The 55,499-nt window shown below is 39.6% G+C and carries 65 protein-coding genes, 1 pseudogene and 2 riboswitches (2 of these 68 running past the window's edge); of the genes and pseudogenes, 25 read left to right on the forward strand and 41 right to left on the reverse strand.

The window, feature by feature from the left end:
* The 3 genes from LJC66_RS19295 to LJC66_RS19305 all read right to left on the reverse strand — a co-directional run.
* Positions 1 to 635 carry the 5' portion of an ABC transporter permease gene (locus tag LJC66_RS19295; RefSeq protein ID WP_230933343.1) on the reverse strand. The gene continues 433 nt to the left of window position 1, outside the view, so only the first 635 of its 1,068 coding nucleotides appear in the window; it begins with the start codon at positions 633 to 635; the stop codon falls past the left edge of the window.
* On the reverse strand, positions 610 to 2,142 hold the full coding sequence (locus LJC66_RS19300; protein WP_230933344.1) for an ABC transporter ATP-binding protein: 1,533 nt from the start codon (positions 2,140 to 2,142) through the stop codon (positions 610 to 612). The genes LJC66_RS19295 and LJC66_RS19300 overlap by 26 nt, the downstream gene beginning before the upstream one ends.
* 82 nt (positions 2,143 to 2,224) lie before the next feature.
* Positions 2,225 to 3,235: a BMP family lipoprotein gene (locus LJC66_RS19305; protein ID WP_230933345.1), complete on the reverse strand. Its 1,011-nt coding sequence runs from the start codon at positions 3,233 to 3,235 to the stop codon at positions 2,225 to 2,227.
* A 75-nt stretch (positions 3,236 to 3,310) separates the two neighbouring features.
* Positions 3,311 to 3,417: riboswitch (SAM riboswitch) on the reverse strand.
* A 328-nt stretch (positions 3,418 to 3,745) separates the two neighbouring features.
* Between LJC66_RS19305 and LJC66_RS19310 the strand changes: the two genes are divergently transcribed.
* The gene (locus LJC66_RS19310) at positions 3,746 to 3,904 is read left to right on the forward strand and encodes a hypothetical protein (RefSeq protein ID WP_230933346.1); all 159 of its coding nucleotides are present in this window, start codon (positions 3,746 to 3,748) and stop codon (positions 3,902 to 3,904) included.
* An 89-nt stretch (positions 3,905 to 3,993) separates the two neighbouring features.
* Here the strand turns inward: LJC66_RS19310 and LJC66_RS19315 are convergent, their stop codons facing one another.
* Entirely contained in the window at positions 3,994 to 4,362 is a 369-nt protein-coding gene (locus LJC66_RS19315) for a hypothetical protein (RefSeq protein ID WP_230933347.1), read from the reverse strand.
* Between the two features lie 13 nt (positions 4,363 to 4,375).
* The gene (locus tag LJC66_RS19320; RefSeq protein WP_230933348.1) at positions 4,376 to 5,986 is read right to left on the reverse strand and encodes a putative polysaccharide biosynthesis protein; all 1,611 of its coding nucleotides are present in this window, start codon (positions 5,984 to 5,986) and stop codon (positions 4,376 to 4,378) included.
* Between the two features lie 332 nt (positions 5,987 to 6,318).
* On the opposite strand from LJC66_RS19320, the gene LJC66_RS19325 reads away from it, so the two are divergent.
* The gene (locus tag LJC66_RS19325; RefSeq protein ID WP_230933349.1) at positions 6,319 to 6,903 is read left to right on the forward strand and encodes a YjgB family protein; all 585 of its coding nucleotides are present in this window, start codon (positions 6,319 to 6,321) and stop codon (positions 6,901 to 6,903) included.
* A 27-nt stretch (positions 6,904 to 6,930) separates the two neighbouring features.
* On the opposite strand, the gene LJC66_RS19330 is transcribed toward LJC66_RS19325, so the two are convergent.
* From LJC66_RS19330 to LJC66_RS19340, 3 genes are all read right to left on the reverse strand, one after another.
* Positions 6,931 to 7,773, reverse strand: coding sequence for a GNAT family N-acetyltransferase (locus LJC66_RS19330; RefSeq protein ID WP_230933350.1), 843 nt, complete (start codon positions 7,771 to 7,773; stop codon positions 6,931 to 6,933).
* The gene (locus LJC66_RS19335) at positions 7,770 to 8,438 is read right to left on the reverse strand and encodes a cyclase family protein (protein WP_230933351.1); all 669 of its coding nucleotides are present in this window, start codon (positions 8,436 to 8,438) and stop codon (positions 7,770 to 7,772) included. Before LJC66_RS19335 ends, LJC66_RS19330 begins: the two co-directional genes overlap by 4 nt.
* A gap of 93 nt (positions 8,439 to 8,531) precedes the next feature.
* The gene (locus LJC66_RS19340) at positions 8,532 to 9,659 is read right to left on the reverse strand and encodes a 2-methylaconitate cis-trans isomerase PrpF family protein (RefSeq protein WP_230933732.1); all 1,128 of its coding nucleotides are present in this window, start codon (positions 9,657 to 9,659) and stop codon (positions 8,532 to 8,534) included.
* 184 nt (positions 9,660 to 9,843) lie between these two features.
* On the opposite strand from LJC66_RS19340, the gene LJC66_RS19345 reads away from it, so the two are divergent.
* From LJC66_RS19345 to LJC66_RS19355, 3 genes are all read left to right on the forward strand, one after another.
* Entirely contained in the window at positions 9,844 to 10,704 is an 861-nt protein-coding gene (locus LJC66_RS19345) for a LysR family transcriptional regulator (RefSeq protein WP_230933352.1), read from the forward strand.
* A gap of 296 nt (positions 10,705 to 11,000) precedes the next feature.
* Positions 11,001 to 12,317 carry a CitMHS family transporter gene (locus LJC66_RS19350; RefSeq protein ID WP_230933353.1) on the forward strand — a complete coding sequence of 439 codons (1,317 nt, stop codon included), beginning with the start codon at positions 11,001 to 11,003 and terminating at the stop codon, positions 12,315 to 12,317.
* Positions 12,318 to 12,384: 67 nt separating this feature from the next.
* The gene (locus LJC66_RS19355) at positions 12,385 to 12,546 is read left to right on the forward strand and encodes a hypothetical protein (RefSeq protein ID WP_230933354.1); all 162 of its coding nucleotides are present in this window, start codon (positions 12,385 to 12,387) and stop codon (positions 12,544 to 12,546) included.
* Positions 12,547 to 12,651: 105 nt separating this feature from the next.
* Here the strand turns inward: LJC66_RS19355 and LJC66_RS19360 are convergent, their stop codons facing one another.
* Positions 12,652 to 13,335, reverse strand: a complete 684-nt coding sequence (locus LJC66_RS19360; RefSeq protein ID WP_230933355.1) for a hypothetical protein — start codon at positions 13,333 to 13,335, stop codon at positions 12,652 to 12,654.
* A gap of 152 nt (positions 13,336 to 13,487) precedes the next feature.
* Between LJC66_RS19360 and LJC66_RS19365 the strand changes: the two genes are divergently transcribed.
* Positions 13,488 to 13,730: a hypothetical protein gene (locus LJC66_RS19365; protein WP_230933356.1), complete on the forward strand. Its 243-nt coding sequence runs from the start codon at positions 13,488 to 13,490 to the stop codon at positions 13,728 to 13,730.
* Between the two features lie 83 nt (positions 13,731 to 13,813).
* On the opposite strand, the gene LJC66_RS27850 is transcribed toward LJC66_RS19365, so the two are convergent.
* The 4 genes from LJC66_RS27850 to LJC66_RS19380 all read right to left on the reverse strand — a co-directional run bounded on the left by LJC66_RS27850 (position 13,814) and on the right by LJC66_RS19380 (position 16,155).
* Positions 13,814 to 13,948 carry a hypothetical protein gene (locus tag LJC66_RS27850; protein ID WP_269067672.1) on the reverse strand — a complete coding sequence of 45 codons (135 nt, stop codon included), beginning with the start codon at positions 13,946 to 13,948 and terminating at the stop codon, positions 13,814 to 13,816.
* A 140-nt stretch (positions 13,949 to 14,088) separates the two neighbouring features.
* Positions 14,089 to 14,733, reverse strand: a complete 645-nt coding sequence (locus LJC66_RS19370) for a Bax inhibitor-1/YccA family protein (protein ID WP_028409806.1) — start codon at positions 14,731 to 14,733, stop codon at positions 14,089 to 14,091.
* 145 nt (positions 14,734 to 14,878) lie between these two features.
* Positions 14,879 to 15,460 carry an ATP-dependent Clp endopeptidase proteolytic subunit ClpP gene (gene clpP / locus LJC66_RS19375; RefSeq protein WP_230933357.1) on the reverse strand — a complete coding sequence of 194 codons (582 nt, stop codon included), beginning with the start codon at positions 15,458 to 15,460 and terminating at the stop codon, positions 14,879 to 14,881.
* Positions 15,461 to 15,489: 29 nt separating this feature from the next.
* Positions 15,490 to 16,155 (reverse strand): sigma-70 family RNA polymerase sigma factor, encoded by a 666-nt coding sequence (locus LJC66_RS19380; protein WP_230933358.1) that lies wholly within the window; start codon positions 16,153 to 16,155, stop codon positions 15,490 to 15,492.
* A 152-nt stretch (positions 16,156 to 16,307) separates the two neighbouring features.
* Here LJC66_RS19380 and LJC66_RS19385 point away from each other — a divergent pair, with 152 nt between their 5' ends.
* Positions 16,308 to 16,847: a DUF2199 domain-containing protein gene (locus LJC66_RS19385; protein ID WP_195696186.1), complete on the forward strand. Its 540-nt coding sequence runs from the start codon at positions 16,308 to 16,310 to the stop codon at positions 16,845 to 16,847.
* 39 nt (positions 16,848 to 16,886) lie between these two features.
* Here LJC66_RS19385 and LJC66_RS19390 read toward each other — a convergent pair whose 3' ends face one another.
* The 3 genes from LJC66_RS19390 to LJC66_RS19400 all read right to left on the reverse strand — a co-directional run bounded on the left by LJC66_RS19390 (position 16,887) and on the right by LJC66_RS19400 (position 19,937).
* Complete coding sequence (locus tag LJC66_RS19390; protein WP_230933359.1) at positions 16,887 to 18,137, reverse strand: C40 family peptidase; 1,251 nt, start codon at positions 18,135 to 18,137, stop codon at positions 16,887 to 16,889.
* A gap of 179 nt (positions 18,138 to 18,316) precedes the next feature.
* Positions 18,317 to 19,516: an MFS transporter gene (locus tag LJC66_RS19395; protein ID WP_230933360.1), complete on the reverse strand. Its 1,200-nt coding sequence runs from the start codon at positions 19,514 to 19,516 to the stop codon at positions 18,317 to 18,319.
* A complete protein-coding gene (locus LJC66_RS19400; RefSeq protein ID WP_013058498.1) occupies positions 19,485 to 19,937 on the reverse strand; it encodes a MarR family winged helix-turn-helix transcriptional regulator in 453 nt (150 codons plus the stop codon). The genes LJC66_RS19395 and LJC66_RS19400 overlap by 32 nt, the downstream gene beginning before the upstream one ends.
* A 253-nt stretch (positions 19,938 to 20,190) precedes the next feature.
* On the opposite strand from LJC66_RS19400, the gene LJC66_RS19405 reads away from it, so the two are divergent.
* Entirely contained in the window at positions 20,191 to 20,619 is a 429-nt protein-coding gene (locus LJC66_RS19405) for a hypothetical protein (protein WP_025750030.1), read from the forward strand.
* A gap of 21 nt (positions 20,620 to 20,640) precedes the next feature.
* On the opposite strand, the gene sigH is transcribed toward LJC66_RS19405, so the two are convergent.
* The 3 genes from sigH to LJC66_RS19420 form a co-directional block, all read right to left on the reverse strand.
* Positions 20,641 to 21,291 (reverse strand): RNA polymerase sporulation sigma factor SigH, encoded by a 651-nt coding sequence (gene sigH / locus LJC66_RS19410; protein WP_013058500.1) that lies wholly within the window; start codon positions 21,289 to 21,291, stop codon positions 20,641 to 20,643.
* 384 nt (positions 21,292 to 21,675) lie between these two features.
* The gene (locus LJC66_RS19415) at positions 21,676 to 21,831 is read right to left on the reverse strand and encodes a DUF3934 family protein (protein ID WP_162837669.1); all 156 of its coding nucleotides are present in this window, start codon (positions 21,829 to 21,831) and stop codon (positions 21,676 to 21,678) included.
* A 77-nt stretch (positions 21,832 to 21,908) separates the two neighbouring features.
* Entirely contained in the window at positions 21,909 to 22,109 is a 201-nt protein-coding gene (locus LJC66_RS19420; RefSeq protein ID WP_013058502.1) for a cold-shock protein, read from the reverse strand.
* Between the two features lie 483 nt (positions 22,110 to 22,592).
* Between LJC66_RS19420 and LJC66_RS19425 the strand changes: the two genes are divergently transcribed.
* Positions 22,593 to 23,267, forward strand: coding sequence for a hypothetical protein (locus LJC66_RS19425; RefSeq protein ID WP_230933361.1), 675 nt, complete (start codon positions 22,593 to 22,595; stop codon positions 23,265 to 23,267).
* A 40-nt stretch (positions 23,268 to 23,307) separates the two neighbouring features.
* On the opposite strand, the gene LJC66_RS19430 is transcribed toward LJC66_RS19425, so the two are convergent.
* From LJC66_RS19430 to LJC66_RS19440, 3 genes are all read right to left on the reverse strand, one after another.
* Positions 23,308 to 23,421, reverse strand: coding sequence for a YjcZ family sporulation protein (locus LJC66_RS19430; RefSeq protein ID WP_075419294.1), 114 nt, complete (start codon positions 23,419 to 23,421; stop codon positions 23,308 to 23,310).
* A 371-nt stretch (positions 23,422 to 23,792) separates the two neighbouring features.
* Positions 23,793 to 25,181, reverse strand: coding sequence for an amino acid permease (locus LJC66_RS19435; RefSeq protein WP_195696182.1), 1,389 nt, complete (start codon positions 25,179 to 25,181; stop codon positions 23,793 to 23,795).
* A gap of 40 nt (positions 25,182 to 25,221) precedes the next feature.
* The gene (locus LJC66_RS19440) at positions 25,222 to 26,616 is read right to left on the reverse strand and encodes an amino acid permease (RefSeq protein WP_230933362.1); all 1,395 of its coding nucleotides are present in this window, start codon (positions 26,614 to 26,616) and stop codon (positions 25,222 to 25,224) included.
* A gap of 530 nt (positions 26,617 to 27,146) precedes the next feature.
* Here LJC66_RS19440 and pruA point away from each other — a divergent pair.
* The 3 genes from pruA (at position 27,147) to LJC66_RS19455 (ending at position 30,679) form a co-directional block, all read left to right on the forward strand.
* Positions 27,147 to 28,715, forward strand: a complete 1,569-nt coding sequence (pruA, locus tag LJC66_RS19445; RefSeq protein WP_230933363.1) for an L-glutamate gamma-semialdehyde dehydrogenase — start codon at positions 27,147 to 27,149, stop codon at positions 28,713 to 28,715.
* Between the two features lie 72 nt (positions 28,716 to 28,787).
* Positions 28,788 to 29,702 carry a proline dehydrogenase family protein gene (locus tag LJC66_RS19450; protein ID WP_025750035.1) on the forward strand — a complete coding sequence of 305 codons (915 nt, stop codon included), beginning with the start codon at positions 28,788 to 28,790 and terminating at the stop codon, positions 29,700 to 29,702.
* A 173-nt stretch (positions 29,703 to 29,875) separates the two neighbouring features.
* Positions 29,876 to 30,679 (forward strand): YwqG family protein, encoded by an 804-nt coding sequence (locus LJC66_RS19455; protein ID WP_230933364.1) that lies wholly within the window; start codon positions 29,876 to 29,878, stop codon positions 30,677 to 30,679.
* Between the two features lie 62 nt (positions 30,680 to 30,741).
* On the opposite strand, the gene LJC66_RS19460 is transcribed toward LJC66_RS19455, so the two are convergent.
* Positions 30,742 to 31,269: a YcxB family protein gene (locus tag LJC66_RS19460; protein WP_230933365.1), complete on the reverse strand. Its 528-nt coding sequence runs from the start codon at positions 31,267 to 31,269 to the stop codon at positions 30,742 to 30,744.
* A 172-nt stretch (positions 31,270 to 31,441) separates the two neighbouring features.
* Between LJC66_RS19460 and LJC66_RS19465 the strand changes: the two genes are divergently transcribed.
* The gene (locus LJC66_RS19465) at positions 31,442 to 31,828 is read left to right on the forward strand and encodes a VOC family protein (protein WP_195696179.1); all 387 of its coding nucleotides are present in this window, start codon (positions 31,442 to 31,444) and stop codon (positions 31,826 to 31,828) included.
* 26 nt (positions 31,829 to 31,854) lie between these two features.
* On the opposite strand, the gene LJC66_RS19470 is transcribed toward LJC66_RS19465, so the two are convergent.
* Positions 31,855 to 32,007, reverse strand: coding sequence for a hypothetical protein (locus tag LJC66_RS19470; protein WP_013058513.1), 153 nt, complete (start codon positions 32,005 to 32,007; stop codon positions 31,855 to 31,857).
* A 190-nt stretch (positions 32,008 to 32,197) separates the two neighbouring features.
* Between LJC66_RS19470 and spoIIP the strand changes: the two genes are divergently transcribed.
* Entirely contained in the window at positions 32,198 to 33,382 is a 1,185-nt protein-coding gene (gene spoIIP, locus LJC66_RS19475; protein ID WP_230933366.1) for a stage II sporulation protein P, read from the forward strand.
* Between the two features lie 24 nt (positions 33,383 to 33,406).
* Here the strand turns inward: spoIIP and LJC66_RS19480 are convergent, their stop codons facing one another.
* From LJC66_RS19480 to pgaC, 5 genes are all read right to left on the reverse strand, one after another.
* On the reverse strand, positions 33,407 to 33,556 hold the full coding sequence (locus LJC66_RS19480; protein ID WP_230933367.1) for a hypothetical protein: 150 nt from the start codon (positions 33,554 to 33,556) through the stop codon (positions 33,407 to 33,409).
* A gap of 83 nt (positions 33,557 to 33,639) precedes the next feature.
* Positions 33,640 to 35,355 (reverse strand): putative bifunctional diguanylate cyclase/phosphodiesterase, encoded by a 1,716-nt coding sequence (locus LJC66_RS19485; RefSeq protein WP_230933368.1) that lies wholly within the window; start codon positions 35,353 to 35,355, stop codon positions 33,640 to 33,642.
* Positions 35,356 to 35,735: 380 nt separating this feature from the next.
* Positions 35,736 to 36,602: an intercellular adhesin biosynthesis polysaccharide N-deacetylase gene (gene icaB, locus LJC66_RS19490; RefSeq protein WP_230933369.1), complete on the reverse strand. Its 867-nt coding sequence runs from the start codon at positions 36,600 to 36,602 to the stop codon at positions 35,736 to 35,738.
* Positions 36,599 to 37,060: a poly-beta-1,6-N-acetyl-D-glucosamine biosynthesis protein PgaD gene (gene pgaD / locus LJC66_RS19495; RefSeq protein WP_098526172.1), complete on the reverse strand. Its 462-nt coding sequence runs from the start codon at positions 37,058 to 37,060 to the stop codon at positions 36,599 to 36,601. Before pgaD ends, icaB begins: the two co-directional genes overlap by 4 nt.
* Complete coding sequence (pgaC, locus tag LJC66_RS19500) at positions 37,018 to 38,274, reverse strand: poly-beta-1,6-N-acetyl-D-glucosamine synthase (protein ID WP_098249058.1); 1,257 nt, start codon at positions 38,272 to 38,274, stop codon at positions 37,018 to 37,020. The genes pgaD and pgaC overlap by 43 nt, the downstream gene beginning before the upstream one ends.
* Positions 38,275 to 38,555: 281 nt before the next feature.
* On the opposite strand from pgaC, the gene LJC66_RS19505 reads away from it, so the two are divergent.
* The 4 genes from LJC66_RS19505 to LJC66_RS19520 all read left to right on the forward strand — a co-directional run bounded on the left by LJC66_RS19505 (position 38,556) and on the right by LJC66_RS19520 (position 40,791).
* Positions 38,556 to 39,074, forward strand: a complete 519-nt coding sequence (locus LJC66_RS19505; RefSeq protein ID WP_043978529.1) for a ferritin — start codon at positions 38,556 to 38,558, stop codon at positions 39,072 to 39,074.
* A 22-nt stretch (positions 39,075 to 39,096) separates the two neighbouring features.
* Positions 39,097 to 39,297: a hypothetical protein gene (locus tag LJC66_RS19510; protein ID WP_142328714.1), complete on the forward strand. Its 201-nt coding sequence runs from the start codon at positions 39,097 to 39,099 to the stop codon at positions 39,295 to 39,297.
* Positions 39,298 to 39,441: 144 nt separating this feature from the next.
* The gene (locus LJC66_RS19515) at positions 39,442 to 39,597 is read left to right on the forward strand and encodes a hypothetical protein (protein WP_014458731.1); all 156 of its coding nucleotides are present in this window, start codon (positions 39,442 to 39,444) and stop codon (positions 39,595 to 39,597) included.
* A gap of 468 nt (positions 39,598 to 40,065) precedes the next feature.
* Positions 40,066 to 40,791, forward strand: coding sequence for a transition state regulator Abh (locus LJC66_RS19520; RefSeq protein WP_230933370.1), 726 nt, complete (start codon positions 40,066 to 40,068; stop codon positions 40,789 to 40,791).
* A 100-nt stretch (positions 40,792 to 40,891) separates the two neighbouring features.
* Here LJC66_RS19520 and LJC66_RS19525 read toward each other — a convergent pair whose 3' ends face one another.
* Positions 40,892 to 42,241 (reverse strand): TcaA NTF2-like domain-containing protein, encoded by a 1,350-nt coding sequence (locus LJC66_RS19525; protein WP_195696171.1) that lies wholly within the window; start codon positions 42,239 to 42,241, stop codon positions 40,892 to 40,894.
* A 156-nt stretch (positions 42,242 to 42,397) separates the two neighbouring features.
* On the opposite strand from LJC66_RS19525, the gene LJC66_RS19530 reads away from it, so the two are divergent.
* Positions 42,398 to 43,132 (forward strand): class I SAM-dependent DNA methyltransferase, encoded by a 735-nt coding sequence (locus LJC66_RS19530; RefSeq protein WP_230933371.1) that lies wholly within the window; start codon positions 42,398 to 42,400, stop codon positions 43,130 to 43,132.
* Between the two features lie 166 nt (positions 43,133 to 43,298).
* Here LJC66_RS19530 and LJC66_RS19535 read toward each other — a convergent pair whose 3' ends face one another.
* The gene (locus LJC66_RS19535; protein ID WP_230933733.1) at positions 43,299 to 44,849 is read right to left on the reverse strand and encodes an ABC transporter substrate-binding protein; all 1,551 of its coding nucleotides are present in this window, start codon (positions 44,847 to 44,849) and stop codon (positions 43,299 to 43,301) included.
* A gap of 206 nt (positions 44,850 to 45,055) precedes the next feature.
* Between LJC66_RS19535 and LJC66_RS19540 the strand changes: the two genes are divergently transcribed.
* On the forward strand, positions 45,056 to 46,552 hold the full coding sequence (locus LJC66_RS19540; RefSeq protein WP_230933372.1) for a gluzincin family metallopeptidase: 1,497 nt from the start codon (positions 45,056 to 45,058) through the stop codon (positions 46,550 to 46,552).
* Positions 46,553 to 46,625: 73 nt separating this feature from the next.
* Here LJC66_RS19540 and LJC66_RS19545 read toward each other — a convergent pair whose 3' ends face one another.
* Positions 46,626 to 47,504, reverse strand: a complete 879-nt coding sequence (locus tag LJC66_RS19545) for a 5'-methylthioadenosine/S-adenosylhomocysteine nucleosidase (protein ID WP_195696168.1) — start codon at positions 47,502 to 47,504, stop codon at positions 46,626 to 46,628.
* 155 nt (positions 47,505 to 47,659) lie between these two features.
* Positions 47,660 to 47,763, reverse strand: a riboswitch (purine riboswitch).
* Between the two features lie 196 nt (positions 47,764 to 47,959).
* Complete coding sequence (locus LJC66_RS19550) at positions 47,960 to 48,970, reverse strand: aldo/keto reductase (protein WP_195696167.1); 1,011 nt, start codon at positions 48,968 to 48,970, stop codon at positions 47,960 to 47,962.
* A 299-nt stretch (positions 48,971 to 49,269) separates the two neighbouring features.
* On the opposite strand from LJC66_RS19550, the gene LJC66_RS19555 reads away from it, so the two are divergent.
* Together LJC66_RS19555 and LJC66_RS19560 are read left to right on the forward strand one after the other, a co-directional pair.
* Positions 49,270 to 49,524 carry a hypothetical protein gene (locus LJC66_RS19555; RefSeq protein WP_230933373.1) on the forward strand — a complete coding sequence of 85 codons (255 nt, stop codon included), beginning with the start codon at positions 49,270 to 49,272 and terminating at the stop codon, positions 49,522 to 49,524.
* A gap of 124 nt (positions 49,525 to 49,648) precedes the next feature.
* The gene (locus LJC66_RS19560; protein ID WP_230933374.1) at positions 49,649 to 50,290 is read left to right on the forward strand and encodes a pyridoxamine 5'-phosphate oxidase family protein; all 642 of its coding nucleotides are present in this window, start codon (positions 49,649 to 49,651) and stop codon (positions 50,288 to 50,290) included.
* An 11-nt stretch (positions 50,291 to 50,301) separates the two neighbouring features.
* Here the strand turns inward: LJC66_RS19560 and LJC66_RS19565 are convergent, their stop codons facing one another.
* The 4 genes from LJC66_RS19565 to LJC66_RS19580 all read right to left on the reverse strand — a co-directional run bounded on the left by LJC66_RS19565 (position 50,302) and on the right by LJC66_RS19580 (position 52,042).
* On the reverse strand, positions 50,302 to 50,469 hold the full coding sequence (locus LJC66_RS19565) for a hypothetical protein (RefSeq protein WP_195696165.1): 168 nt from the start codon (positions 50,467 to 50,469) through the stop codon (positions 50,302 to 50,304).
* Complete coding sequence (locus LJC66_RS19570; RefSeq protein WP_230933375.1) at positions 50,453 to 50,935, reverse strand: DinB family protein; 483 nt, start codon at positions 50,933 to 50,935, stop codon at positions 50,453 to 50,455. Before LJC66_RS19570 ends, LJC66_RS19565 begins: the two co-directional genes overlap by 17 nt.
* A gap of 2 nt (positions 50,936 to 50,937) precedes the next feature.
* Positions 50,938 to 51,456, reverse strand: a complete 519-nt coding sequence (locus tag LJC66_RS19575) for a GNAT family N-acetyltransferase (protein WP_195696163.1) — start codon at positions 51,454 to 51,456, stop codon at positions 50,938 to 50,940.
* A 64-nt stretch (positions 51,457 to 51,520) separates the two neighbouring features.
* Complete coding sequence (locus tag LJC66_RS19580) at positions 51,521 to 52,042, reverse strand: hypothetical protein (protein ID WP_230933376.1); 522 nt, start codon at positions 52,040 to 52,042, stop codon at positions 51,521 to 51,523.
* A gap of 223 nt (positions 52,043 to 52,265) precedes the next feature.
* Between LJC66_RS19580 and LJC66_RS19585 the strand changes: the two genes are divergently transcribed.
* Positions 52,266 to 52,460, forward strand: coding sequence for a hypothetical protein (locus tag LJC66_RS19585; protein WP_230933377.1), 195 nt, complete (start codon positions 52,266 to 52,268; stop codon positions 52,458 to 52,460).
* 18 nt (positions 52,461 to 52,478) lie between these two features.
* Here LJC66_RS19585 and LJC66_RS19590 read toward each other — a convergent pair whose 3' ends face one another.
* Positions 52,479 to 52,619: a hypothetical protein gene (locus tag LJC66_RS19590; protein WP_230933378.1), complete on the reverse strand. Its 141-nt coding sequence runs from the start codon at positions 52,617 to 52,619 to the stop codon at positions 52,479 to 52,481.
* A gap of 80 nt (positions 52,620 to 52,699) precedes the next feature.
* Positions 52,700 to 52,870: a hypothetical protein gene (locus LJC66_RS19595; RefSeq protein WP_195696161.1), complete on the reverse strand. Its 171-nt coding sequence runs from the start codon at positions 52,868 to 52,870 to the stop codon at positions 52,700 to 52,702.
* A 185-nt stretch (positions 52,871 to 53,055) separates the two neighbouring features.
* Between LJC66_RS19595 and LJC66_RS19600 the strand changes: the two genes are divergently transcribed.
* Positions 53,056 to 53,442, forward strand: coding sequence for a MerR family transcriptional regulator (locus tag LJC66_RS19600; protein ID WP_013084526.1), 387 nt, complete (start codon positions 53,056 to 53,058; stop codon positions 53,440 to 53,442).
* A gap of 36 nt (positions 53,443 to 53,478) precedes the next feature.
* Here the strand turns inward: LJC66_RS19600 and LJC66_RS19605 are convergent.
* Together LJC66_RS19605 and LJC66_RS19610 are read right to left on the reverse strand one after the other, a co-directional pair.
* Positions 53,479 to 54,441, reverse strand: a pseudogene (locus tag LJC66_RS19605) (aldo/keto reductase).
* Positions 54,442 to 54,672: 231 nt separating this feature from the next.
* Positions 54,673 to 55,353 carry a CPBP family intramembrane glutamic endopeptidase gene (locus LJC66_RS19610; protein WP_230933379.1) on the reverse strand — a complete coding sequence of 227 codons (681 nt, stop codon included), beginning with the start codon at positions 55,351 to 55,353 and terminating at the stop codon, positions 54,673 to 54,675.
* A gap of 83 nt (positions 55,354 to 55,436) precedes the next feature.
* Between LJC66_RS19610 and LJC66_RS19615 the strand changes: the two genes are divergently transcribed.
* Positions 55,437 to 55,499, forward strand: partial view of a MerR family transcriptional regulator gene (locus LJC66_RS19615; protein WP_230933380.1) — the start only. 681 nt of this gene lie beyond the right edge of the window; the window shows 63 of its 744 coding nt (coding positions 1-63); the start codon lies at positions 55,437 to 55,439; its stop codon lies off the right edge, out of view.

A 55,499-nucleotide genomic window follows, 5' to 3' on the forward strand; every position in this document is an offset into this window, starting at 1 on the left:
TAGCGAAGCACCGTCCATAGCAGCAGCGCACCCACTAGAGCAATGATAAATCCGATATGAAGAGGCATTCCTTGAAACACTTTTCCAAGCCATGCTGATTGCTCAATCATAGGCGTCTGAGCGAGGGCAGCTGAGCCTGTTTTATCTTGAAAAGGGTGACCTGCTAAATAACTTGCAAATAAAACAGCGATATAATTTAATAAAAGCGTCGAAATGACCAGCTGAATTTTAAACGCAGCTTCCATCCATCCTGCTAAAACGGAAAGCAAACCTCCTGCCACAACAGCAGCGGCAATCGCTGCTATCAGCTTGACTATTCCTGGAGCCGGCAGGTAATAAGCAATAATCGCTGCGCTGATAGCTCCAACAACCATCTGCCCTTCTCCGCCTAAATTAAACACACCTGCTCTAAAAGCAAATCCGACACCTAACGCAATTAAAAGAATAGGCGTAGTGCGAGCCAGCGTAGTGGTGAAGAAATAAAAATTACCAAACGCTCCATTCCAGAGCTCTGTATATGTTTGGAAAACCGAACCACCTGTTAAGAAGATAATAATGCCTCCTATCGCTAAGCCAAAAATGACCGCAATAATCGGTTGGATTAATGATTTAAGAAGTTTCTGCAACTGTATCACCTTCTACCGTTCCTCCTGCCATTAATATGCTTAGTTTCTCTTCCGTTGCTTCTTCTCTTGTAAGCTCTCCGACAATGCTGCCTTCGTACATCACTAAAATTCGATCTGATAGTGAGATAATCTCCGACAGCTCAGACGATACAAGTAAAATAGCAGAGCCATTATTCCGTTTTTGAATCAAGGCATCATGAATACGTTCCATTGCCCCAATATCCACTCCTCGCGTTGGTTCGGCAGCAAGTAGAAAAGAGGTGTTTTGGCCAAGCTCTCTTGCAACAATTAATTTTTGCAGATTTCCCCCTGACAGTTCTCCAGCTTTTTGCTTAGATGAAGTGGCTTTAATCGAAAATTCGTTTATCCATTCATTCACACTGGAATTGAACGCTTTTCTTTTTAACCAGCCCATTTTTGAAAATGAAGGTTTGTACTGATAGCCCATCAGCGCATTTTCTTCAATCGTATCGTCTTTAGAGGCTCCCCACATATAGCGATCTTCTGGAATATGAGCAATTCCTGCCTCTCTTCTTTCACGCACAGATCGCCCTGTAAGATCTTCATCTCCAAGCTTGATACTTCCGGTGTTTGTTTCTACTAATCCAGCAATTGCTTGAAGCAGCTCTGACTGCCCATTTCCTGAAACCCCTGCAATACCGACAATTTCGCCTGCAGAAACGTGAAGAGACACATTTTGCAATACGTTTTTTTGTCCTTTTCCTTTTAGAAAGAGATTTTGTACGTTTAAATGAGAGGTTCCTTTTGATGGCATCCTTGCAGGACGCTCTTTTAATTCTCGCCCTACCATCAGCCTGGCTAGGTAGTGAGCATTGGTATCTTCTTTACTTGTGACGCCCGCTACTTTACCATTTCGGAGAACCGTAATGCGGTCCGCTACTTCCATCACTTCTTGCAGCTTATGTGTGATAATAATGATACTTTTACCTTGAGAAGCTAAAAAACGGATTGTTTTTAATAGTTCCTTCACTTCATGAGGAGTAAGAACGGCGGTAGGCTCGTCTAAAATAATAATTTCTGCTCCTTGATACAGCACTTTTAAAATTTCAATCTTTTGCTGTTCCCCAATTGAGCAATGCTTTACTTTTTTATGAACATCCACTGAAATTTGATAAGTTTGGGTTAATTGCTGTACATCTGCTTTCGCCTGCTTTCTGTTGAAAAAGAGACCTTTCTTTGGCTCATGCCCCAAGACAATATTTTCAGCCACTGAAAAATGAGGAAAAACCATAAAATGCTGATGCACCATGCCTATTCCGTTTTTAATCGCATCCGCAGGAGATGAAAACGAAACAGATTTCCCGTGCAGCTGAACACTTCCTGAACTCGGCTTTTCCATTCCGTAAAGCATCCTCATCAACGTTGTTTTACCAGCACCGTTTTCTCCGACCAGCGCGTGAACCTCCCCTTTTTTCAGCGTAAGAGACACGTTATCGTTTGCTAAAAATGAACCGTATTTCTTCGTCAAATTCGTTAACTGCAACAGCTCACTCATTCTATTCATTGCTCCTTTCCGCTTTAGGATTTTTTCAAAAATAAGAAAGAGAAGCCAGCCTTACTCGACTTCTCTTTTCAACTCACTTTGCTAACGGATCTTTTACCACGGTTTTTCCATCAATAATTGAATCTTTAATTTCTTTTAATTGATCAATTACATCTTGCCCTACAAAGTCATTAAGAGGCGTCTTGCTGTCTTGAGTCACATACGTTAACCCAACACCTTTTTCTTTCAAGCCGTATGTCACTACGCCTGATTTAAATTTTTTATTTGCCAATGCTTCTACCGTTTCATAAGCAGCCGCATCAGAACCTTTCAACTGCGATAAAACGATATGCTCAGGATCTACTTCCGTACGGTCAATATCTTGGCCAGCCGTATAAAAACCCTTTTCTTTTGCTGCTTCAAATACACCCAAGTCGCCTACCGCTGAAGCTCCGGCGATAAAGTCAGCTCCTTTTGAAGCCTGTAAAATAGCAAGTTCTTTTGCTTTAGCTGGATCAGAGAAGCTTCCAACATAGTTTACTAGAAACTCTGCTTTTGGATTTGTTGATTGTAATCCTTCTTTAAAACTTACCGTCCATTTTTTTAATAATGGAATATCATCAGCTGCAACCATTCCTACTTTATTCGTTTTTGTAACTAATCCTGCCGCTGCTCCTAATAAATATGAAGCTTCTTGTTCACGGAATACAACGCTTCTTACATTTGGTAAATCGACCACTGTATCAATAATCGCAAATTGACGCTGCGGGTTTTCTTGAGCTACTTTTTTCAATGCATCTTCGGATTCAAAAGAAGACGTAATAATCAAATCATAATTTTCTGCTACGGCAGCACGCAAGTTACTTTCAATGGCTGCTTGGTCCGTAGATTCAATTGTCTTTACATCAATGTTGTACTTCTTCCCAGCGCGTTTTGCTCCATCATCCATTTGTTGAAAAAACGGGTTAACTCCAATCTTTTCAGGTAAAACAAGAGCAATTCGCTTCTTTCCTTTCTCTTCACTTCCACTGCTTTTTGTGCTTTTGGACTGACAGCCAGTTACGAGTAGTACAAGCGCAACTGCTAAAATAAGAAATCTCTTCATTTAACTTACTCCCCCTATAATATAAAAAAAGCTCTTCCTTTATATAAAGGAAGAGCTCGTTAACCAAACGTCTCTTCCTCATCTTCAAGAACATACTGTTCTTAAGGATTTGGCACCATTCTGTCATAGACAGCGGTTGCCGGGTTTCACAGGGCCAGTCCCTCCACCTCTCTTGATAAGGAAAACAATAGCTATTTGTTTTATGTAATATAGTCAATATTAATAGTTTTTTAACAATTGTCAATATTATTTTTCTTTTTCACACAAAAAAACTTTAAAAACAGATAGGATTATACGGTTTTAGTCCACTAAAATACAGATCAATCTTCTAAATTAATCATCGTATGCTTTCTAGCAAAGCGCTTACGGTAAGTCAGCTAGTCTTCTAGAAGGGTCATGTGTAGCAGAGCACTTTTATTACATCTCTTTTGTTAATCCACTATCGATTGAAATCACTTTACCAAGAATGTTAGACTTTTCCTGAGTGATGTTTTTTAAGAGGTGTTAACGTTGAAATTGATGAAAGAATTATCTCTAGTAGCTATTGGACTCATTATCGCTTTGGCGGTTTCAAAAATCTTTTTTGATACCCCGACCAATATTGGAATTGTAGTTATTTTTATTACTAGTATGGTCGTAACAGGTATAGCAAGAGCGAAACTAAGATAAGATAACCTAACTAAAAAACACCCCTTTTATTCGCAAGGTGGTGTTTTCTTTTAATGATTTTAGTATGTAGTAATTCTAAGTGAAGGCTTTTACCCTTCTCCATCAATCATCGTATACTTCTTGGCAAAGCGCTTGTAGTAAATTTGCTCATCCTCTTGTCCATCGTTAAAAACAAGTCGGTTATAATCAATATCTTTTTCTTTTAACACATAGCCTTTTTCATTCATCATATGAATATATTCATCTAAATGTCCTTTTTTCACCATATAGTGAAGAGCATCATCTGAATCCGTAGTCTCTGCTACATCTTGACTTCCCACTTCTAATTTGAATACGGCTTTTGCCGTTTGAATGGGACGGTAGTCTCCAAACATCTTTTCCCAGTTTAGTAGCACCAGCGCGCCGAAGATTATGATACCTCCTCCAGCGGCTACGGTTAGTAAGAATCGTTTTGACACTTTTTTCTCTCCCTTACATTCTTTTTCTTCTATTTAATACAACAGATTGCCCTAAACTTGTTTTGACGCCAAGTCCTAGATATACGGCAGCACCTAAAGCAATTGAAATACAAGATGTGCTAATTGCAAGTGAAGATGCAGACAGCTTATTTTCTAAAAAATAGTGAGAAGTATAATTGCCGATAATCACAGCGGCTGACATCACACTTACTAATAAAACAGGTATAAACGCAGCTTGTCCCAGTGATTGAACTCGGTAAGAAATAGATTTTTCAATTAAATAAAAGTTATATATAACCGATACACCATACCCTCCGTAAGTCGCGACAACCGGCCCAATTTCTTTTAAGCTTGAAACCAACAGTACGTTTAATACTATCTTCACAACAATTCCTAAGCCCAAGCCTAAAATTAGCTTCTTTTGTTGATTAATTCCTTGGAGAATTGCGGCTGTTACTGTAAAAAGGGCAAATAAAATGGCAGCAGGCGCGTACCATTGTAAAACAACTCCACCGATTTCAGGACTGCTTTTTGCTCCAAAAATCATCATATATACCGGCTTTCCTAATAAACAAAGCCCCATAGCAGCAGGAAGAGTAAAAAATAACAGCAGCTGCAGCGTTTTTGTAATCTTTCCTTTCACTTCCCGTAAATTTCCTTGCACAAAAGAAGATGTAATGCCCGGAATTAGCGACATGCTGAAGGCAGTCGCTAACGATACCGGCACCATCACCAAAATTTGCGCTAATCCAATGACGGAGTTAATCGTTTCAGCCTTAGCTTGTCCATATCCTATTGATTGAAAAAGCATGTTAATCGTAAACGTATCAATATTTTGATAGATAGGAATAGCTAAACCAACTAATACAAACGGAACAGCGTACGTTACAAGTTCTTTGAACATTGAAGAGAACGGAACGGATTTATTATTCTTTCCGCTGTTCACTTCTTTCATCATCAACCGCTTGCGCTTCAAATAAACCGCTCCAAGAATCCCAATTCCCCCTACGCCTCCAATAAACGCTCCAAACGTACCGATTCCAACAGCTTTTGTCATTGTGCTATGAAAAAGGTGAATAACAGCGTATGCTCCTACTAAAATGAACAACACTCGCACTATTTGTTCAATAATTGTACTTAGCGCGGACGGTCCCATAGACTGGTTACCTTGAAAGTAGCCTCGTAATAGACTCATAGGCGGGATAATAATTAAAGCAAAGCTTACCATTCGGATGACGTACACTACGTCTTTTTGACTATTTCCTGAGGAATCTTTTCCGTTAATAACTAGTTCAGCGAGCCACGGTGCCATCGTATAGAGGACTAAGAAACCTATTATGCCCGTTATCGTCATTAATAGAAGTCCTGCTTTTAACAGATCTTGTCCCGCACGGTAGTTTCCAAGACCGTTATATTTCGATACATACTTCGAAACAGCAAGCGGAAGACCCATTGTCGACAAGCTTAACATCAATGTATATGGACCATATGCATACTTATAAAGTGCATAACCTGACGTTCCCACTAAGGCTGTGAAAGGAATAATATAAATAAATCCTAAAATCTTTGTTAACAAAGAAGACGCTGTTAATAAAAGCGTACCTCTCATCAAATTTTTTTCCATACATCAAAACTCCAGAAATAAATATTATATTTTTAACAAATACTTGATTTATTGTATCATACTTACAATTATTATCTAGTTTTTTATAAAGCATTAGAACCCTCTCTATATTATGGTTTTTTACCTAATAAAGGAATATAAACCACTCTTTTCACCTATGATAAATGAATCGTTTTTTGCTTTTTACTTTGCCTGACGTTTACATTCTAAAAGACGTGTTACATTATATATATCAGTTACCAACTAAACTAAGACTCCTTGACTATTCTGGCCTACCTGCTCTTTTAGGTAGACTGAGGTTGCTAACTCGTTATATATAGGAGGAAAAAATCATGAAAATGAAACAACGACTATCAAAAGCAGCGGCGGCTGCAACGATTACAGGAATTGCTGCGTTTGGATTTGCTCCTGTCGCTCAGCTTGATACATCAGCACACGCAGCTACATCTCAAGAAACAAGCAGTCAAAGTCAAACAGCTGTAAAAAATATTAATGAAATTTACAACGCCGCAGTAAAAGGTGAAGTGCCACGCTTAACGGCAGACTTCAAAATTGGCAAAACACTGCGTCAAGACGTTCGCGATCAGTTCGGTCCGCCTCCTGAAGGCTCATCAAACAACTTTGACTACTATCATGCGGAAATGGGTCACCCTGGATACGCATTTGGCTATGATCAAAATAACGTCATTAACGAAATCCGCTATTTTGGTACGAATGTAGAGCGTCAAACAAATCTAGGATCCATCACGCAAGCTAACTTAAAGAAAGAATTAGGTCAGCCGAACTTTACAGGCAAAGTAAAAGGTGATGGTACGACTCAAACGAAGTACACCTATCACGCCGGCGCCTATGATCTTGAATTCATTTTTGATGATAGCAAAACGTTAAATCACGTTAATTTAGTTAAAAAACCTTAAGTAATAGAAAAAGTAGCAGGCTGTCTGCTACTTTTTTTCATGAAATAAAACTAATGCGGAATCGGCTACGTGTTCATAGCCAATTTCCATGTAAATCTTGTTAGACGTAGGATTTGTCATATCTGTGTATAGACTTGTTGTTTGAAACCCTTCGTCTAGCATCAGCTGAGAAAGCGTAGATACACAGCTTGAGGCATAGCCTTTTTTACGTTCTTTTTGAGGCGTGTATACAAAGTTAATCGTAATGTTATGGGCCGTTGGACGCGTAGCATTGGCAATCGACACATACTTGCCGTTCACTTCCCATAGGAATAATCTTCCTGCTTTAATAAAAGCTTCTCCTGTTTTGGCAGCTTGTTCTTTTGATACAGGCTCTCCAATGACGCCCATAAACTCCCCAATCCATTCTGTCACAAGCGGAAGATGCTCCAACCTTGCTTTTACCAGCACTCCTTCAGCATCCGCTGCTTTTTTTACTTTGTCTAACCGATAAATGCGCTGATCCATTTTCAAAGAAGCTTCTTGATTTTTTAAATCTGCTAGCTTTTGAGAAAGATATAAAACCGTTTGTTTCTCTCCAACTAAGCCCGGTATGTCGATTTCTCGTAGCAGCTCTGCCGCTTCGCTTAGTTCACCCTCCGTTAGCTTCTGTATGTGGGACAGGATGATTTGCTTAGGATGGGTTTGCAGCAACACAAGCGCAGCACGGCTATCTTTTAAAATAACACCCATAAAATTTGGTTTGCTGTTTTCCTGCAAGCTGTGTAAAATGCCGAGCGCTAAGTTATGAAGAACTTCATTCTTTGATAAAAGCGGTTCTACATTGTTTTTAAACTCCTGCACTTCTCTATATCTATGTAACTGGATCATTTTCTCTCTACCTCCGCAAATGCTCTTACTGGAAACGTTCCAACTCCTTTTATTTTAGGAGGCACGGCGTAAAATAAAAAGGACTCCGCCGTTAGTTGATCTAAGTGACATAAGTGTTCAGCAATTACAATGTCCGCTCCTAACAGCAGCGTATGAGCTGGTCTTGCTTTTCCTTTTGTATCGTCAATATTCATCGAATCAATTCCGACAAGAGCGGGCTGTTGAGACACTAAATAAGCTGCCGCGCTTTCTGTTAAGTATGGATGGTTTTCTAAATACTCGTCTGTATCCCAGTAACGATCCCATCCCGTATGAATTAATACCGCTTTGCCTTTTACGTCTACATGTTGAAAATGAGATTCATCAATGGCTTTTAAAGTTGGGTCAACTGAAACGACTATTCCTTCTAGCCCGGCTGTTTTATCAATAGCCGTTTGAGCTAAATCCGCTCCGTCTTTGTATCTGTGAAACGGCACGTCAATATACGTACCGGTATTCGTGACCATTTCAATTTTACCGATTTGAAATTCAGTCCCTGGTTCATAAAGCTTTCTAGACTCTTCTCGACTTAAATAGTCGCAAATAATCGGTGCCGGCAAGCCTTTATGTGTGATAACTCCGTCTTCAATGATGTGGCTTAGATCAATATACGTTCTTTTTTTCATACCTTCACCCACTTTTTCAATATTAAGTAAAAATATTCTAACATAAAAAAGCTCTTCCTAGTTTCCTAGAAAGAGCTTTTTTAGAGAACGTTACTAACTTGATAAACATACATCGTACGTATGCTTTGTATAAACAAATCCTTCAAAAATAAGACGGGCTGTACGCACTACTTTAATTCCGTTAACCTGTCCATCTTTTAGATCCACACTGGTTTCCATAATTCCCATTGGATGAGCAAGTCGAACGGTATCGTCTTTTAATTGAACCATTTCTGACGGAAGCGTTCCTTTTGTATAGATAGCCGCCGTGGTACAAATTGCTCCTGTAATGGCAAGCGTTTGATGCGGTTTTTGCATCGACATCATCCGGATTAATACGTCCATTTGAGAAGCCGCTTTGTCTCTGCCAGTCCCGTCGCGATGGTTCATAGGAGGCGCAATAATCGTCATTTTTGGAACCGCTGGTGATAGTTTTGTTGCTTTGTCTTGAGGTGCGAGCCCCGCTTTTTCCGCTGCAATGGAGCGAATTTCTTCAAACAGCTTCAGCTGTTTGTCCGTGTATTCATGCGGAAGTTCTGTTCCTTTTAGGCCAATATCCGCTGCTTTAACAAATACAAGCGGATTTCCTACATCAACAATGGATGCTTTTACTGTTCCGATGGATGTTTGCAGAAAATCAATCGCGTTCCCGGTCGGAAGCAGTTTTCCAGTAACGGCTCCTTCTCCGTTTTCAAACGAAAGATAAATGGGTGAACCCGTACCTGGCACTCCAGGAATCATACACGATCCTTCTGTTTTCACTTTTCCGTTTTCTACTTCTACTTCCGCTACGATTACTTTTTTCGTATTCGTATTATAAATCCGCACTTTAGTCACCGGTTCCACAGCTTGTACAAGTCCTTGTTCAATGGCATAAGGCCCCACCGCTGAAGAGATATTACCGCAGTTCCCTTTAAAATCAACGAGAGATTCGCTGATGCTAACCTGCGCAAACGTGTAATCTACGTCAGCTTTCTCTAAATCTGATTTTTTTATAATCGCAATTTTACTCGTCAGCGAATTGGCTCCGCCTAACCCGTCAATTTGACGTTGGTCCGGACTTCCCATTATATCTAGCAAAAACGGTTCCCAATCCGATTTGTTCACAGGCATTTCTTCATGATTGATAAAGACCCCTTTACTCGTTCCACCTCTCATAACCGTTACAGGAATACGCGTCATCTTAATCACCTTTCTCCCCTACTAACAAACGCCGAGGCGTTCATCAAACCATTTTATTTTTTTACTATTTAGAACCGGTTCATTTGCCATTTATCGTATAATAGAGGTGGTCATAAGTAAAATACATAAAATTTATTGTCTTTTTAAAAAAATTTTTATAATCTAACTACAAGGGGGAATTGGGATGGATCAAAAAGATTGGATATTAATTAAAACGCTTCATGAAGAAAAGAACATTACGCGAACGGCTGAAAGGCTCTACGTATCGCAGCCTTCTTTAAGCTACCGCCTTAAAAATCTTGAAGAAGAATTTGGCGTGACGCTTTTCTTCAAAACGAAAAAAGGAATTGAGTTTACATCTGAAGGTGAGCATCTTGTTCGCTATGCGGAAAATATGTGGAAGCAGCTGCAGGAAACAAAAGACAGCATGCGTAATATGAGCGAAACCGTCACGGGAACACTTCGCTTAGGGGTATCAAGTAACTTTGCACAGCATAAGCTTCCTAAAATTTTAAAGCAGTTCTCTCTTCACTACCCAAATGTACAGTTCAGCGTCAATACGGGCTGGAGTACGCAAGTTATGAATCTATTAGACTCTTCGCGTGTGCACGTTGGTATTTTACGAGGCAATTACCCGTGGAACGGAGAAAAATCACTGCTGACGAAAGAGCGGCTTTGCTTAATTTCGAAAAAAGAAATTGCGATTGACGACTTGCCGACCCTGCCTTATATTAACTATAAAACTGATACGTCATTAAAAGATCTCATTCAAGACTGGTGGCATGACAAGTTTTCAGAGCCTCCGTTTGTGGCAATGGAAGTTGACCGGCAAGAAACGGCCAAAGAAATGGTCAAAAATGATTTAGGCTTTGCGATTTTACCTGAAATTTGCCTTCACTCCAGCGACAACTTATATACATATGGACTTTCGTACCGAGATGAATCACCTTTGCTTCGAAACACGTGGCTCATGTATGATCCTTCTTACTTGAACCTATCGGTCGTGAAAGCATTTATTGACTTTTTAAAGCTAAGTGAAAAATAAAGCAAAAGCTAAAAAGTTTGCGTCCTGGGAGAATCTCTCTTTTGGATCAAGCTTTTTTCTAGACTACCATTATAAAATTTTTTTATGAACTTTCTAAAAAAACCTATATTTCCTTTATTTTTTAAAATGTACTAACATGAAAACAAGAAACATCAGCGGGAGTAAAGAGCGGCTTTAAAAATTCTTAATAATCAAACTACGACTCATACATGGGGATGAGAGATGTTAGTCACGTTTTTTTACTCTAAAAGAAAACGCTTTCAGAGAAAAGAGGGAAAATAAAGGAGGTTGTTTGAATGATAGCACTACTAGGTTTTACAATGATTATTGTCTTTACGTATCTCATTATGTCAAAAAGGATGTCTCCTATCGTAGCTTTAATGGTGATTCCACTTCTTTTTGCCGTGATTGGAGGATTTGGCAAAGGCGTCGGAGACATGATGCTAGAAGGGCTAAAACAAGTAGCTCCGTCAGCTGCGATGCTGCTGTTCGCCATCTTATACTTCGGGGTTATGATTGATGCTGGCTTGTTTGATCCATTAATTAAACAGCTGTTAAAAATCGTAAAAGGCGATCCGCTCAAAATCGTCATCGGAACCGCTCTTCTATCGCTTTTAGTTGCACTAGACGGAGACGGCACAACTACTTATATGATTACGGTTTCTGCTCTTCTTCCACTTTATAAACGCCTGAATATGAGCCCGTTAGTGTTAACGACGGTTGCGATGCTTTCTCTTAGTATTATGAGCAGCATGACGCCTTGGGGAGGCCCGGCTACTCGTGCGATTGTTGCCCTTCACCTTGATGCATCAGAGTTCTTTATTCCACTTCTTCCAACGTTAATTGGCGGAGCTTTGTGGGTGATTTTTACAGGCTATATTCTTGGAAAAAAAGAGCGCAGACGACTTGGTGCTATTGACATTGAGCAGTTTGAATTAAAAAGCTCGCTTGCTTTTGCTGAAGACGCGTCCTTAACTTCTCAAGAAGATATTACACAGCCTAAAAAGATCTGGATTAACTTAGCTTTAACCATTGCACTCATGGTCGTGTTAGTTTCTGGCATTTGGTCTGTTTCTGTTTTATTTATGATTGGTTTTGCGCTTGCTCTTATGATTAACTATCCAAAACTTGAGGATCAAAAAGAACGTTTAATGGCTCATGCAGGCAACGCGTTAACTGTTGCAGCCCTTGTTTTTGCAGCCGGTATTTTTACAGGAATACTATCCGGTACTAAAATGGTTGACGAAATGGCAAGCCTGTTAATTCATTTAGTTCCTGATTCACTCGGTTCGTTTTTACCGACAATCGTTGCTTTAACAAGCATGCCGTTTACGTTTGTGATGAGTAACGACGCTTATTACTTCGGTGTTTTACCAATATTCGCTGAAACAGCTGCTTCTTACGGAATTGATCCGATGGAAATTGCGCGAGCTTCAGTACTCGGACAACCTGTTCATCTGTTAAGTCCACTCGTTGCGTCTACTTTCTTACTTGTAGGTATGGTAGGTGTTGATCTTGGTGAACATCAGCGCTTTGCATTTAAATGGGCCATTTTAACGTCTCTTGTTCTGATTGCCCTTGCTATTGTCACAGGCGCACTTACGCTATTTTAATAGGAATAAAAGCCGTTATGGCTTTTTATTAATAAATTGATAAATGATAGGTGGAGGTACTTCTAAAATGTATGTAATTACGTGTTATGTAGGAAAAGGTGAAATGAGAATGTACGAGTTTGATAGCAAAGAAGAAGCCCTTTCTCAGCTCAAAAACCTGAAAGGCTACAGTATTCTTTCAGAAGTTGTTTACTTTAATGATTCATCGGTTATTCCGGTAGCTATTTAATTATGCACCACTCAACCCTATAGGTACAAACTTGATAAGCTTCCTTTCGCTCAAAAGGAAGCTTCTTTTTTATGTTCTTCTGAGACTTCGGTCCCTTTTCTCTCCTCAACGTTTTGTTACGTCTGGTTCATTTTGTTTTCTTGCTTCAATCATATCAATAATTTGATTTGTATGTGGAGTTAGCACTGAGCATTTTTGATAGAAGGCTCCGTCTATAACAAGCAGCTCTTCATCCATCCCGCAAAACTTGCAGTGCAGCTCTTGTGGTCCTGCGTAAGAGGTGTGATAAACACTATCGTTAAAGATGGTGTAAAAAGTGTCTCTTTGCTGGGTATCGTAAAAGCTATATTGCTGGTTAGCGTCATCACGGTAGTTAACTCCATAGTTCCGGTCGAATTCTTCTTGAGTAAATCTATCCTGTAAAAGTTCATTTTGTACTAGTTCTCTTAAACAGCACTCTATTTCTTCATAGTTAAATGAACAATTGTGTGCGTAAACATTTAGTTCTTCAATGCTGTTCTCTTTTACCATCACTTCACTGCCGCAAATCTTACAGGGGCGTTTGGGACTCTGCTGATCAAAGTAAGAGAGCGTTTGTACCTTTTCCACTGCTATTTCATCGTTCGTCTTTTTGAATTCGATTTTTACATTTTCCGTTTGACTGACGCTTTCGTTATACAACAGCACTTCGTATTCATCTATATTCTTTCCATTTTCTTTTCGACTCAAATGCTCCATTACTTCATACGAAGAAATAGTAAAAAACTCTTTAAAATTCACCACTAACATGCATCCTTCCAAAAAAATTTACGTTCGCTATGTACCTGCTCTATACTACCATTTTTTCAAAGGCTCGCACCACTAAACGAACTTGTTTTAGATTCGCATATCCTTTTCTTATCTGGCATACATAACACTAACCCTTTCATAAGGAGGATTTCATGAATACGTATATAATCATCAGCATTGGCGTCGTTGCCAGCGCATGTTTATTTCGGAAATATCGAAAGCAAGTCGTTGAAATATATACAATCAGTGAATTTATTCACGCTAAAAACGGCGCGGTCGCTACAAGTTCCACGTGGCTTGAAAAGTTTTTTAAAGAACCTTACGCTACCGGACCAAACTATGAAAAAACAGAGGATGACGTTAGCGAGGATGAAGATAGGGACGGCGGAGAATAACTAAAACAAAAAAGAGATTGTGATATAACTACATCAATCCCATCTAAAGATCAACAGGTTGGATACATGAGCTGTACTGCTTATTACACCGCTGCTGATTTCCGTGCAAGGCTTCGCTTTCCGCGGGCGGCCGGTAAGCCTCCTCGCCGCTTCCGCTCCTGCGGGGTCTCACCTGTTCCGCTTTCCCCGCAGGAGTCTCCGCCTTCACCTCCAATCAACAGCTAGAAGCAGCTAAATAGATGAAATCTACGCTCATCCTACCAATAAAAAAATCCGAACGGTGAAGATTCTCCATCAAGAATCTTCACCGTTCGGATCTTCCTTCAGCTAAAACACTTTTGTCTCAGCCTCTTTCTTATTAATCATCGCTGCCTAAAATACCAAAAAAGCGAAGCAAGTTAATGAATAGATTAATAAAGTCTAAATAAAGAGATAGTGCCAGCAGTGGAACAAGCTCTTCTGTGATTTCACCGTGCTTCATTTTATTAAAATCATACAGCACATAAAGTGAGAAAACGATGGTACCAATCACTGAAAATGCCATGAGTCCAGGCGTTGTTAAGGGACTAAACAGCGAGAAAATGCTGATACACACTAGTGCTAACAGCGCTACTAATAAAAAGCTGCCTAAAAACCCTAAATCTTTTTTTGTTTTTGCCCCAATTACACCCATCACCGTAAAAATAACGAACGTGCTTCCAAAGGCATAAAGAACAACTTGCGCCCCCGCTACTGATGCATAATAGCTGACAATCGGAAACAGCGTGATGCCTGATATAAATGAAAAAGCATATGTAAAGCCATATCCTACGCTTTTTTTCTTTCGTAACATAAATGCGGCAACCAGCATCACAAGTTCAGCAATCGCTAACGGAAGGAAATAAGCCGGAGGCACATATTGACCTACATATAAGCCAACTGTTGAAATAAATAACGAAAAAATAAATGTTACTAATACTTTTTGAAACAGAGACCGCTGCTCTACTCCAATCACTTCTTGCATGTGTAAAACCTTCTTTCTAAAATCTGTTATATTTTATATAATACCTACCTTTTAAAGAAAAATAAAGATAATACTAAGGTCTTTTTTCTTATTTTTATAGACAAGAAAGCATAGACGCTGCCGTCTATGCTTTCTTGTCACCTCTTTATTTCGCCAACAGAATACCGTCAATAATGCCGTATGCCTTTGCTTCTTCAGCACTCATAAAATAATCTCGTTCCGTATCGTTTGCCACTTTTTCAACCGGCTGTCCCGTTCGTGTTGATATGATTTCATTAATATGCTGCTTCAGCTTTAAAATTCGGCGGGCGCTAATTTCAATTTCAGTCGCCTGCCCTCTAGCCCCTCCTAGCGGCTGATGAATCATAACTTCACTGTTCGGAAGTGCATAGCGCTTTCCTTTTGCTCCTGCTAGGAGAAGCAGTGCGCCAAAAGAAGCGGCCATGCCCGTGCAAATTGTTTGAACGTCCGGCTCGATATACTGCATCGTATCATAAATCGCAAACCCTGCTGAAGTGGAACCTCCGGGACTGTTAATATAAAGTGATATATCTTTTTTAGGATCATCTGCGGCGAGAAATAAGAGCTGCGCGACCACGCTGTTGGCAATATGATCATTGATTTCATCACCAATTAAAATAATTCGGTCTTTTAAAAGCCTCGAATAAATATCATACGAACGTTCACCGCGGTTGCTTTGTTCAATTACATATGGAATCGTGCTCATATATATCCTCCTTATCACACGTAATATGGCTATGCAGCCATGCAGAGAGTGCACGTCGGAGTATACGTTGGTTTTTGAATGACGCTTTTTAAGGAAGGCAAAGCCCCAATCAAAAGTGCTGGATCCTGCGCTTCTAACGTTTTATAAAACAGTTCTGACAGCTCATTACGCTCTTTTTCATCCCAAAAAGAATCTGTAGAAAACGGCTCACCGCTTTTTTCTAACCGCTGCTTAGCACGATGTAAATTGCTTTTCACCGCTGTTTCTGACGTTTGTAAAATCAACGCTATTTCTTTTAGCTGATAGCGAAAGCCTTCTTTTAAGAAAAAGATAACCGCTTGCTTCGGCGTAAACTGACTAAGGAGCAGCTCGACCGAGTGTCCCTTACTATCAAATGCCTGCTTGTCGGCCTGCTGCTCCAAACCTTCTTCTTCGGCTATTACTTCACGCTTTCGTTTTCTCAGCAGATCAATCCAGTGGTGATACGCAATTTTATTTAACAGCGCCGAAGATAGCTTGTGCTCTTCACCTTTATATCGCTGAGCTTTTAAAAACGTTTCTTGGGCAATATCGTCTCCGTCCCACGCATTTTGCGTTAAAAAACGGCAGTACTGCTGCAATTTTGGGTAATGCTCGTTCCAGCATTTATCGTCAAAGCTTTCTGTTTGTGTTTCAATTTTTTTTGAATGTGACATGATTTTCACTCCTTTTACACTCTCTATTTATTAAACGATTAAAGGAAGTTCAAAAGATACGGGGAATCAAACTTTTTTACACATTATACGCTTAAGCAGCCATTTTTTTGTATTATAATGAAGATACTTTTATCTGAGGAGTCTAAAATAATATGCGAAGAAGACGATTATATGGCAAGAAGAAAACGAACAAACTTCACTATAAAGACTTAACCTGTGAACACCCTCAGCCCGCTTTGCCTATGAGCTATACAAGTGAAGCTCCTTTTTACTATTATGACGCGTCAGACGATGAAAAACAAAACAACTTTGAACTATATTCAGAGGTTTGTATCATGAATCAAGAACATTTTTTCGTAAGAGGCTGTGTTGAAATTCCTGTTTTTAATGAAGAAGAATTTTTCACTTGGAACATATGGGTTTCTTTAAGCGAAGACAATTTTCATCGAATGATCGATTTATGGGAAAGTGACAAAAGAGAAAATGAACCGCCTTATTTCGGCTGGTTTTCAGTTTCAATTCCAGGCTATCCCGAAACGTTAAATTTGAAAACAAATGTGCATACAAGACCTGTTGGAATAAGACCGCTCATCGAGTTAGAGCCAACCGATCACCCTTTAGCCGTCGAGCAGCGGGAAGGGATAACGTTAGAGCGAGTCAAAGACATACAAAAACAATTGACTACCTATTAAAAAACCAAGACAGCCCCAGACTGTCTTGGTTTTTTACCTTTATGGCATGCGCTTTGCTCCGTAGTATTTAGGCGCCCAGTAGCTGTCTACTTTATAGTTTGTAATTTTCACGCCCTGGGATGTAGATACGTGAACGACGTAATCATTTCCAATGTAGATAGATGGAATAAGTGAACTTCCTTCAAAAAAGACGAGATCTCCCGGCTTCAAGTCAGATTGTGAAATGGTTTCTCCTGCTTCCCACTGCTGACTCGCATAGCGCGGAATGTCTTTTCCAGCTGCTTCTTTATAAATGTATTGAACAAAACCAGCCGTATCAAAGCCTGTAGAAGGGCTTGTCCCACCTTGTGCGTAAGGTACTTCTCCTACATATTTAAGAGATTCCGTCACAAATGGATTGTCTTTTGACAGCGATAAGTCATCGTAGCGCCTTGCTCCTGCGTACTTAGACGTCCAGTAGCTGCTTGTCAGGTAATCAACTGTCACATTTTCGCTGCGCTTGGCATGAACAAACTGATTGCCGCCTGCGTAGATGCCAACGTGTGAAATCCCTTCACGATACGTGTCTTTAAAAAAGATAACGTCTCCTGGCTTTAAATCTGCGCGAGCAACTTCTTCTCCAACTTGCCACTGCTGATCGGTTGATCTCGGAAGGTACACGTCCGATGCGTGTTGAAATACATACGCAACAAATGCGGAACAGTCAAAGCCGTCCGTTGGCGACTCGCCTCCGAATACATATGGTGTACCGAGATGTTTTAATGCTTCTGCAATGACTTCATTATCTTTTGCAATTTCCGGTGCGCCTGTAATGCGCTTTGCTTTGGCGAAATGTGATGACCAATACGCGCTGCTTGAAATGTTTTTCACCACGACTTTTCCGTCTGAAGAAGATGCATAAATCATCTCATCGTCTCCGATATAAATAGCGGCTACGTTCACTTCACCGTTTTCATCGGTGTCAAAAAACAATACATCGCCTGCCTGCAGCTCGTTTTTATCGACGTCTGTTCCAAGCTCTGACTGTTCTTTCACGGAACGAGGAAGCGTTGTATCCAGCGCTTGCTTAAACACATATTGAACGAAGCCAGAGCTGTCAAACCCATCGCTTAGCGTCTCTCCTCCAGACGTATAATCCGCTCCTTCATACGTTTTTGCTTTGTCAGCAATCACGTTTTCATCTGTGGCAGCCTGTACTTGCACAGCTTTTTCTGCAGAAAAAGCGCCGTCATAAAAAGTGGCAAGACTAAGTCCTAACGCTGTGACCATAAGGGGTTTCATTACTTTCATGTTTGTTCTCCTTTGTTTTTTATTTCATCCAAGAAGTTTTATATGTAAATGGTTCCTCTGTTAAAGTATGGTGCAGATGGATAGGAATTGGCTAGTACCTTTTGACTTAAATATGCTTCCCTTCCAAAGTCCTGTAAAAAATCCAGAAAAAAACTCGGCGCGTATTACGCCGAGCTTTTTTATTTCATGCCCACCTGGATATTTGCCGCTTTTTGTTTTTGACGTAAATTTGCAATCCACTTGTAGTAAAGTGTAATCAAAAGAACAAAAATACCAAGCGCAAAGTACAGTTTTGAATACCCTAAAGCACCTGCTGCAATTCCTAATACAAATGAACCAACCGCAATACCGCTATCATAAAACGTAAAGAACGTGGCAGTTGCGTATGCGCTTCGGTGAGCAGGGGCCGCTTGGATCGCAAGCGTTTGGAAGCTAGGAAGCAGCGTTCCGTAGCCTAGTCCTACTAATGCACCTGAAAACAGCAGCATCCAAGAAGAATGTGTAAGGCTTAAGCTAAATAGACCAATCCCAAAAACAATACATGATGGAATAATCACAATGTTTGGGCCAGATTTATCAAATAATCTTCCTGTAAACGGTCGTGAAATCAGCATCGCAGCTGCGAACACGACAAAGAAAAAGCTTGCTGTTTTAATCAATCCAAGCGACTGTGCGTACACAGAAATAAAAGAAATAATACTTGCATACGAAAAAGAAACAAGAATACCTACAGATGAAATCGGCATGGATTTTTTTTCAAACAAATCGCTCAGTGAAAAAGATTTCTTTACTGACGGAGCAGCGTTTTCTGGAAGATTTTTAACAAGCATTCCGCACAGCCAGCCAACGAGCATAATCACGCCAAATACAAGGAAAATAATGTTGTATGCGATGTATTGATGAAGCGTTAGTGCTAAAAACGGCCCTGCAACAACGGCTAAGTTCATTGACATTCCGAAGTAGCCAAGCCCTTCTCCTCGTCGTTTAGCGGGAACTAAATCCGCTGCAATCGCTCCGGTGACGGTTGTTGCTAAGCTGAATGAAATTCCTTGAAAGAAGCGCAGTAATAAAAGCACGTTAAAATGGTGGATGAACATATATAAGAAGGAAGAAAGCGCAAAAATGAGGGTACTAAATACAAGCGTTTTTTTCTTTCCAATGTTTTCAATGACTTTCCCTGAAAACGGTCTAACAATAATCGCAGATAATAAAAAGATGGTAACAACAAGCCCTGCCTGCGTACTCGTGCCGTCTAAGGCGTCTAATACATAAATCGGCAGCAGCGTTAGCAATGCATAAAACACAACAAAAATAAAAAAGTTAGTAATCGCAATGCTGATAAAACTTTTAGTCCAGATTGGCTCCTGCTGGTTCGTCATTCATTTCACCCTTTTCTGTAGATTTACAAATTTTCTTTAATAACGAAATAAGCTGATCTTGTTCGCTGTCGGATAAAGCAATCAGCAAATTTTCTTCTAAACGTTCAATTTCTTGCTGAATTTCCGGAAGCTTTTTCTTCGCTTGAGGAGATAAATAAACGATGCGCTCTCGCTTATCACTGCCTGCTTTTCTAACGATCCATCCGCTTTTTTCAAGCCTTGTTAACGTGCGGGTAACCGTTGGCGCTTCGACATTTAAATACTGCCAAATCTCCGTTTGCGTCATCGAGCCGAATCGCTTTAAACAAAATAAAATTGAGTACTGTGAGCTGTATAGCCCGTACGCTTTTAACACTTCATTTACTTCTTTAATAGACAATCTCGACTTTTGATGAAGCTCATGAAAAACCAAGTTATTCACTTTTTCCACCTCACCTTTTCATTTTATTTACCTAGGTAACTAATTGTTCTTTTATTAGTATATGTGCTGCTACTTGATGTGTAAAGGCGGCGAAAAAGGGCTAAAATCAGCTGTTTTCTCTCTTTTTCTACTAATGATTTACGCTTTCACTTCTGTTTTCTTATTCTTTCGTATCACGAAATTTTTTGTATATATTTACATGCACCTGCAAACTCTGTTAGAGAAGACGAAACACTATGCGGGAGGCTGGTATATGTTTTCACTGCGCGGCGATGCTCATAAAGTCTACCTTAAACTGAAAAAAGCAGCTCATCAAAACCAAAACGCAGAAGAAATTGATGAATTAGCGGAAATGGAAGAAATCCGGCAGCTTTACCTTACGCTCGAAAGCGCTACTTTGCGAAAAGTGTATTACCGAATGACTAAAGAAAAAAACGGCTCCGGCGTCATTCCCATCCTTGTTTCTGCTTTGCCTTGGCTCTTTTTTTTATTTTCGCAGCGACTGCAGCAATTTTTATTTAAAGACGGCAGCTGGCTTTGGATTATTTTTGTGGTGCTGTATGTTTTTATTCTCATTCCAAGCGTGTTTCTTCATTTTCGTGAACAATCGTGGGCTTCTGTTCATATTGAAATTATTCAAGACATTTTAAAAGACCGTGAAAAAGAGCCGAAACCCCTTTGAGGTCCGGCTCTTTTTTACCTATTATGAAATAGCTTGTCTGCTTTCTACGTCTCGACCTAACTTTCTTTTGATACGCTGCAGCGCGTTGTCAATTGACTTGACGTGCGTATTTAATTCTTTCGAAATTTCAGCGTATGAATGGCCGTCCATATACAGCGTCAATGCTTTTCTTTCCAATTCACTAAGTGTTTCCGCAATTTTTAACTCGCGGTCTTCCACTTTTTCTTGATGAATCAGCACCGCTTCCGGATTAGCAATTTGATCGCCAGGAATCATATCCATCAGCGTATAGTTTGATTCTTCATCATACAGAGGCTTGTCCAATGAAATGTACGAATTTAAAGGACCGTGCTTTTGACGAGTAGCCGTTTTAATCGCCGTAATGATTTGTCTTGTGATACATAACTCCGCAAACCCCTTAAAAGATGTTAGCTTGTCTTCGTTAAAGTCGCGAATTGCTTTGTACAGTCCAATCATTCCTTCTTGGACGATATCTTCTTTTTCAGCACCAATCAAAAAGTATTTTCTTGCTTTACCCCTCACAAGATTTTGATACTTGTTGATTAAATACTCCAATGATTTTTCATCTCCGCTGTGAACCATTTCAACCAAAACATGATCTTCTAACATAGCATAATTTTGAACTTTTTCAATTACGATGCCTACGCTCACTCATATCCCCCCGTTACACTTAGTTGAGTTTTGATGTGTTCTAAACTGATGCATGATCTACTTGTTACGACGCTACTGCAATACGGTCCAGAAACGTAAAAAGCGTACAGGTAAACTGTCGCTTTCCTCTCTCACTTTATGCTCCCCTGCATCTTTCTATAATCTATTATAAAGAAGTATAACCGATAAAAATCAAAAAGGTTGTCGAAATATGAAAGTGTTTGCAAAAAAAATCAATTTTTATAGAAAATTCACACAAATCACTTTATTATTTCATATAGTGACAGCAATCTGTCAAAAAAGCAATAAAAAAATAATTCCATATGAAATAAACTTACTCAAGCAGAGTAAGTCGAAGTTGCAGATGATACTGCGCATATAGGATTAGTTGCCTTCCGGCTTATCAGCATTTTTTGTTCCCTTGCTTTTATAAGGCTTTGCATTTTTCTTCTTTTTTGCACTCGCCTGCCAGCGGTTCCACCCTTTTTTGCCGGTGCCTCGCCCCGTGCCGCCTTTACCTTTTGCTTTACTCATACGTATTCCTCCGTTACCTGCGTGTTTGTTACAATAAAAAAAGACCCCGTCCAAAGTCGGAGTCTTTTTTGGATTGCATAAAATTATGCTTTTACAACGTTAGCAGCTTGTGCACCGCGTTGACCTTGCTCGATGTCGAAAGTCACTTTTTGACCTTCGTCTAAAGATTTGAATCCGTCGCCTTGAATTGCGCTGAAATGTACGAATACATCTTCTCCGCCTTCAATTTCGATGAAACCGAAACCTTTTTCTGCATTAAACCATTTTACTGTACCTTCAGTCATACTATTTCCTCCAGTGGTGGAATTACTCCACGCATATATTACTACCCTTGCTCAATCGTACTATTTCCAGATAAAAATTTCTATTGAAGAATATTTCTCTTCTTTCAATTTCATACCGAACAAAAATAATTAACCTTAGTGTAACATATCAATTTAGAAATAGCAAGTTTCTGTTCTAAGACAGGCTTCAACCTATTATGTACCTGCTAAAAGCCTACGGGGCAGCTTTGAGGCTACCCACATTTCTGGATTGTGATGCGGCATCATAAGGTTTTTTCATTCAGCAATATGCATCATCTCCACAAAAATAAATATCTCACATCCTGCTTTCTAAGAACTATGCCACTTATAAATGGACATGCACATTTTTTATCAATTTATTTTCTACTCTCTTTCCACCCACGCAATAAAATAACCATTAATTACAAAATAAGATAATAATAGTATATAATGATACGTGATTTATAGCTAAGGAGGAACCACATGATTCGTGAACGATCACTTTTAATAAAAGGACTCACCTTTTTACTAGCCGTTTTTATTTTAAACATCCCTTTTCCTAACTCAACGCCGCTCAGTCATTCTGTCTTTTCTTTTTTAGGTCTTCCCCTCTATGGAAATGAAGAAACAATGACGGGAATTCAATATGCCAGCAATGCGTGGGGAATTATACTTTTACTTGGTCTTTTTGCCCTTTACAAAAGTTTAAATCGGCATCGTTTAAAACTAACGATGTTTGCTGCGTTTATTGTCATATCGGGTCCTGGTCATATGGTTGAAGCGATGCAAAAGACCGTATTACCAGGTATGTATGCCGTTTCTTACGATGCGGAAAACAGCATTTGTACATTTGAGAGAAATAAAAAAGAAACCGTATTAACGGGCACCTGTGACCTTTCATTTGAAAATCACAGCTCAAAACCCGTTACGTTTGAAGTAGCAATGGATGAACGCTCCTATTTTAAAGAAGATACCCCTTTTTTAGTGATGATGAATAAGCCTAAGCTTCATACTGTTACGTTGGAACCAAAAACGTATCAAACTGTTGAAATCACTTCATCTGTCAAAGCAGCAGGATTTCCTTCTAAAATCTTTATGAGTGAAGTAAACGGTTTTCACGTCAACATTTATCAAAACGGGAAAAAGCGTTATTTATAAGCATAGAAAAAGCCCTTATAGGGCTTTTGAAATGAGTGGATTACCAGCCAAAGCCTCCGCCGTAGCAGCTGCAGCCGATGATCACTAATAAAATAAACAATACAACTAATAAAGCAAAACCAGATCCATGACCATATCCAGGGTTTCCAGACATACGAACACTTCCTTTTCTTTAATTACTCTTTCCTCAAGAAAAACGCCGCTTGCATTTCACTTGAGTTGGATTATCTTATGCCTAAACGCGCCCTTTTGACTCTGGTTTTTTCTTTTTTCTTTTTCCTTCTTGCCATGCACCTCATTAATAAAAGAAGAAAACAGCCTAAGAAAAGCGCTAACTTCGCTTCTTCTCCTCTGTCCAAAAGAGATTAAGGCATAACGAAATCAATTCAATCTAAAGACGAACAAATGAGATACATAAGCTGAAACTTACGTTCACCATACCAATAAAAAAATCCGAACGAGTTACATTCATCGTTCGGATCTTTCTTAAACTAAAATGCTTTTCAGCCTCTCTTACAAAATCATTTATTTCACTAGCTTACGTCTTTCAGAAGACCGTACTTCCGTACGCTTACCGATACCTAGTACATAGTAGCTCAGCACAACAACAGCTAAAAAGATAATGCCGACAATCAGCGATATGCGCGTTTCATCATTAAACCACATGCCTACAAGCACCATCAATAAAAACGCGATGGTTACGTAGTTCGTCACAGGAGCAAAAGGCATTTTAAATGGATGTTGGTCCATCGCCGCTCCTTTTGCTTTTCGAAAACGAATTTGACTGATAAGAATCACAAACCACGGAATCATACCTGGAAGCACGCTAGCACTGTACACGTACACAAAAACGTTTGGCGGTGCAATATAATTTAAGACAACGCCCGCAGCTAAGCCAATCATCACCGCAACGGTACTATAAATAGGCACGCCGTTTCGAGAAACCTTTGTAAAAAAAGCCGGAGCCTGACCGTTTACACCTAGCGTGTAAAGCATACGTCCCGCACTGAAAATTCCGCTGTTGCACCCAGACATGGCCGCTGTGATGACAACAAAGTTAATAATGCCCGCCGCTGCTGTAATTCCTACTTTAGCAAACGTAGAAACAAACGGACTGCCGAGTGAATCCAGCTCGTTCCACGGATACACCGTTACAATCACAAAGATGGCGCCGATATAAAAAATTAAAATACGCCAAATTAAGCTTTGAATTGCACTTGTTAACGTTTTTTTAGGATCTTTTGCTTCTCCTGCTGTAATTCCAATAAGCTCTACTCCTTGATAGGCAGCAATAACAAGCGACAAGGCAAAGAAAAAGCCGGACCATCCGCCTGTAAAGAAACCGCCGTTTGCCCACAAATTCGACAGGCCAAGCGCTTCGCCGCCGTTTCCAAGACCAAAGAAAATAAGGCCAAGACCAGCGATAATCATGAGAACAATTGTAACAATTTTAATCATTGCAAACCAAAATTCAAACTCTCCAAACGATTTCACCGAAATTAAATTGGCCCCACCGAGGATGACCATGGCGACAATTCCCGGAACCCACGCCGGTAAATGTGGGAACCAGTACTGCATGTAAGCTCCGACTGCAATAATCTCTGCCATGCCCACAATCACCCATTGAAACCAGTTGCTCCAAGCCGTGATATAACCCGCTAACGGATGAATATATTTATGACCAAATGTCGCAAACGAACCCGTACTTGGCTCTAAATAAAGCATCTCACCCATTGCGCGCATAATAAAGAAAATAAAAACACCGCAAATAGCATACGCAAGCAGGACGGATGGCCCCGTCCATTTAATAGTGCTTGCTGAACCCATGAATAACCCTACCCCAATCGTTCCTCCAAGAGCAATCATTTGGATATGACGAGATTCAAGCCCTCTTTTTAACTCTTTGTTTGCCAATTTACTTCCCCCTAGCCCCTCGTGATGATTTTCTCTTCTATTAAGAAATTCTTTTATTCCCCTGTCCTGATAGGGAACTATCATCTTTTTTCTTTTTCATAAAGAAGTATGAACATACCACAAATACAGCAATCAGCAGCGTGAGATAAAACTGAGTGCGAAGTGAATCAATAAATGCCATCGCAATAAAGATACTTGTGATTGCCGCAATCGTTCCATACGTTAAATAAGGAAACAGCCACATTCTGATTTTTAATGCTTCCGGCTTTTCTTTTTCGTATTTCTTTCTCATGCGAAGCTGTGAAAAAGCAATAACAAGGTACACAAGAAGCGCTACGCCTCCCGATGCGTTTACTAAAAATAAAAAGATTTTATCAGGTGAAAGATAGTTAAAACCAACGCTGATGTAAGAAATCACGGTACATCCTACAATAGCATTAAACGGAATGCCTTTTTTATTCACTTTCAAAAACATGCGCGGCGCGTCTCCTTTTTGCGCCATTGAGTACAGCATACGAGAACTCGTGTATAGACCTGAATTTAAGCAAGACAAAACAGCAGTCAGTACGATAAAGTTCATAATTTGAGCCGCTGCCGGAACGTTTACCAGCTCTAATATCGAAACAAACGGACTTTTCATCAAGCTTGAAGAATCCCACGGAAGGATCGTTACTAAGATTAAAATGGACCCAAGATAAAAAATTAAAATACGATAAATAACGGTATTTGTTGCGATAGTGATCGCTCGCTCAGGCTGAGCCGATTCTCCAGCCGCCGTTGCGACAATTTCTGTTCCCATAAAAGAAAACATCACAATCGCCACTCCTAAAAAGACCGAGCTGATTCCATTTGGAAGAAATCCGCCTCTATGAAGAAGGTTCGATGCTCCCGGAGACTCTACTCCCGGTATTAAACCGAGGATGATCGCTCCTCCTAAAAGTAAAAACAGCACTAAACTAACTACTTTAATAAGTGAAAACCAGTATTCAAATTCACCAAATGATTTAACAGAGTATAAGTTCGTTAACGTTAATAAAAACGTCAGGATGAGACTCACGCCCCAAGACGGTAAAGACGGAAACCAATATTGAATAATCGTTGAACCTGCAATCGCTTCAACAGCAATAACAATTACCCAGAAAAACCAGTACAGCCAGCCGATTGTGAAGCCAGCCCACGGTCCAAGCGCTTCTCTGGCATATGTGGCAAACGAGCCGCTTGAAGGATTAGCCGTAGACATTTCCCCCAGCATTCGCATAACTAAAATCACCAGCAAACCGGCAAACGCGTACGAAAAAATGGAACCAGGACCCGCTGCGTTAATGAGTGATCCGCTTCCAATGAACAAACCGGCACCAATGATTCCTCCTAAAGAAATCATGGTTATGTGTCGAATTTTTAATTCTTTTTTTAACTCAGGCGGTTGATGACTCATGTTAAAATCCTCCTCATAAAAACCGTCATTTAAAGAATTACACGTTCTTCGCATCGCGCGTTAAATATGTAAGCCCTTACAATACTATGGACAACTAACTGCAGTTTCACTACCCTCCTTCTATCTGTACATTCAAATGAAGCCTTCACTTAACGCAAAAGATCGCTTCATTCAACAAAATTACTTTTCGAATTATATGATAATTTATTTTGAACAACTTTGTCTATTGTTTTTTTGAAAGGAAGATCATTTTCATTTACTAACGATAAACTCTTTCTTTTATCGTAATTCTTTAGTTCAAAACATCTTTACTTATGCTTACCTCTGTCCTTTATTGTGCTTTTTGTTCAAAATCACTATAAAAACCATAGATTCATTGTCACTTTAAACAAAAGTGTTTATTTTTAAAAATTTTTGAACATTTTTGTTAAAAAACTATGTACAAAACGAGAATAAGGTGATTATAATACAGGTATAGGGTGTTGGAATATTAATTATGTTGTAAATTTTCTAAAAAAGGGGTAATGAAAATGAACACAATGAATATTAACGAAATCAAACAATACAAACACGAGCCTTTCACGGATTTTACGATTGCAGAAAACAAAGATGCGTTTGAATCAGCACTAGAACTTGTACAATCAGAGCTTGGAAAGGACTATCCTCTTGTAATTGGCGGAGAGTTAATTACAACAGAAGATCAAATTCAGTCGATTAACCCCGCTAATAAAGCAGAAGTTATTGGCCGCGTGTCAAAAGCAGATCAAGACTTGGCTGAAAAAGCTATGCAAGCTGCACTTTCTACCTTTAATACGTGGAAAAAAGAAGCGCCTGAAGCAAGAGCAGATATTCTTTTCCGCGCAGCGGACATCATTCGCCGCCGCAAACATGAATTTTCAGCTTACCTTGTAAAAGAAGCAGGAAAGCCGTGGAATGAAGCAGATGCTGATACAGCAGAAGCAATTGACTTCCTTGAATACTACGCTCGCCAAATGGTGCAGCTAAAAGACGGTGCGCCTGTTGAGAGCCGCGACGGTGAAGAAAATAAATTTAACTACATTCCGCTTGGTGTCGGCGTTATTATTTCACCGTTTAACTTCCCGTTAGCGATCATGGCTGGAACAGCAGCAGCAGCAATCGTAGCAGGAAATACGGTTCTATTAAAACCGGCTAATAACACACCTGTTATCGCAGCAAAATTTGTGGAAGTAATGAAAGAAGCTGGCCTTCCAGACGGCGTACTGAACTACGTGCCGGGAAGCGGGAGCGAAATTGGCGACTATTTAGTAGATCACCCAAAAACACGCTTCGTTTCATTTACAGGTTCGCGTGAAGTAGGCTGCCGCATCTATGAACGCGCAGCAAAAGTACAGCCTGGTCAAATTTGGCTAAAACGCGTTATTGCTGAAATGGGCGGGAAAGACACGGTCGTTGTAGATAAAGATGCTGATTTAGATTTAGCTGCTTCTTCTATTGTGTATTCAGCATTTGGCTTCTCTGGACAAAAGTGTTCAGCAGGCTCTCGTGCAGTTGTTCACCAAGACGTATACGATATCGTTCTTGAAAAAGCAGTTGCGCTGACAAAAACATTAACAATGGGCAGCCCTGAAGATGTGAACACGTATATGGGACCTGTTATTGACCAGGCTTCTTTCAACAAAATTACAAAGTACATTGAAATCGGTAAAGAAGAAGGCCGTTTAATGACGGGCGGAGAAGCAGATGATTCAAAAGGCTACTTCATTCAGCCTACGATCATTGCAGATGTAGATGAAAAAGCACGTTTAATGCAAGAAGAAATCTTCGGCCCAGTCGTAGCATTCTGCAAAGCGCGCGACTTCGATCATATGATGGAAATTGCTAATAATACAGACTACGGCTTAACAGGTGCCCTTCTTTCGAATACGCCTGAGCACATCGAGCGTGCAAAAGAAGAGTTCCACGTCGGAAACCTTTACTTCAACCGCGGTTGTACAGGTGCCATCGTTGGGTACCAGCCGTTTGGCGGATTTAATATGTCAGGAACAGATTCAAAAGCTGGCGGTCCTGATTACTTGATTCTGCACCTGCAAGCAAAAACAACAAGCACAACGCTTTAATACTCAGTAGAGCAGCCCTAGGCTGCTCTATCTTAAAACAACAAGGGATTTTTTCTATAGGGGGAGATATTTATGTTGGCAGAGGTATCTAAAAATGTGTTTCTTCACGCTTCCCAAAATAAAGCGCTAAACAAAGCGGCGAAAAAATGGGGTCTTCGCTTTGGTGCAGCTCAAGTGGTAGCTGGCGACACGATTGAACATGCGATCAAAAAAGTACGGGAACTGAATGAAAAAGGACTCGTTTGTACGCTTGATCATTTAGGGGAATTTGTTTCAAGCAGAGAAGAAGCTATCGAAGCGACTCAATATAATGTCAGAACGCTAGAAGCTATGGGGCAAGCCGGTGTAACGTGCAACTTATCTGTCAAAATGACGCAGCTTGGTTTGGATATTGACCGCAGTTTTTGCGTTGAGAACATGCGCCGCATTCTTGAAACGGCGAAAAAATACGATAACTTCGTCCGAATCGACATGGAAGACTACGCTCACTGTCAAATGACGCTAGATATTTTACGAGAGCTTCGCGAGACGTTTGATAATGTTGGAACGGTTATTCAAGCTTACCTCTTCCGCGCTGAACAAGACGTAAAAGAGCTAAAAGGCATTCCTCTTCGATTGGTAAAAGGCGCATATCAAGAATCACCAACCGTGGCGTTTCAAGATAAAGCCCAAATTGACGAGAACTATATGCGAATTATCGAAGAGCATCTGCTTAGCGGAACATACACGGCTATCGCATCTCACGACCACAATATTATTGCAAAAGTAAAAGAGTTCGCTCACAAAAACAACATCCCGCGCACGCAGTTTGAATTTCAAATGCTGTACGGATTCCGAACAGATATGCAGCTTAGCCTTGCAAAAGAAGGCTATACAATGCGCGTATACGTGCCGTTTGGCAACGACTGGTTTGGCTACTTTATGCGCCGCTTAGCGGAAAGACCGCAAAACGTCGCATTTGCTTTAAAAGGTTTCTTTTCTAAATAAGCATTCATTTAGTAAGTTCCATAATGAAAACGCTATCATTTCTTTGTGCCCTTTGTAGATGCTTCTGCAAAGGGCTTTTTTTATACGATTTCTCTTCCTTTTCAGTATGTATTAAGGTAAAATAAAAATACGAACGAACGTTCTTTTAATTCCAAACAAAAAGGAGAGTACATATGAATCCTCTATCAAAATTAGCACTGCCTACTAAGCTAGAACCTTACCGAAAAGAAATCGAAAAAACATGTAAGCCTTACATCCACATCAATACGGTCAGAAACAGTCCAAAATTATACGAAAGCAAGTTTGGCGGCAACCCTTACCTTCCTCTAGAAGCAAATCATCCTCTTGATTCTCAAGGTAAGCCGATGCTCCTGATGGCACAAATCAATTTTTCTGAAGTACCTTCCTATGAAAATATGCCCATTCAAGGCATGCTTCAATTTTTCATTTGTGGAGCTGATAACGAAAGCACGGGCGATATGTACGGTCTTAATTTTGACCACCCTACGGCTCAAAAAGACTTTCGCGTCGTTTTTTATGAAGACATAACAACCGACGAAAACAAGTTAACAACCGATTTTACGTATCTAGAGGACGTTGACCGAGATATGTTCCCTATTCCTCAAGAAGTAGGTTTACAGTTTGAATTAAGAATCGAACCCGTTTCCCCTACTGACTATCGATATAATGATATAGAATCAGGTTTATTTGACGATGAAGAAACGGAAGAAATCTACTGGGATGAGCTTACGGGTGAGTATCATAAAATGGGCGGATACGCATTTTTCACTCAAAGCGATCCTCGAGACTACGATGAAGCGCTGCGAGCATACAACATTCTGCTTCTTCAATTCGCTATGGACGACGAAGCGGATATTATGTTTGGTGATGCGGGAGTAGCCAATTTCTTTATTAAAGAAAAAGACCTTCGCAACCGTAACTTTAGAGATGTTTTGTACAACTGGGACTGCTGTTAAAAAAACGCCCTCTTAGAAAAGTATCTAGGAGGGCGTTTTTTCACATTATTATTATTTACTACTCAGCCTGTTTTTTCGTCTCTTGCAGCATTCAGCGTTTCTTTAAACTGCTGTAGCGCTTTTACATCTGCAAATGTGTTTATAGGAATAACATATCCGCTCATTGCGCTAACAAGAATAAAGATATGTTCATCGGTTTCTCTAATTTGAGTGATGCTTGACCAAGGAGTCTTCACTTCTCCTTTTGAGCTTTTCTCTACCAAGCCATCTTCCGTAACCATTATAGTATGCTCACCCGTCAGACTGCTGTTATCTCCTTCATTTATTACCTTTACAATGTTCTTTTTAATACTTCCGTAAAAATATTTCGGATAAAATAAAAACCACAGCACCGCAAGCAGTGCAAACGCTGCGAACATGCCGAGTAAAAATTCTCCTTCAACCCACGAAACAAGCAAAGGAATAAGAAGAAAAATAAGCGACATCCATCGCTGAACTCTCAGCACTTTTTGTACTCTTTCCGAATGTTGAGCGTGATGCATGTTAAAAGCTACGTAATCCTCTTTTGTTAACGTATAATGATATTCCATATTAATCTCCAATTCTCCTAAATAACAACAAAATAAAATATACCTCATTTGGTGTTATATGTATATAAAATAATAAGTTTTTCTTATGAAAAGCATCATCTTTTTGTCATTTATTTACACGTACACATCACGTAAACTTAACTAGTACTCTACTATTTAAGGAGGACTGTTTATGACTTTTACACTGACGCATATTGATCATATTCAGCTAGCTGCACCCCCAAATTCAGAAAGCGAAGCACGACACTTTTTCGGAACCGTTCTTGGCTTAACAGAAGTCGAAAAGCCGGAAAGTCTAAAAAAGCGCGGCGGCGTGTGGTTTGAATTTGGTTCTTATCAACTGCATATTGGTGTGGAACCTGCCTTTTCACCCGCAAAAAAAGCGCATCCAGGCTTTCACGTCAAAAATCTCCCTGCGTTCAAAGATCATCTGACTAGCTTCGGTATTTCTTTTATAGAAGACCAAAACATTCCCGGTGTCGAAAGAATTTACGTGGCTGATCCTTTTGGCAACCGAATGGAGTTCTTAGAGAAAGTGAATCTCCCTTTTTCTAACTGAATGTTCGACAAAACAAGAGCTCTTATTTAAGAGCTCTTGTTTTCTTTTGGTCCTTCTTTTTGCTTTTCTTTCCACAGCATGTATAGCAACACCCCCAGCACACAAAATGCCACGCCAAACATTGTTAAAGGAAATAAAAATGTATTAATAAAATGATGATAAACCCATGAGTCGTTCATCTAACCAGCTCCAATACGCACCGTTTTTTTTACAGTATGCCCTAATATAAGCTTTTTTATGTTGTGTTAAATATCATGGTTTCTATCATATTTCTATTTTTTTTTAATAGAGTAAATAGTAGATACATAACATTCTCCTCTTAGAGTTCTCATCACTGATTTCAAAATTTTATTAGAGGAGGCTTACTCTATGAAAAACAAGTTCACTGAAAAGCCTAAAAAGCTTTTTTGGATTCTTTCTTATAAATCATTAATTATCGCTATACTATTTGTTCTCTTAACATCTGCCGCTATTTTTACCGTCACGTATTCAACTTTTCAGCATACGCTGCGCTCGAACGTTGTCTATCAAGCACTATCAAATTATAAAGCCCAAAGCTTGTTCTACTTCATGCATACGGAAAACCATCATTTCTCTCATGCCTTTGAAGAAGATTTCTCTCCGCCTCCTCTCTCTTCTGTCGCTCTGCAGCTGGCGACGAACATTCGCGTGGCAGATACAAGAAGTCTATTTGGATCAGAACTGCCCGGCTTTTCTATTTTTGATTCTCATATTCTATTAGCCGGTGAAGGAACAGATTATACCACGATTCCCCATGAATCGGCTCCTCCGCTCGAAAGCATTTCAGGCGAGCGTGATTTGGATCCTGCTGAAAGCAAAACGTACGAAGAAAGCAAAAAACAGTCTCAAACACAGGCCAAGCAAAGTACGGGAGACAGAAAAGTTGTGTACATCTATCACACGCACAGCTGGGAATCTTATTTCCCTTTACTTGGTATGCAAGGTGAAGCGAACGAAAATAAAGCCGTTGATAACAAAACCAACATCACGCTCGTTGGTCAAATGCTAGGAATGGAATTAAAAGCAGACGGAATCGGTTCGGAAGTAGATACAACTAATATGACGCAAAAGCTGAATGAAAAAGGCTGGGGTACAGGACGAGCCTATATGATGTCTCGCAGCGTAGTGGAAACAGCTCTTCAGCAAAACAAAGACGTCGATTATTTAATTGATATTCATCGTGATTCACTGCGCCAAGAAAAAACAACGGCTGCTATTAACGGCAAATCGTACGCTAAAATGATGATTGTATTAGGTGAAGCAAACCCGAAATTTGATGAAAACGTGAAAATGGCTAAAGCGATTCATGAAAAACTAGAAGAAAAATATCCAGGCCTTAGCCGCGGAGTGTTAAGCAAAAAGAAAACAAGCGGCAATAACGGGCTATATAATCAAGACTTATCCGACCGCTCCATTTTAATTGAAGTAGGCGGCGTCGATAACAATATGGAAGAACTCACAAATACCGTCAAAGCTTTTTCTGATGTATTCAGCGAGTATTATTGGCAAGCTGAAAAAGTGAATGCGCAGTAAACAAAAACTAGCTACCGGGGGTAGCTAGTTTTTGTTTCTATAAGAGTCACGCTTCTCCTCTTCTTCACACGCAAAGCACACAAGCTTCCCTTCAACAACCGCACCGTTTAAAAATCCCTCTAAACAGTACACGTTCTTTTGACATATCGTGCAGATTCCAACGTACTCTTTCACGACTTTCTCACTCCTTACATACGATTAAAAACCATAAAAAAAAGCTCTATTAAAGAGCTTCTTTCTGTACATAGGATTTTCCTTCATTTCAACAAACGGCTCATTCCCTCAGGAGAAAGCGGCTTATCAAATAGATAGCCTTGACCGATATGACAGCCTTGGTCCGTCACAAACTGCAGCTGTTCTTCGTTTTCAATTCCTTCTGCAGTGAGATTAAAGTTAAGTTTCTTTCCCATTTGAATAATCGTTTCCACCAGCACTTTTCCAACTTCGTCTAAGTCGTCAATAAATGATTTATCAATTTTTAACGTATTAATCGGCAAGTGTTTCAAATAGCTAAGGGATGAATAGCACGTTCCGAAATCATCCATCGCCACTTTTATCCCTAGACTCCGCAGGCGGTTTAGCACTTTTTTCGATTCTTGACTGTTTTGAATAACGCTTTCGGTGATTTCAAGTTCCAGAAAGTGCGGCTCAAGACCTGTTTTTTGCAAGATTTGCTCAATCTCCGCTACGAATCGTGAGGACTTCAGCTGAATAGGTGATACGTTCACTCCTATTTTGCTCGCTTTTGAATTCAGCTCTGTCCATGCTTTCATTTGCTTACACGCTTCTTCTAACACCCACTTGCCAACGGGCACAATTAGACCCACTTCTTCTAAAATAGGCAAAAATTCATTTGGATAGACGGTACCAAATTTTGCGCTATTCCAGCGAATAAGCGCTTCTGCCCCTATCACACCAGACGTTTTCAAATCAATTAACGGCTGATAAACGAGCTGAAACTCATTTCTTTCTAACGCATACTTTAACTCATTCTCCATGCTGATTGTTTTAATTATTCGTTCATTAGATGAAGACGAACTCATTTCATATGTGTTTCGTCCATTCCGTTTTGCTACATACATCGCAATATCTGCTTGTTTGATCAGCCGGTCGATTAGTTCATCTGCGTCTTTTGGAATAATATGCTGCTGACATTCCTTTGAAAACAAGCTGATGCCAACGCTTGTAGAGGTTAGCACTTTATCTCCGTCTATATAAAAAGGAAGCGACATTTCCTTTACGATCTGCTCGGTCATTTCTTCAATTTCCTCAACAGTTTTTAGTGTATGCAGCACTAAAATAAACTCATCGCCCCCGTGCCGCGAGATAAAATCAGAGGACGGAATACATTTTTTTAATCTTTCTGCTACGCGCCTCAGCAGCACATCGCCGTGATGATGGCCAAGCGTATCATTTATTGATTTAAAGCGGTCTAAATCTAAAAATAAAATAGCCAGCAGTTCTGGAGATTCTTCATCTAAAAACAGTTTTTTCAGCTGTTTGTTTAACCAGTAGCGGTTAGGTAAATTGGTTAACGGATCATAATAAGCCATTTGCTTAATTTTTTCTTCATATGCTTTTCGTTTTGTAATATCATTGCGAATCGATACGTACTGATACGGCTTGCCCCGCTCATCTAAAAAAGGAACAATGGTTGTATCCACCCAGTAGTACGAGCCGTCTTTTGCCTTGTTTTTTATCTCTCCGTGCCATACCTTACCGGATCTGATCGTGCTCCATAACTCTTTAAAAAACAAGCTTGAATGATGTTTCGAATTAATAATACGATGGTCCTGACCGAGAAGCTCATGTCTTTCGTACTTAGAAATTTCACAGAATTTATCGTTCACGTGATTGATGAATCCACGACTATCCGTAATCGCTACGATCGATGATTCATTTAACGCAAGTTCAATATCATTTAGTTTTTTCAGCGCTTCTTTAAATTTATATTCAAAATGCCTGTTTTCCATAGCCTATACACCTTTATCAAAATTTTAACGATAAAACAAAACCTATGACGAAATGATAGAGAGGAATCGTGAATAATGAATACAAATTAATTAGCAACGGACAACGAATTGGTTTGTCCGATTACCTTACATTATTAAAATAGCAAGCGTAGGATCGCTTCTTTTCCTCTTTCCACCTTCACAAACTTCTTACAAGAAGTTCGTAAAAAAATTGATAGATAGTTTCGTTTATCCATATCTTTTATCACAACTTTTCTATGGTACCATTAAAATGATTTTTATAGAAATGAAAGTGTACTTTCTTCACTTAATTGACATACCTTTCGATAGTAAAAAGAAAAAAGCCTCTGCTTTAAACAGAGGCTTTTCCCACTTTCTTCTTACGAGCTTGTACGCGTCAGCCAAGGAAGAATAAGGTTTTGAAAGGTTTTGTTGTATACAACAATTCGATTCAGATAATACGGATCGTTATCTTTTGTAATAAGATGCGGCGCTAGGATAGCTGCTTGGTGAAAACCAGCATCTTTCACAATCTTAGCTACGTCATCATTTGTATTGCCGTATGGATATGCAAAGTAAACGGGGTCTACTCCTAAATGTTGCTTAATCGTTTCTTTGCTTTTTCGTAAATCTTCAGCAAACGCGCTGTATTTAGCAGGCGTCAGAAATAAAGGCTTGTCTTCTTCTAAACGGTGCATATCATATGTATGCGAACCGATTGTCGCAAGGCCGCTGTCTTTCATTTCTTTTAGCTGACTCCACGAAGCCATGTTTAAATTTTGAAAGTCCTCTTCTCCCACTTGTCCTGCGATTACATATAGCGTAAACGGAATGTTTTCCTTTTTCAAAATTGGAAACGCGTTTTGATACACGGTACGGTCAATATCATCAAATGAAATCCAAACGCAGCGTTTTGGAAACGTGCCTTTTTGCTGATACGTTTCAATATCTTTTGGCGTAACAAACGTAGCGTCAAGTTCCTTCAGCTTTTTTAACTGATGTTCAAAATCATTGCTGTAGACGCTGTACTCTGTTAGTTCGTCAGACTTTGTAACTGAGCTGACAATTCGGTTAAACCAATTATGCTTGCGCACGCGATGATAATTTAAGCCTAAGCATCCGTTCGTCTCAAGCGCTGGCTCCACGGTCGTTGTTGCTTTCGCCTTGTCTTCCCAGTTCACTACTTTAAAGAAAACAAAACCAACTACCGATGCCGCAATCAAAAGAAAGAATACATATTTCTTCATGCGTGCTTCCTCTCTTCAGTATGTTTTAACGGATTAACATCAAACTCGATGTACTGTGCACGCTGAAGCTCTTGAATTTGATCCTTGGATAAAAGCTCAAGACGCTCTAAATCTTTAATACTCGTATACGCCGGCTCTTTTCGTCGGTTTAAGCTTCCAAATCTCTTTTTGTTGTAGGATCTCCATAAAAACAGAGCCAGGAAAAAGAAGCAAAAAATAGCGAGTCCAATTACTAAAAATGTTCGAATTTCGCCGTTCGTCGTTTTGAACGCAATTTTTAATACCCCGCTGTAACGGTCATTTACGCCGATAACAGCTGAAAGGAAAAACCAAAGAACAATGGCACAATACAGCCAAAAAACAGATGAAATAATGATGCTTATCACTAATCGGGCAAGAGGCTGTTTGGCTTGAATCATGATTTGCTCTTCGTTAAGCCGCGGTCTGGACTGCTCCATGTAGCATAGCCTCCCTTCACTCTAGATCTGATAGCACGAGGAAATGCGCCCACTACCACAATCGTATTCACAATCCAGTAAAGCGCTGGGTACCATGCAGCCCATACGTAATACCGCTTCACGTTGTCGTATTTTGAATCAATTTTCAGCGCAATAAACAGCTGAATTAAGCTCATAAATACAAGGGAAAATGAAGTAAACGTAAACCAAAACAGCATGTCTTGAGGGCTGCTCGCCGTAACAAGCAGCATGATAGTCACAAACAGCCATGCGAATGACCAAAGGGTACTGATCCACTGCTCTAAGTATACAATCCAAATTCTGCGCTGCTTCCATTTTAATAACACTTTCCAGTGGCGAAGCATTACCTCTTGTCCGCCTTGAGCCCAGCGTACTCGCTGCTTCCAAATTCCTTTTAGGGTTTCGGGCACAAGCATCCAGCACAATGCGCGCGGTTCATAGCGGATATCCCAAAAGCGCTGCTGCAGCTTCCAGCTCACGGCGATATCTTCCGTAATCATGTCACGATCCCACAGTCCGACGTCCACAAGTGCTTTCTTTCGAAAAGCCACTACTACACCTGAGACCGTCATTACTTTTCCTAAAATTCGCTGTGTTCGTTTAATAGAACCGATAATAGAAGAATACTCAACTAGCTGAATGCGACTCAGCAGCGTATTACGGTTTCGAATGCGCGGATTTCCGGTAACGGCTCCCAGCCGTTCCCCTTTATGAAGAAAATGATGGATTAGATAATACGGAGCGTCTTGATCTAAAATAGCGTCGGAATCTAAGCAGATTAAAAACTCAGCTTTAGATGCGTGCGCACCTAAATGTAACGCGTTGGCTTTTCCTTTATTTTCATAAAGCTGAATTACACGAACTTCAGGGTGATTTCTGCTGATTTCCTTTAAAATAGCAGCTGTTCCATCCGTACTGCCATCGTTAATAAGGATGATTTCTTTAGACGGATAATCTAACGCCAAAAGGTGCTTAAGCGTTTCTTCAATCGTCTCTTCTTCGTTATAGCAAGGCACTAAAAAGCTCACTAACGGCCAGTCAATTGTTGAAAAATCAACTTTAGGATCTCGGTCGCGATAGCGTATGTAAATAAGCGTGCCTGCAATCCAAAATAAAGACATAATAAATGGATACCAGAAAACAAAGCTCGCAAGCTTTTCAAATCCAGGTATTAATACGTGTTGCATATTCATTTTTCTGACTCCTTCACACCAATTAAAATTGCACAGAGTGACAATTTTATCACTAAATTGGTTAAATAGAACATAGTAATTTTAACCATCTAAAAAAAGATACTTTTAAACTACTTTTATTCCTATATTATACAACCCTTAAATGTAAGCAAGAAGCACCAATAAAAGATGGGCAAGTTACCTACTTAAAGAAGTGACATATAGTATCTTTGTAGATTAAAAGCGTGATGATTGCAGATAGTATACGACAGAACCCTTTTCCCTAAGGAGGAATAACAACTATGAACGAACAAATTCAAAAACTGCTCAATAACTTAATTCAACTTGAACACGTCTCTTCGACTTTATACCTAGCTATGTCTAACTATATGAATCGATTAAACTATAAAGGAATGGGCAGCTGGCTGCGTCTGCAGTCTGAAGAAGAACGCACTCATATGCTAAAACTTATTGACTACTTAGTTGACCGCGGCGGAACGGTAGAATTAAGCTCTTTGCCTGCTCAGCCAAGTGAGTTTGGGTCACCGTTAGAAACGTTTCAAAAAGTATTGGAGCATGAGAAGTTCGTCACGAATTCTTATCGTCAAGCGTTTCAATTTATAAGCCAAGCGAATGACCCTCAAACATTAGTCATCGTGCAGGACTTTTTACGAGAGCAAGTCGACGAAGAAGCCCAAGCTCAAACGATTGTAGACCGTCTAAAAATCGCCCAAAATAACCCTGCAGCTATTTTCATACTCGATCAAGAACTAGGACAGCGAAAAGCTGCACCAGCGGGTGGAGCAGCTGCGCAAGGTTAAAAGCGCAGAAGAGTGTAGAACAATGTGCAGAGCCAATAACACGACGCCCGTTTCCTTGTTTCGAGTTGGTATTCATCACGGCTATTATGGCTATCCGCCCAATGTGTATGACGCCATTCAAAGGCTTATGAATCAATATATGCATCAGCTTCACTATCATCGGCCTCAATATGTTCACGTCTACTACGTGCACCCTTCTCTTATTCACTACTACCTTCACTAAGTTGAGGAAAATAAGAATTTTGCTTCTTGAAGAAATTCACCGTTTCTCTACCCTAATTCAGGAATCCTAATCAAAAATATGGATATTTATGCTAATATAGGTTTTGTTAATCAAATAAAGAAACAATTATTAGCGGGGTGTCATATGGATAATCAATACGTTGTAGGATGGGGAACGCTGGCTTTAATTAATGCCGGATTAGCGCAAGGTAAAAATCGAACGGGTCTGAACTGGTTCTTATTATCTCTTGCTTTAGGACCGCTTGCTACCTTCATCTTACTGCTGGTTGAAAAACGATAAAAAATTTGTTCAAAGCTCATTGCTTTGAGCTTTTTTCTTTATTCTTCAACTATAACTGCTCTTCAAAACAAGTAAAAAAGCTCCGCTTGAAATTTTTTTCTCGACTTAATATGCATAAATCTATTCATCATTCAGCGTAAATCCGGCTGGATTTTGTTAATAAAAAACCTACTCTTTAGAAAAGGAAGGAAGCTCCTTTTTAAACCTTTGTTTCTGACAATAAAATCAAAAGAAAGAAAAACGCTTTTATTCTATGCTTTTCTAATTAACAGATTAACTGTGTTCTACAGATGATGACCATTTACACGGGACAGCTGTGCATCTAATGAATGAGGTCAAACTTCCTGTATTTCTCAATCTGTAGAATGAATAAATACTCATTTGCTTCATTTGACAAAGAAATAAATGCTGTGTAGTTTAAGTAACATACCCCATCTAAAATGTTTTTAGAAAGGATTAAGTAGCAAGATGCGTACAAAAAAAGAAGAGTGTATAATTGACGAAATGGGAAGAGTATCGCTTCCTTCTTTGTTTATGCAACTAACAAAACTCGAGACGAACGACAAAGTTTTTTTACGGAGCTGTGATGATTGGATTATTATCGATCATCATGATGAAAATGTCCCGGTTCCTTCTCATATCTTCATTCGAACAATTGACCATATGGGTAGAATAGTCATTCCAAGATCCCTGCGAGATGACTATGAACTTAAGCCCTTTGATTATGTAGAACTATACGTGGTAGAACAGCAAATTGTTATGAAAAAAAGAGACGAAAAATCGATAGCGCTTTCACAAAAACCTGCGGTGTCTCCTCCTTATTATGCAACATTAACCGGCCGGCAGATTCAGCTCACTTCTGAACTTTTAACGTCCGTCGAATTGGATGCAAACATGGAGGTTCAATTTTTTATTAACAAAGAAAATAACATTGTGATTCAAAAATATGAAATGAATTTTGGTAAGAAAACGACTTTAACATTTACGGCTCAATCTCGAAAAATTGATGACCGTTTTCGACTTACTATTCCTAAAAAGCTGCGAGATGATTTCTCCATCCACTCAGGTAAAATGTTAAAAATCAAGACAGGTAATAAGCAGCTCATTCTAGAAAAAGTGGAGAATGAAAAAGAGATTAGCAGCGTATTATCTCAGCAAATAGACGCAGCAATTGTTGAAAAATTACTGAAATAAGAACGACGCCAAAAACAAATGGTTTCCTACGACTTCAAAGCAAAAGCTAAGAGTTATGCATAGACTGACTCTTTCTATACTCAACTCTTAGCTTTTAGACTTATCTTTTTATTTCTTTATATATTGTCTCTACTGGATAATCGCTAAAACGGCTCATCCACTCTTTTACTGTGAGTGTGATACGATCTCGATATGCGGGATTATTCGTATAGAATTTTACTTTGTCACTGTCAACAATTAACGCTACATAATAATAACCTTGCTTATCATACTCAATGATCCCTTCCATAAGCGTGTACAAACCGGTTACTCCACCTGATAGCGCTGTCGCTCCTAAGTCGTCTAAATCTTTTTCTTCATGGACGATTTGAAAGTTATCAACAAGCGTTTCGTAGTCATTTCCTACAAGTTTTTTCACATTTTCATCCTGTTCACTTGGAAGGATATCGAGTTCTGATAAGGTCTTCGTATGTTCTGTGATCTTTCCTTTTTTATACGTGCCGTCAAAAGAAACATTTAACCCGCCGTAATAGGAACAGCCTGCAGTAGCATCAATTTTGATTTCTTTTTGATTTAACGTGAAGTTTAGTATGCATTCCGTAGCTTCTTCCGTGTCTTTATAAATCGCTTTATTTCCTTCCACCTCTGCTTTTCCTTCTATTCCTCCTGCATTCGCACCGTATACTGCACCTAGTGTAAAATCAAAAGAGCCGCTTGTTGAATTAGTGATAGTTAATCCTGCTTCTTGATGATGAATATCTCTTGACCATTCTCCGTCATAGTTTCCGCTGTTTTGCGTCGATGGTGCTGATGCTTTGATTGAAGCAGTGTTCCCTGCATTAGAGATATCCTTTAAGCGTAATTGATCGCCCGACCATACGGCTGAATATACCCAATCATACTCCTTTATCGTTTCTGAACCATTAGGCTGAACAATCATAATCACTTCATGAGTTTGGATATCATAAGCAGAGCCTGCTTTTTTAAAGTCAACCACTTCATAATCTACTACTCTTTCTTGAATTCCTTTGCCATGTAAATGACTAATTAAAGACTGCTGATCTTTATAAAGAGAACTTCCTTTCACCAGATAGCTGTTTACTTCTTTAAAAGAACCGTTGTTAATTCCTTTTATTAAACCTTGCAAATATGACTTGATTAATACATTAGCCGTTTGTTTTGTAGGGGTGGATACGTTGATTTCATCTTTAGCAGAAGCTGTAGTACTTGTTGAAGGAGTGCTTGACTTTTGATGGTTGCCCTTTTCCTTATCATCATTTTGCTCCGATGAGTGAATAGCGCTTTCTTTTTGTTCAGGATGTTGAACACTTGAAGTGATGCTTTCTTTTTCGTCGCGGGAAGATACCTCATTTTGCTGACAGCCGCTTATAAGTAAACTAACCAACAGCAGAATACTAATCACACTGACGCTTATAGTGGAACGTTTCATGACTTCTCCTCTTTTCTTCTCTAGTTACACAGAACGATTTATTAACACTACAATTATACTAAAATAAAACACTGTTTCCATATCTATCAAAATAATTGTAAATAATTTGAATATGTGATTATAATAAGATACTTTGCATAGAGGAGGCTGATTTAGTTGAAGATCTCAACAGGAGCTGAATTTTACGATAATGACGAGACGTTTTTGGCCTATACAAAACGCCGGCAGCAAAAAGAAAATGCCAACGATACGATTGAAAAACCGGCTATTTTACAGCTTCTAGGTGATGTTGCACATGCAAACGTTTTAGACTTAGGGTGCGGAAACGCTGGATTTGGCGCGGAGCTTCTTGCAAAAGGGTGTTTCTCTTATACGGGAGTAGACGGCTCTATTAATATGATAAACGCGGCTCAGCAACAGCTTTCAAACTATCCAAATGCAAGAGTGCTTCATGAATCGATGGAGCATTATACTCCACCACGCACAGAATACGATTTGGTTACTGCAAGACTGTCCCTCCACTACGTGGAAGACTTAGCCTCCATTTTCATTAAAGTGAATCAAGCACTCAAACCTGAAGGAAGATTTATTTTTTCTGCGGAACATCCAGTCATTACTTCCACTTTGCAGCCTTCTGCTTTGCGCACAAACTGGACGGTGGATAACTACTTCTCAATGGGATTTCGTCAGCAGCACTGGATGGGCGGATACGTTCAAAAGTATCATCGCACGCTTGAAGAGTACTTTTCTTTGATGCAGCAAAGCGGATTCACCGTTACAAATTTAAAAGAAGCATGTCCTCAAAAAGAACGTTTCGACAGCGCTGAAACTTACGAGCGTCGAATGCGTATTCCGTTGTTTTTACTGATGAGCGGCGTGAAGAACAGATAAATGAAACTTCGTTCACCCTAACTATAAAAAAATCCGAACGCGTTGGATTCCCTATCAAGAATCTCAATTCATCGTTCGGATTTCCCTTCAACTAAACTACTTTTGTCCCAGATTCTTTCCTAACTTTCTTCGTATAAAACCGTTTTTTGTTTAAACTTAGCGTATGTTATTTAGTCACGCTCACGTTATAAAATACAGGGCCTAAGTTAAAATCATAGCCTTTTACTTGTGTAGACACGGCGTTAATATTGACTTTATGGCCAATTAACGTAAACGGAAGCTCATCCCATACGTATTTTTGCGTAGCATCAATAGCTGGTCGTGCATCTTCTACAGAAGCAGCGGCTTTGATTTTATCTAAGTATTTCGTTGACTTTTCAACCGGAGCTCCTCCTGACGTCCAAAAGCCTTGGAAAATGGTTGAACGCGCCGCCCAGTCTACGGGATAAATATCCCATGCTTTAGGATCATTTACTTTATCAGTAAAAGTTGCCCAGTCATACACTTCCAGCTTTACTTTCACACCGATTTTTTCAAGCTCTTGCTGTACAATAACAGCCGTATTGTACTGATCTTGATAATCACGTGACGTTAAAAGACGCAGTTCCTGCCCGCTGTATCCAGCCTTTTTTAAATAGCTTTTTGCTTTCTTTTCATCATGCTGATTGTACTCTTCTTTTCCTGCTTCACTGTAATAGTTCGGAAATTTTTTATTCACAATCGATGAAGTCAGTTCATAATAATCGGAATCGCCATATGAACTTGATAAAATATCTTTTGCATTAATAGCGGCATTTACAGCTTTTCTAGCATTTAAATTGCTAAAGAACCCTTCTTGCGTGTTATAAAATAAACCAATAAATCCGCCTGGAGCCAGCTTGTTTTTAACATTTTGCGTACTTTCAATTTGAGCTGCATTGTCGCTTGAAATACCTAATGCAATGTCAAACTGTCCGGCTGTAATGCCTGAAATTCTAGTAGATTCATCGCTTAAAAAGCTAATTTTAGTTTCATCTACGTGAGGAGTCTTTTTGATTTTGCGTCCTTTCGAAGAATAATCTTTAAATCTTTCTAACGTGATATATTGATTCTTCTTCCATTCTTTCACTTTAAATGGACCTGTGCCAACGAACTCAGTAGCTCCTTCAGCAGGTGCTTTTTCGATGATTTCTTTTGGAAAAATAGCGGCCGCCGGAATCGGATCTGCTAGCAGGGCCAGCGTATTCACATTCGGTGTGTTCAAATGAAGCTCAACCGTGTAGTCTCCCGTTTTTTTGACTTGTGCACCAACAAAGTTTGTTTTGCCAAGTGAAGACAGCTTAATCCAGCGGTTAATCGAAGCTTCTACATCGTCTGCTGTCATTTCTTTTCCATTATGAAACTTTACGCCTTTTCGCAGCTGAAACGTGTAGACTTTTTTATCATCGCTGATATCAATTTTTTCTGCTAAATCAGGCTCTACATTACCTTTACTATCAAAAATAACAAGTCCTTCGTAAATATTTCGCGCCGCATCTTTAACCGAAGAATTCCCAGTAATCTGAGGATCTAAAGTTGTTGGCTCGCTTTGAAACGCAATGTTTAGCGTACCTCCGTCTTTTCGAGCGGCACTGGTACTTTTATTCTCTGAGCTTGCTTGATTATTACTGCACCCCGCAGCAAATAAAGCAATCACAATAAATAATAACCATTTCAACTTAACCTTTTTCAACGTCATTCCCCCAATAGTTAAAATCGCTTTTTGAAAACCTACTATTTTCGTAAGGTTAGTAGGAATATAAACCATCCTACCACCTTTCCATTTGTTTGTGAAATTAGCAAAATTAAACTGTTTCTTTGCAATTACTGATTCAATTTATCTTGTTTCAATTCTTAATTCTTAGTATGTTTATAAGTAAAGTATTTTATCTAAAGGAGGATATTATGAACTCTGCCATCCGTCTTCATACTAAAGAACATATTGCAACGATTGAACACTACAAGCAAGCTTTATCTCTTCTATCATGGGACGCAAAAACATCCGCTCCTCTTAATAGCCAAAAGCAGCATGCAACCATTCAAGGCACGCTTTCAAAAGAGCTTTACCTGCTGCAAACAGATCCAGCCTTCGCAAAAGAATTGCAGCATCTTCAAGAACACAATCTAAATCAACTACAGCAAAAACAAGTACAGCACTATTGGAACATCTATCAAAAACTTTCCGCTGTACCACTGGAAGACTATCATCAATTTTCCGTTTTAAAAGCTTCTACTCATGCTCTTTGGTCACAGGCTAGAGAGCAAAATGAATTTAAGCTCGTCGAAGACAACCTGCAGCAGCTGATTCATACGCATAAAAGATTTGCGGATTACCGTAATCCTCACCTCGCTCCTTACGAACAGCTTTTAGAAGAATATGAGCCCGACGTTTCTAATGAAACCATCGATTCGCTTTTTCAACAAATTAAAGATGCTATTCTTCCTTTGCTGACAAAAATTAAACGCTCTTCGGTTACACATGATACATCATTTATCAGCAAGCCGTTTTCAATCGAAAATCAGCAGAAGCTCGGAAAACACCTTCTCACTGCTATTGGCTATAACTTTAAGTCTGGCCAAATCGGTATCACGACCCACCCGTTCAGTGCAGGCATTCACTCGCAAGACGCACGGCTTGCAGTAAGATACGACGAACACAATGTAAAACTGGCAGCTTTTATGTTTTTACATGAAGGCGGACATTCTATCTATAACCAGCAAATTAGCTCTGACTTGCTTGACACAGGGTTAGGCGCGTACACGTCTATGGGACTGCATGAATCTCAGTCTCTTTTTTGGGAACGTATCATTGGAAAACACGAAGGCTTCTGGAGAAATCACGCTCACTTATTCAAAGAGTTAGAACCTGCGATCTACGGTGATATTTCATTTGAAACTCTTTACTTTGCTTTAAATGAAGTCACACCTTCTCTCATTCGTTTGCAAGCAGATGATCTTACCTATCTGCTGCATATTATCATTCGCTACGAGCTAGAAAGAGATTTATTCGCTGACAAGCTTCGCGTCTCGGACCTTCCTTCCGCATGGAATGCAAAATATGAAGCGTACTTAGGAATCAAACCAAAAACAGACCGTGACGGGGTATTACAGGACGGTCACTGGTACGGTGGAGCGTTTGGCTACTTCCCTTCCTACAATCTAGGCTTTATTTATGCAGCTCAGCTAAGAGAATCCATAATCAAAGACCATCCTGACTTTGATGAAATCATTTCGAGTCAAAATCTATCGCTTATAGCAGACTGGCAAAAACAGCATATCCACCAGTATGGAAAACTAAAAACGCCAAAAGAGATCTTAACGAGCCTTTCTATAGGTAGAATTGATGCTCAGCCGTTAATTAATTATTTGACGAAAAAATATGAAGGGTTATACAAACTTTAAATTTGCCATCAAAAAAAGCATCAAAGCCTTTTGTTAGAGAAACAAAAGCTTTGATGCTTTTTTAAAGAAAGATTTACTTAGCGTTTGTGCTAATATAATGTTTAATTACTTCATAAACATAGTCTTGGCAAGCTGCTGCTGTGTTTGGATTATATTTTCCACCGTTTACTTTGTTGTTAGATAGCACTCTGATACCTAAGAATGGAACGTCATAGCTTCCTGCGATTTGTGCTGCCGCCGCGCCTTCCATTTCTTCTACAGACGTGCCGTACTTAGTATGGAACCACTTAATTCGATCCACTTCGTTATTCCACGTGTCCGCTGATCCTATCGTTCCTTCAACCACTTTTCCTTTTTTATATGTATCTTTTACTGCATTTGCAGCCGCCAGTAACTTCTTATCTCCTTCATAATAGCGAGCTTTTTCAGCATCAGGATCTTCTCCAGCACTTCCTTCAGAAGCCATTAAATCCATGGGCTTCCAAGCAGCAGGGTCCATTCCTTCGCCTTCTTTTTTATCTTCTGTTTTTAAAGAGCCTATATTCGTTGTTCGCTTTCCTAACACAATATCAAACACGTTCAGATTTTCATCATGTCCGCCTGATGTTCCTTGATTGATAATTGCTCTAGGATGGTATTTTTCTATAGCTATCGCTGTAGCAGCTGCCGTGTTTTCCATTCCTTTTCCCGTTTTAACTACGATGACTGGATAATTATCAACAGTTCCTTTGTAAAAAACAAAATTCCCTGACTTTTCTTCTTTTACATTTTCTAATTTTTTAGCGAATTTCTGCGCTTCTATCGGCATCGGCCCTTGAACAATAATAGGCTTCTGCTTCTGTTTATCTCCGGCTTCCTTTTTTGAAGCTGAATTACACCCGGCAAGTACAGATAGTAATAGAATCATACTAATCCCCAATAAAATTCCTGATTTTAACACCTTGTTTTTCATAGATTATTACTTTCACTCCATTTCGTTTTGCTGTTTCATACACTCGATGATTGGACAAAAGAAAAAACCTAGAACACTTTTGATTTTCTAAGCTTTTTAGAGTCAAAGTATAAGAAGTTAAGCACGGAATAACATTTATATACTGATAAACCGAACATTTTTACACTTTAACCCGTAGTCCAGTTCTTTGAATGGGAACCAGGTAGAGACACTCAGACCATATTTCCAAGCATATACGAGCAATATTTTTCACTTTTTAAATGTATCAAATACAAAATGGTTATTCAATAAAAAACGAATATTTTAATTAAAAAATCGTTAAAATGTTCGTTTTTATGATTGAAAGCCACTTAATCTTTTGTCAATTTCTACCTCAATACAAAAAAAGTGTCTCAAAACCGAAACTTCGAGACACTTTTTATACTTACTGAAAACCCATATTTATCGTTCTGCCTTCACTTCACGTTAAGTGGAAGCGGTGCATGAGGAGCTACAAGTTTCTGTTCACGCATTTCTTCCCAGAAGGCTGCCGGAATTACTGTGTTTAATGCCGCTTTGTCTTCGGCAATACGCTCTGGACGACTAGCACCGGGAATAACAGCAGCAACCGCTGGATTAGCCAGTGAAAACTGGACAGCAGCAGCCTTAATGCTGATCTGATGACGATCTGCAATAGCTTTAATTTTTTCTACTTTTGCCATAATGTCCGAAGATGCTTTTTGATATTCAAAGTGCGTACCTCCAGCAAGAACGCCTGAGCTGTATGGTCCGCCGACAACAATGTCCATATTATGCTTTACGGCTTCGGGCATTACTCGCTGCAGCGCACGCTCATGATCTAATAACGTGTAACGGCCAGCTAGCAACGATACATCCGGCTTTGCTTCTTCCAGCTCCAGCATGATTTCAATTGGCTCTACTCGGTTTACTCCAAGTCCCCATCCTTTAATAACTCCTTCTTCACGCAAGCGTGTAAGCACACGAAATGCGCCCGTTCGAGCAGACTCAAATTGTCCTACCCACTCATCTCCATAAAAATCTTGCGCGACATCATGAATATACACGAAGTCCAAGCGATCTGTTTTTAAACGGTTTAAGCTTTGCTCGATCGAACGAAGAGTTGCATCCGCACTGTAGTCATTGATAATTTTATTTTTACGGCCAAATTCAAAAAGTCCGCCTTTTTCTCCCATATCACGTGAAGATGTGTCTTCTAGTTCATCTGAAATAACGCGACCTACTTTTGTACTTAGCACATACTCATCGCGATTTCTTTTTGATAGTGCTTCACCAAGGCGCATCTCCGCTAAACCAGCTCCGTAAAGAGGGGCTGCGTCAAAGTAGCGAATTCCGCTTTCCCAAGCAGCATCGACCGTTGCGATGGCCTCTTCTTCTGGAATATTACGATACATATTGCCCAGTGGTGCCGTTCCAAACCCTAGTTTTCCTTGCAGTATTTCTCTCATATTCATAAAACCTCCTGAAATTTGTGTTAACTCTATTTTAGAAATTTGTCAGTATGAGGGTAAACCCAATGACTGATCTATTCATTAAATGTGATTATTATCCCCTGACAAAATTTATTATGAAGCATATACACAATAAAAAAAAGTACGCACTTCAAAGTAATATGGGAACTAAAAAGTAACCTACTAAGGAGCAAATGAGCTTTTCAGACTCTCCTTTTATTTATGTACTTTCTACTTCTTACTCATGCAAACAAACATTGTGCATACAATAAGCAGAAAGCTACTTTATAAATGAGGTGAGATTCTTGAGAGATGAATACTTCAAAAAAATTGAAGATAAGCTCGATAAGCTTGATGAAATGGATAATTCCACAATGAAAGAAGAACAAAAAGATGAGTATTTTCAAAGTTTGCTAGATGATATGGATGATTTGTTAAAAGACATGCGCCAGAGAGAAAAAGACTCCGACCATCTTGTCAGTGAACATATGAAAACGGTTAATGACATATTTGATAACGCAATCAAAAACTTAAAAAAAGACCGAAATTAGCGTTACCATGCTTCTACTTCTTTTTAATATACTGATTTTTCTGTTTTTTAAATATAAAAACATAGTATTTCATATATAAAAATGGTATTTTCAGTATACGCAAACTGTAGGAGTGAAAAAAGGAATGGAAAACAGTCACTTTAAAGAACAAGTAAAAACGAAGGAAGAGCTTCGCCGTATAGTCGGAGCGCCTAACAAATTGGCGCATCAAAAAATAATTTCTTATTTAGATCGACACTGCCGGGAATTTATTAAACATTCCCCTTTTGTTATCATCGCTACAGCTGATTATAAAGGAATTTGCGACAGTTCTCCGCGGGGGGATCACCCTGGTTTTGTACAAGTCGTCGATGAGAAGAGACTATTGATTCCAGAGAGGCGCGGCAATCAAAAAGTAGATTCATTGGAAAATATTTTATCTAATCCTCAAATAGGGCTGCTTTTTTTAATTCCAGGCATAGAAGAAACGCTGCGGATTAACGGCAAAGCTTGCATTGTAAAAGAAAAAGCGCTGCTTGAAACCATGGCGGTTCACAATAAAACTCCGCTGCTCGCTATCAGCGTTGAAGTACAAGAATGCTTTCTCCACTGCAGCAAAGCATTCAAGCGATCAAAGCTGTGGGATCCAGAATCTTGGGAAAGAGTCGAAACGCTTCCTTCCGCAGCTAAAATTGTCGCAGAACACGCAGGCTTTTCCACCCTAGAAAGCCGCAACAATCCCGAAGAAAGCAAAACTCAGCACCTCTATGAAAAAAAGCCGCTATAATGCGGCTTTTGTCATTTTACCATCAGAAACAGTATACCTCCGGCAATGATTAGAACTGGTAACAAAGCAAGAAGCAGGCCTTTTTTCGAACTTCCTATGTATTCATGATCACCATAGGCGCGGCCTGTTCTAAAATCTACTTTCACCTGAGATTCTTCTTTTTTATGTTCTTTTTTCATCCTCTTTGCCTCCTAGCGGCAGTTGGGCGTCAATTTGCTTAATATGATGCTCTAAATGAGCAATATAATCTTTAGCCAACCACTGGAGCGAAACGAAGTTTCCATCTTCTAATTTGAATTGATACATATGCTTTTCTGTTGGTATATGCGAAAGAACGGAAGCAATTTGCTTATTTAAACTGCGCCATAGGGCAACTATTTCTTCCATGGGCGTAGCTTGATAGTGCTGCAGTTCTACCCATTCATCTTGTTTGTAAGGCGTCAGGACCAAAGGTATTTTTTCATGCTGCACATTGATAAACCGCTGCAAATTGTGAATGGCTGAGTCACATAAGTGCCCCACAATTTCTTTCGGTGACCACTTCTTAGGAGCAGGACGGTTTGACGCCGCTGCTTCAGAGAATACTTCAAGCTTTTTAGGAAGCTTTATCACCCATTCATTTAACTGAACAATCGTCGTTTCCATGTTCATTTCTCCTTTAAGCACGTTTTTTCAAAAACCTTCCCCATATAATATTCATCGACTGATTTTTCATCTACAACTAGTGAACATACTTTTTTCCCTTCTATTTCGAAACCCATTTTTTTATACAGCGAAATGGCCGGTTCATTGTGGGTCATCACCGTTAGCTCCACTCGTTTAATGCCGCTCTGCGCTGCCCATCTCTCCATTTCTTTAAACAACGAAGTGCCGATGCCCCGGTTTCCGTAAGATTGAAGCACGCCAACAGCTAAGTATGCGCTGTGTTTTTTTCGGTTAACGCTTCCGCCAATCACAGATAGATGTCCGACGAGCTGGCCGTCTTGTTCCGCCACTAATATGGTCGAGTTCGGCATCTTTAAAAAAGTTATAATCATTTTTTTTTGCTGTTCAAGCGTAGTCGCACGCTCATTTTCCTCGTACAGCATATATGCTGTTTCTTTATCAAGCTCTTTATTTAACGCTAAAAAAGCGGCTGCATCGGAAGCTGAAATTTCTCGAATCACGTTTACCCCTACTTTCGTCAATAGTAGTTAACTAGAAAAGAACGTTAATAAACAGATGATATCCTTATACACGTGCTGAACGTTTTCCAAGAAAAGCAGTGAAGATAAAACATATACTAAAAGCGACGGCTGAAACGAAAAAGCCAAGCATCCACCCTAAAGCTCGCATAAACGTATCTTCATTGGGATACAGAGGCTTAACGCTTAGCCACTGGATCACCATAATCAATGCCACTATCAAGTAAAAGCTGCTTCCTGTTAAAGCCATTTTAAGACGGTTTTTAAATGACCCTGTCCATGCTGCACTAAAGGCGCTCCACGTGAAAATACTTACAATCGTCGCTAAAAACATAAGAACAATATGTAGATAAGGGATATTTGTAAACATAAGAAGATAGAGTAAAAATATTGTAGTACCAAAATATAAAGCATTAATGCCAAACAAATAGCCTCCGCTCAGCCAGTGATTTTGAAACCACTTTTTCTTGCTGAGACGTTCTACCACTCCGCTCGGCACCCACAGCGTACGTGAAAAAATAATCATCGCCAGCACAAGTATCATGCCGACCAAAAAGAGTGTTGACACTTTTTCATCAACCTTTCTATTTAAAGTAAATATGGTTAATTATACTATTAATAACAAAATTAAACTATCGTTTTCTTTACTAATGAAGAGGCTGAGACAAACGTATTTTAGTGGTAGGGAAATTTGAACGATGCATTGAGATTCTTGGTAGAGAATTAAATTCGTTCGGATTTTTTATGGATAGGCTGAATGTAAGTTTTATGTAGGTAGCTGCTTCTAGCTGTTGATTGGAGGGAAAGGCGAAGACTCCTGCGGGAAAAGCGGAATAGGTGAGACCCCGCAGAAGCGTAAGCGACGAGGAGGCTCACCGGCCGCCCGCGGAAAGCGAAGCCTTGCACGGAAATTAACAGCGGTGTCACAAGCAATTCATATGAGCTCATTTATCCTATTTGCTCGTCTTTCAATGGGATTAATTTAGATATGTCTTAATCTCTATTTACATTCTTCCTCCGGTAAACGGATTGATTTCCCCTGTTAAATCACGTCCTGCTTTCTTTTCTTCGTGTGCGATGCGCTTGCCAATCGCAATTTTATTCCAAATTAGCGGCACCCAAATACACGCTCCGAACAAAATCATTCAAAAAAGTTCTCCCATTTCTTCCATCCTTTCTTTTTCTGCTTTTATTTTGAAGACAATAAGAAACGCGTATACGCCTTTTACTCTTTGTTTGAATCACTCATATCATATGAAAAGAAATAAACCAGGATTGATAAAGCCATTCCGTACACGGTCCAAGCCGCTAGTAAAATGACGTACTGATGATTGATAAAAAAGACTCCGCTTGAAATCAGCAGCAGGATAAAACTAATCCATTTTACTTTTTTCATTACTCTATCCCCTTTACTTAACCTTTTACAGTAAGTTTCTTATTATCTACTTGTTACTACGGACAAACTGTATAAAAGTTCCATATTTTTTAAATAAACGGAAAATAATTTGATAAAACGTTCAACTATCGATTATCATATACCTTAAAGTAAGCTTTACGATTCATAAGTGGGAGTGAACAATCTTGTCTTATAGCATGAAAGAAATGAATGAAAAAACCGGGCTTTCCGCACCGACTTTACGCTACTATGAAAAAGAAGGAATTCTTCCTTTTGTAGAGCGTGATGAAAATGGAAAGCGCCTCTATAATGATACGAATATTGAATGGATCCGTTTTATTTTGGCTCTGCGCTCAACAGGCATGCCGCTTGCAGAAATCAAGCGCTATGTAGAGCTCTATAAACAAGGCGAAAGCACGATTAAAGAACGAAAAAACATGATGCTTCAGCACAAAGAAGCGGTGGAAGAAGAAATGGCCAAAACTTTTAAATACCTTGAACAAATCAACTATAAGCTCGCTTTGTACGACTCACTAGAAGCAAAATTAACGCAAAAGGAAATTAAAATTTAAACACAAAAATCCGCAGGTGCACCTGCGGACTTTTTATTAATACAGTGAATTTACGGTATTCAACAGCTCTTCTGACCATGTCCAATCGCTGATTTCAACCGCATCTGTTACGTGGTGCAATTTACTAGCTCCGATAATGCTTGACGTTACAGCGGGCTGATTCAATACCCATGAAAGAGCAAACTGAGACAAGCTTACTTCATTTGTTTCTGCTAACTTGCGATACTGCTCCACCAGCTGAAAGTTTTGGTCTGTAAAGTAGTTTCGCAGCAGCTTTTCACCATGCGCAGCGCGGCTTTCTGGCGGCACGTCATTTGATGTTTTATATTTTCCTCAAAGCATGCCGCGCGCTAACGGACTGTATACCATAACGCCTACACCTTCAGATTGACTAAACGGCAGCAGCTCTTGTTCAATTTCACGAGAGAGAAGATTGTACTGAGGCTGAGCGGAAATAAATTTTTCAAGATTCATTTTGTCACTAATATGATGAGACTTTGCAATTTGCCACGCGGCATAATTGGAGCAGCCAATATAACGAACTTTGCCTTGACGAACTAAATCATCGAGCGCGCGAAGCGTTTCTTCCATAGGTGTATGGTGATCAAAAAGATGAACTTGATAAAGATCAATGTAGTCCGTCTGCAGTCGTCGCAGCTGATTATCCACTTCTCTCATAATATGTGTGCGTGAAAGACCTTTATCATTTTTGCCTTTTCCTACGGCAATGCCGACTTTTGTTGCAAGCACAACATCATCTCGTTTTCCTTTTAACGCACGTCCAATAATTTCTTCCGATTCCCCTGTGCCATATCTAAACTCTTCATCCTGCCCTTTTCCGTAATAGTTGGCTGTGTCAATGAAGTTAATGCCGTTTTCAATGGCGCTATGTAAAATAGCTGCCGACGCTTTTTCGTCAATCCATCGTCCAAACGCCATTGTGCCTAGACATAAATTTGATACTTCCAGACCTGTTGTTCCAAGCTTTCGATATTGCATCGATACCCTCTCCTTTTTATGGCTGTCTTCACTCTCACTCTTTCTTATCATACATCTTAACGTCCACTTTAAGACAAGCCTTAAGCTTGCGTGCATACATAAAAAACTGCTAGGAACAGGCAGTGCTTCTAGCAGTTTTTGGGTTCATTTCCGCTTATTTTTTGTAATTCGCTTCTTAATTAGACATAATATGGTAAGATAAATCATAGCTTACTCGTTATCGAAACTACATTAAGCTGACGCTGTTAAAATAACGGCGATTCCATTAAAACAAGCGTGAATGATCATACTTGGAAGCAGCGACTTTGTTTTTTCGTACACCCACGCGCACACGATACCCGATAAGAAGTTAACGGGCAAGGTATTGTACGTTGGAATATGCACCAGCATAAAGATAAACGAACTTCCCGCCAATCCAAACACAATTCCTCCTTTACGTTTCAGCCATGTATAAAAAAATCCTCGGTAGATAATCTCTTCATAAAAAGGTGAGATTACAGCGGCTGAAACAAAAGCAAGTATAAATGAAAACAGCGACAGGTCATGCTGTAAACTGGCTGTTTTTTTATTTTCATACGTCATACCAAACCATTCCATTAGCACAACAATTGCCACACTTCCTAAGATCAGCACAAAAAGCCAAAAAAGAATGCGCGGCCAGTGCCGTTTTGAAAACGATTGAAAACCAATTTTTCTATCACCAGTCTGAACCATCAGTCCATACAGAGCTGATAAAAACACAGCTGCCATAACAAACCCAGTAGCTGTTCCAGCATAAAGATCATTTTTAAACAGGGAATGCAAAGCATCCTGCAATATGCCTTCAATTAAAATAGGCACACCAACAAACGTGACGACCAGCATAATTACGAATGATTTTATGGTCCATAATCCTTGATTTTTTTGTTTCAAATTACTTCGCCTCCCTTTTACATATATTCAGTGTAAAAGGTGACGTAACGTTACCTGCAAGCATTTTTTTGGAGGGATTAAACATGATTTATTTTTCTACGGGGCAAGCCGCTAAAAAATTAGGCCTCACGGTGCGTACGCTTCGT

Origin of the sequence: Priestia sp. TSO9, from assembly GCF_021029645.1 — a bacterium.
GTDB classification, from domain to species: domain Bacteria; phylum Bacillota; class Bacilli; order Bacillales; family Bacillaceae_H; genus Priestia; species Priestia megaterium_E.

Coding starts and splice junctions, on each gene's coding strand:
- LJC66_RS19300 (WP_230933344.1), bottom strand. CDS start 2,142: ATGAGTGAGCTGTTGCAGTTAACGAATTTGACGAAGAAATACGGTTCA.
- LJC66_RS19305 (WP_230933345.1), bottom strand. CDS start 3,235: ATGAAGAGATTTCTTATTTTAGCAGTTGCGCTTGTACTACTCGTAACT.
- LJC66_RS19320 (WP_230933348.1), bottom strand. CDS start 5,986: ATGGAAAAAAATTTGATGAGAGGTACGCTTTTATTAACAGCGTCTTCT.
- LJC66_RS19325 (WP_230933349.1), top strand. CDS start 6,319: ATGAAAATGAAACAACGACTATCAAAAGCAGCGGCGGCTGCAACGATT.
- LJC66_RS19330 (WP_230933350.1), bottom strand. CDS start 7,773: ATGATCCAGTTACATAGATATAGAGAAGTGCAGGAGTTTAAAAACAAT.
- LJC66_RS19335 (WP_230933351.1), bottom strand. CDS start 8,438: ATGAAAAAAAGAACGTATATTGATCTAAGCCACATCATTGAAGACGGA.
- LJC66_RS19340 (WP_230933732.1), bottom strand. CDS start 9,659: ATGACGCGTATTCCTGTAACGGTTATGAGAGGTGGAACGAGTAAAGGG.
- LJC66_RS19345 (WP_230933352.1), top strand. CDS start 9,844: ATGGATCAAAAAGATTGGATATTAATTAAAACGCTTCATGAAGAAAAG.
- LJC66_RS19350 (WP_230933353.1), top strand. CDS start 11,001: ATGATAGCACTACTAGGTTTTACAATGATTATTGTCTTTACGTATCTC.
- LJC66_RS19355 (WP_230933354.1), top strand. CDS start 12,385: ATGTATGTAATTACGTGTTATGTAGGAAAAGGTGAAATGAGAATGTAC.
- LJC66_RS19360 (WP_230933355.1), bottom strand. CDS start 13,335: ATGTTAGTGGTGAATTTTAAAGAGTTTTTTACTATTTCTTCGTATGAA.
- LJC66_RS19365 (WP_230933356.1), top strand. CDS start 13,488: ATGAATACGTATATAATCATCAGCATTGGCGTCGTTGCCAGCGCATGT.
- LJC66_RS19370 (WP_028409806.1), bottom strand. CDS start 14,733: ATGCAAGAAGTGATTGGAGTAGAGCAGCGGTCTCTGTTTCAAAAAGTA.
- clpP (WP_230933357.1), bottom strand. CDS start 15,460: ATGAGCACGATTCCATATGTAATTGAACAAAGCAACCGCGGTGAACGT.
- LJC66_RS19380 (WP_230933358.1), bottom strand. CDS start 16,155: ATGTCACATTCAAAAAAAATTGAAACACAAACAGAAAGCTTTGACGAT.
- LJC66_RS19385 (WP_195696186.1), top strand. CDS start 16,308: ATGCGAAGAAGACGATTATATGGCAAGAAGAAAACGAACAAACTTCAC.
- LJC66_RS19390 (WP_230933359.1), bottom strand. CDS start 18,137: ATGAAAGTAATGAAACCCCTTATGGTCACAGCGTTAGGACTTAGTCTT.
- LJC66_RS19395 (WP_230933360.1), bottom strand. CDS start 19,516: ATGACGAACCAGCAGGAGCCAATCTGGACTAAAAGTTTTATCAGCATT.
- LJC66_RS19405 (WP_025750030.1), top strand. CDS start 20,191: ATGTTTTCACTGCGCGGCGATGCTCATAAAGTCTACCTTAAACTGAAA.
- LJC66_RS19420 (WP_013058502.1), bottom strand. CDS start 22,109: ATGACTGAAGGTACAGTAAAATGGTTTAATGCAGAAAAAGGTTTCGGT.
- LJC66_RS19425 (WP_230933361.1), top strand. CDS start 22,593: ATGATTCGTGAACGATCACTTTTAATAAAAGGACTCACCTTTTTACTA.
- LJC66_RS19430 (WP_075419294.1), bottom strand. CDS start 23,421: ATGTCTGGAAACCCTGGATATGGTCATGGATCTGGTTTTGCTTTATTA.
- LJC66_RS19440 (WP_230933362.1), bottom strand. CDS start 26,616: ATGAGTCATCAACCGCCTGAGTTAAAAAAAGAATTAAAAATTCGACAC.
- pruA (WP_230933363.1), top strand. CDS start 27,147: ATGAACACAATGAATATTAACGAAATCAAACAATACAAACACGAGCCT.
- LJC66_RS19450 (WP_025750035.1), top strand. CDS start 28,788: ATGTTGGCAGAGGTATCTAAAAATGTGTTTCTTCACGCTTCCCAAAAT.
- LJC66_RS19455 (WP_230933364.1), top strand. CDS start 29,876: ATGAATCCTCTATCAAAATTAGCACTGCCTACTAAGCTAGAACCTTAC.
- LJC66_RS19460 (WP_230933365.1), bottom strand. CDS start 31,269: ATGGAATATCATTATACGTTAACAAAAGAGGATTACGTAGCTTTTAAC.
- LJC66_RS19465 (WP_195696179.1), top strand. CDS start 31,442: ATGACTTTTACACTGACGCATATTGATCATATTCAGCTAGCTGCACCC.
- LJC66_RS19470 (WP_013058513.1), bottom strand. CDS start 32,007: ATGAACGACTCATGGGTTTATCATCATTTTATTAATACATTTTTATTT.
- spoIIP (WP_230933366.1), top strand. CDS start 32,198: ATGAAAAACAAGTTCACTGAAAAGCCTAAAAAGCTTTTTTGGATTCTT.
- LJC66_RS19485 (WP_230933368.1), bottom strand. CDS start 35,355: ATGGAAAACAGGCATTTTGAATATAAATTTAAAGAAGCGCTGAAAAAA.
- icaB (WP_230933369.1), bottom strand. CDS start 36,602: ATGAAGAAATATGTATTCTTTCTTTTGATTGCGGCATCGGTAGTTGGT.
- pgaD (WP_098526172.1), bottom strand. CDS start 37,060: ATGGAGCAGTCCAGACCGCGGCTTAACGAAGAGCAAATCATGATTCAA.
- pgaC (WP_098249058.1), bottom strand. CDS start 38,274: ATGAATATGCAACACGTATTAATACCTGGATTTGAAAAGCTTGCGAGC.
- LJC66_RS19505 (WP_043978529.1), top strand. CDS start 38,556: ATGAACGAACAAATTCAAAAACTGCTCAATAACTTAATTCAACTTGAA.
- LJC66_RS19510 (WP_142328714.1), top strand. CDS start 39,097: ATGTGCAGAGCCAATAACACGACGCCCGTTTCCTTGTTTCGAGTTGGT.
- LJC66_RS19515 (WP_014458731.1), top strand. CDS start 39,442: ATGGATAATCAATACGTTGTAGGATGGGGAACGCTGGCTTTAATTAAT.
- LJC66_RS19520 (WP_230933370.1), top strand. CDS start 40,066: ATGCGTACAAAAAAAGAAGAGTGTATAATTGACGAAATGGGAAGAGTA.
- LJC66_RS19525 (WP_195696171.1), bottom strand. CDS start 42,241: ATGAAACGTTCCACTATAAGCGTCAGTGTGATTAGTATTCTGCTGTTG.
- LJC66_RS19535 (WP_230933733.1), bottom strand. CDS start 44,849: ATGACGTTGAAAAAGGTTAAGTTGAAATGGTTATTATTTATTGTGATT.
- LJC66_RS19540 (WP_230933372.1), top strand. CDS start 45,056: ATGAACTCTGCCATCCGTCTTCATACTAAAGAACATATTGCAACGATT.
- LJC66_RS19545 (WP_195696168.1), bottom strand. CDS start 47,504: ATGAAAAACAAGGTGTTAAAATCAGGAATTTTATTGGGGATTAGTATG.
- LJC66_RS19550 (WP_195696167.1), bottom strand. CDS start 48,970: ATGAGAGAAATACTGCAAGGAAAACTAGGGTTTGGAACGGCACCACTG.
- LJC66_RS19560 (WP_230933374.1), top strand. CDS start 49,649: ATGGAAAACAGTCACTTTAAAGAACAAGTAAAAACGAAGGAAGAGCTT.
- LJC66_RS19565 (WP_195696165.1), bottom strand. CDS start 50,469: ATGAAAAAAGAACATAAAAAAGAAGAATCTCAGGTGAAAGTAGATTTT.
- LJC66_RS19570 (WP_230933375.1), bottom strand. CDS start 50,935: ATGGAAACGACGATTGTTCAGTTAAATGAATGGGTGATAAAGCTTCCT.
- LJC66_RS19590 (WP_230933378.1), bottom strand. CDS start 52,619: ATGATTTTGTTCGGAGCGTGTATTTGGGTGCCGCTAATTTGGAATAAA.
- LJC66_RS19595 (WP_195696161.1), bottom strand. CDS start 52,870: ATGAAAAAAGTAAAATGGATTAGTTTTATCCTGCTGCTGATTTCAAGC.